Annotated in this window: 50 protein-coding genes, 2 tRNA genes and 1 pseudogene (1 of these 53 only partly in view); 35 read left to right on the top strand and 18 right to left on the bottom strand. The window is 63.8% G+C overall.

Annotation, left to right across the window (positions count from 1 at the left end; translation table 11 throughout):
- The first annotated feature begins 964 nt into the window (after positions 1-964).
- On the top strand, positions 965-3,241 hold the full coding sequence (locus tag GQO94_RS15185) for a hypothetical protein (protein ID WP_156842287.1): 2,277 nt from the start codon (positions 965-967) through the stop codon (positions 3,239-3,241).
- Between the two features lie 363 nt (positions 3,242-3,604).
- Here the strand turns inward: GQO94_RS15185 and GQO94_RS15190 are convergent.
- Positions 3,605-4,833, bottom strand: a pseudogene (locus GQO94_RS15190) (tyrosine-type recombinase/integrase).
- Positions 4,834-5,035: 202 nt separating this feature from the next.
- Positions 5,036-5,109 (bottom strand) — tRNA-Gly (locus GQO94_RS15195).
- A 272-nt stretch (positions 5,110-5,381) separates the two neighbouring features.
- Between GQO94_RS15195 and GQO94_RS15200 the strand changes: the two genes are divergently transcribed.
- The 5 genes from GQO94_RS15200 to GQO94_RS15220 all read left to right on the top strand — a co-directional run bounded on the left by GQO94_RS15200 (position 5,382) and on the right by GQO94_RS15220 (position 9,363).
- A complete protein-coding gene (locus tag GQO94_RS15200) occupies positions 5,382-5,657 on the top strand; it encodes an HU family DNA-binding protein (RefSeq protein WP_156842288.1) in 276 nt (91 codons plus the stop codon).
- A 76-nt stretch (positions 5,658-5,733) separates the two neighbouring features.
- The gene (locus GQO94_RS15205) at positions 5,734-6,150 is read left to right on the top strand and encodes a secondary thiamine-phosphate synthase enzyme YjbQ (RefSeq protein WP_156842289.1); all 417 of its coding nucleotides are present in this window, start codon (positions 5,734-5,736) and stop codon (positions 6,148-6,150) included.
- Positions 6,151-6,158: 8 nt separating this feature from the next.
- Complete coding sequence (locus GQO94_RS15210; protein ID WP_156842290.1) at positions 6,159-7,004, top strand: cytochrome b/b6 domain-containing protein; 846 nt, start codon at positions 6,159-6,161, stop codon at positions 7,002-7,004.
- Positions 7,001-7,768: a molybdopterin-dependent oxidoreductase gene (locus GQO94_RS15215; protein ID WP_156842291.1), complete on the top strand. Its 768-nt coding sequence runs from the start codon at positions 7,001-7,003 to the stop codon at positions 7,766-7,768. Before GQO94_RS15210 ends, GQO94_RS15215 begins: the two co-directional genes overlap by 4 nt.
- A gap of 77 nt (positions 7,769-7,845) precedes the next feature.
- Positions 7,846-9,363: a tetratricopeptide repeat protein gene (locus GQO94_RS15220; protein WP_156842292.1), complete on the top strand. Its 1,518-nt coding sequence runs from the start codon at positions 7,846-7,848 to the stop codon at positions 9,361-9,363.
- A gap of 19 nt (positions 9,364-9,382) precedes the next feature.
- Here the strand turns inward: GQO94_RS15220 and GQO94_RS15225 are convergent, their stop codons facing one another.
- The 4 genes from GQO94_RS15225 to GQO94_RS15240 all read right to left on the bottom strand — a co-directional run bounded on the left by GQO94_RS15225 (position 9,383) and on the right by GQO94_RS15240 (position 13,242).
- Positions 9,383-10,123, bottom strand: coding sequence for a cistern family PEP-CTERM protein (locus tag GQO94_RS15225; protein ID WP_156842293.1), 741 nt, complete (start codon positions 10,121-10,123; stop codon positions 9,383-9,385).
- Between the two features lie 205 nt (positions 10,124-10,328).
- The gene (gene wecC, locus GQO94_RS15230) at positions 10,329-11,630 is read right to left on the bottom strand and encodes a UDP-N-acetyl-D-mannosamine dehydrogenase (protein WP_156842294.1); all 1,302 of its coding nucleotides are present in this window, start codon (positions 11,628-11,630) and stop codon (positions 10,329-10,331) included.
- Positions 11,608-12,765 carry a non-hydrolyzing UDP-N-acetylglucosamine 2-epimerase gene (wecB, locus tag GQO94_RS15235; RefSeq protein ID WP_156842295.1) on the bottom strand — a complete coding sequence of 386 codons (1,158 nt, stop codon included), beginning with the start codon at positions 12,763-12,765 and terminating at the stop codon, positions 11,608-11,610. Before wecB ends, wecC begins: the two co-directional genes overlap by 23 nt.
- A 54-nt stretch (positions 12,766-12,819) precedes the next feature.
- Positions 12,820-13,242 carry a response regulator gene (locus tag GQO94_RS15240; protein ID WP_156842296.1) on the bottom strand — a complete coding sequence of 141 codons (423 nt, stop codon included), beginning with the start codon at positions 13,240-13,242 and terminating at the stop codon, positions 12,820-12,822.
- Between the two features lie 281 nt (positions 13,243-13,523).
- Between GQO94_RS15240 and dcd the strand changes: the two genes are divergently transcribed.
- From dcd to GQO94_RS15255, 3 genes are all read left to right on the top strand, one after another.
- A complete protein-coding gene (gene dcd / locus GQO94_RS15245; protein ID WP_156842297.1) occupies positions 13,524-14,078 on the top strand; it encodes a dCTP deaminase in 555 nt (184 codons plus the stop codon).
- Between the two features lie 112 nt (positions 14,079-14,190).
- Positions 14,191-14,754 (top strand): DoxX family protein, encoded by a 564-nt coding sequence (locus GQO94_RS15250; RefSeq protein WP_156842298.1) that lies wholly within the window; start codon positions 14,191-14,193, stop codon positions 14,752-14,754.
- Between the two features lie 75 nt (positions 14,755-14,829).
- A complete protein-coding gene (locus GQO94_RS15255) occupies positions 14,830-15,441 on the top strand; it encodes a DJ-1/PfpI family protein (protein WP_156842299.1) in 612 nt (203 codons plus the stop codon).
- Positions 15,442-15,510: 69 nt separating this feature from the next.
- Here the strand turns inward: GQO94_RS15255 and GQO94_RS15260 are convergent, their stop codons facing one another.
- Together GQO94_RS15260 and acs are read right to left on the bottom strand one after the other, a co-directional pair.
- Positions 15,511-16,383 carry an LLM class F420-dependent oxidoreductase gene (locus tag GQO94_RS15260; protein ID WP_156842300.1) on the bottom strand — a complete coding sequence of 291 codons (873 nt, stop codon included), beginning with the start codon at positions 16,381-16,383 and terminating at the stop codon, positions 15,511-15,513.
- Between the two features lie 31 nt (positions 16,384-16,414).
- Complete coding sequence (gene acs, locus GQO94_RS15265) at positions 16,415-18,379, bottom strand: acetate--CoA ligase (protein ID WP_156842301.1); 1,965 nt, start codon at positions 18,377-18,379, stop codon at positions 16,415-16,417.
- Between the two features lie 667 nt (positions 18,380-19,046).
- Between acs and GQO94_RS21275 the strand changes: the two genes are divergently transcribed.
- From GQO94_RS21275 to GQO94_RS15285, 4 genes are all read left to right on the top strand, one after another.
- Positions 19,047-21,338, top strand: coding sequence for a serine/threonine-protein kinase (locus GQO94_RS21275; protein ID WP_156842302.1), 2,292 nt, complete (start codon positions 19,047-19,049; stop codon positions 21,336-21,338).
- 75 nt (positions 21,339-21,413) lie between these two features.
- Positions 21,414-22,340, top strand: coding sequence for a hypothetical protein (locus GQO94_RS15275; RefSeq protein WP_156842303.1), 927 nt, complete (start codon positions 21,414-21,416; stop codon positions 22,338-22,340).
- 688 nt (positions 22,341-23,028) lie between these two features.
- Positions 23,029-25,401: a glycosyltransferase family 4 protein gene (locus tag GQO94_RS15280; RefSeq protein ID WP_156842304.1), complete on the top strand. Its 2,373-nt coding sequence runs from the start codon at positions 23,029-23,031 to the stop codon at positions 25,399-25,401.
- Positions 25,402-25,510: 109 nt separating this feature from the next.
- A complete protein-coding gene (locus GQO94_RS15285; RefSeq protein WP_156842305.1) occupies positions 25,511-27,520 on the top strand; it encodes a M13 family metallopeptidase in 2,010 nt (669 codons plus the stop codon).
- Positions 27,521-27,639: 119 nt separating this feature from the next.
- Here the strand turns inward: GQO94_RS15285 and GQO94_RS15290 are convergent.
- Positions 27,640-27,713, bottom strand: a tRNA-Cys gene (locus tag GQO94_RS15290).
- 282 nt (positions 27,714-27,995) lie between these two features.
- On the opposite strand from GQO94_RS15290, the gene mobA reads away from it, so the two are divergent.
- The gene (gene mobA / locus GQO94_RS15295; protein WP_156842306.1) at positions 27,996-28,526 is read left to right on the top strand and encodes a molybdenum cofactor guanylyltransferase; all 531 of its coding nucleotides are present in this window, start codon (positions 27,996-27,998) and stop codon (positions 28,524-28,526) included.
- 10 nt (positions 28,527-28,536) lie between these two features.
- Here the strand turns inward: mobA and GQO94_RS15300 are convergent, their stop codons facing one another.
- The gene (locus GQO94_RS15300; RefSeq protein ID WP_156842307.1) at positions 28,537-29,736 is read right to left on the bottom strand and encodes an LL-diaminopimelate aminotransferase; all 1,200 of its coding nucleotides are present in this window, start codon (positions 29,734-29,736) and stop codon (positions 28,537-28,539) included.
- Between the two features lie 334 nt (positions 29,737-30,070).
- On the opposite strand from GQO94_RS15300, the gene GQO94_RS15305 reads away from it, so the two are divergent.
- The 6 genes from GQO94_RS15305 (at position 30,071) to lptG (ending at position 36,461) form a co-directional block, all read left to right on the top strand.
- A complete protein-coding gene (locus GQO94_RS15305; RefSeq protein ID WP_156842308.1) occupies positions 30,071-31,960 on the top strand; it encodes a PHA/PHB synthase family protein in 1,890 nt (629 codons plus the stop codon).
- Between the two features lie 186 nt (positions 31,961-32,146).
- On the top strand, positions 32,147-33,052 hold the full coding sequence (locus tag GQO94_RS15310; RefSeq protein WP_156842309.1) for a phasin family protein: 906 nt from the start codon (positions 32,147-32,149) through the stop codon (positions 33,050-33,052).
- Between the two features lie 128 nt (positions 33,053-33,180).
- A complete protein-coding gene (clpS, locus tag GQO94_RS15315; protein WP_156842310.1) occupies positions 33,181-33,567 on the top strand; it encodes an ATP-dependent Clp protease adapter ClpS in 387 nt (128 codons plus the stop codon).
- Between the two features lie 86 nt (positions 33,568-33,653).
- Positions 33,654-34,049 (top strand): MAPEG family protein, encoded by a 396-nt coding sequence (locus GQO94_RS15320; RefSeq protein WP_156842311.1) that lies wholly within the window; start codon positions 33,654-33,656, stop codon positions 34,047-34,049.
- An 83-nt stretch (positions 34,050-34,132) separates the two neighbouring features.
- Positions 34,133-35,362: an LptF/LptG family permease gene (locus tag GQO94_RS15325; protein ID WP_156842312.1), complete on the top strand. Its 1,230-nt coding sequence runs from the start codon at positions 34,133-34,135 to the stop codon at positions 35,360-35,362.
- 1 nt (position 35,363) lies between these two features.
- On the top strand, positions 35,364-36,461 hold the full coding sequence (lptG, locus tag GQO94_RS15330; protein ID WP_156842313.1) for an LPS export ABC transporter permease LptG: 1,098 nt from the start codon (positions 35,364-35,366) through the stop codon (positions 36,459-36,461).
- 1 nt (position 36,462) lies between these two features.
- On the opposite strand, the gene GQO94_RS15335 is transcribed toward lptG, so the two are convergent.
- Positions 36,463-37,560, bottom strand: coding sequence for a fatty acid desaturase family protein (locus tag GQO94_RS15335; RefSeq protein ID WP_232332960.1), 1,098 nt, complete (start codon positions 37,558-37,560; stop codon positions 36,463-36,465).
- A 149-nt stretch (positions 37,561-37,709) separates the two neighbouring features.
- On the opposite strand from GQO94_RS15335, the gene GQO94_RS15340 reads away from it, so the two are divergent.
- Positions 37,710-38,870: an N-acetyltransferase gene (locus GQO94_RS15340; RefSeq protein WP_156842315.1), complete on the top strand. Its 1,161-nt coding sequence runs from the start codon at positions 37,710-37,712 to the stop codon at positions 38,868-38,870.
- 9 nt (positions 38,871-38,879) lie between these two features.
- On the opposite strand, the gene GQO94_RS15345 is transcribed toward GQO94_RS15340, so the two are convergent.
- A complete protein-coding gene (locus GQO94_RS15345; protein ID WP_156842316.1) occupies positions 38,880-39,440 on the bottom strand; it encodes a YqgE/AlgH family protein in 561 nt (186 codons plus the stop codon).
- Between the two features lie 169 nt (positions 39,441-39,609).
- Between GQO94_RS15345 and GQO94_RS15350 the strand changes: the two genes are divergently transcribed.
- From GQO94_RS15350 to GQO94_RS15360, 3 genes are all read left to right on the top strand, one after another.
- Positions 39,610-40,179 (top strand): (2Fe-2S)-binding protein, encoded by a 570-nt coding sequence (locus GQO94_RS15350; protein ID WP_156842317.1) that lies wholly within the window; start codon positions 39,610-39,612, stop codon positions 40,177-40,179.
- Positions 40,176-40,520, top strand: a complete 345-nt coding sequence (gene arsC / locus GQO94_RS15355; protein WP_156842318.1) for an arsenate reductase (glutaredoxin) — start codon at positions 40,176-40,178, stop codon at positions 40,518-40,520. The genes GQO94_RS15350 and arsC overlap by 4 nt, the downstream gene beginning before the upstream one ends.
- A 125-nt stretch (positions 40,521-40,645) precedes the next feature.
- Positions 40,646-41,281: a class I SAM-dependent methyltransferase gene (locus GQO94_RS15360; protein ID WP_156842319.1), complete on the top strand. Its 636-nt coding sequence runs from the start codon at positions 40,646-40,648 to the stop codon at positions 41,279-41,281.
- Between the two features lie 6 nt (positions 41,282-41,287).
- On the opposite strand, the gene GQO94_RS15365 is transcribed toward GQO94_RS15360, so the two are convergent.
- The gene (locus GQO94_RS15365) at positions 41,288-42,079 is read right to left on the bottom strand and encodes a hypothetical protein (RefSeq protein ID WP_156842320.1); all 792 of its coding nucleotides are present in this window, start codon (positions 42,077-42,079) and stop codon (positions 41,288-41,290) included.
- Positions 42,080-42,141: 62 nt separating this feature from the next.
- Here GQO94_RS15365 and lipB point away from each other — a divergent pair, with 62 nt between their 5' ends.
- On the top strand, positions 42,142-42,813 hold the full coding sequence (gene lipB, locus GQO94_RS15370) for a lipoyl(octanoyl) transferase LipB (RefSeq protein ID WP_156842321.1): 672 nt from the start codon (positions 42,142-42,144) through the stop codon (positions 42,811-42,813).
- The gene (locus GQO94_RS15375; protein ID WP_156842322.1) at positions 42,810-43,130 is read left to right on the top strand and encodes a hypothetical protein; all 321 of its coding nucleotides are present in this window, start codon (positions 42,810-42,812) and stop codon (positions 43,128-43,130) included. The genes lipB and GQO94_RS15375 overlap by 4 nt, the downstream gene beginning before the upstream one ends.
- Before the next feature lie 32 nt (positions 43,131-43,162).
- Here the strand turns inward: GQO94_RS15375 and GQO94_RS15380 are convergent, their stop codons facing one another.
- The 4 genes from GQO94_RS15380 to GQO94_RS15395 form a co-directional block, all read right to left on the bottom strand.
- Entirely contained in the window at positions 43,163-43,732 is a 570-nt protein-coding gene (locus GQO94_RS15380) for a nucleotidyltransferase family protein (RefSeq protein ID WP_156842323.1), read from the bottom strand.
- A complete protein-coding gene (locus GQO94_RS15385) occupies positions 43,729-44,718 on the bottom strand; it encodes an XdhC family protein (RefSeq protein WP_156842324.1) in 990 nt (329 codons plus the stop codon). The genes GQO94_RS15380 and GQO94_RS15385 overlap by 4 nt, the downstream gene beginning before the upstream one ends.
- Before the next feature lie 333 nt (positions 44,719-45,051).
- A complete protein-coding gene (locus tag GQO94_RS15390; RefSeq protein WP_232332958.1) occupies positions 45,052-45,633 on the bottom strand; it encodes a murein L,D-transpeptidase catalytic domain-containing protein in 582 nt (193 codons plus the stop codon).
- Between the two features lie 94 nt (positions 45,634-45,727).
- A complete protein-coding gene (locus tag GQO94_RS15395) occupies positions 45,728-46,972 on the bottom strand; it encodes a polyhydroxyalkanoate depolymerase (protein ID WP_156842326.1) in 1,245 nt (414 codons plus the stop codon).
- Between the two features lie 187 nt (positions 46,973-47,159).
- Here GQO94_RS15395 and GQO94_RS15400 point away from each other — a divergent pair, with 187 nt between their 5' ends.
- The 8 genes from GQO94_RS15400 (at position 47,160) to GQO94_RS15435 (ending at position 54,740) form a co-directional block, all read left to right on the top strand.
- Positions 47,160-48,989, top strand: a complete 1,830-nt coding sequence (locus tag GQO94_RS15400) for an ABC transporter transmembrane domain-containing protein (RefSeq protein ID WP_408636641.1) — start codon at positions 47,160-47,162, stop codon at positions 48,987-48,989.
- Between the two features lie 109 nt (positions 48,990-49,098).
- Positions 49,099-49,911, top strand: coding sequence for an undecaprenyl-diphosphate phosphatase (locus GQO94_RS15405; protein WP_156842328.1), 813 nt, complete (start codon positions 49,099-49,101; stop codon positions 49,909-49,911).
- Between the two features lie 39 nt (positions 49,912-49,950).
- Positions 49,951-50,721: a polyphosphate kinase 2 gene (gene ppk2 / locus GQO94_RS15410; protein ID WP_156842329.1), complete on the top strand. Its 771-nt coding sequence runs from the start codon at positions 49,951-49,953 to the stop codon at positions 50,719-50,721.
- A 150-nt stretch (positions 50,722-50,871) separates the two neighbouring features.
- Positions 50,872-51,039, top strand: a complete 168-nt coding sequence (gene rpmG / locus GQO94_RS15415) for a 50S ribosomal protein L33 (protein WP_039391223.1) — start codon at positions 50,872-50,874, stop codon at positions 51,037-51,039.
- Positions 51,040-51,082: 43 nt separating this feature from the next.
- Positions 51,083-51,739, top strand: coding sequence for a LolA family protein (locus tag GQO94_RS15420; protein ID WP_156842330.1), 657 nt, complete (start codon positions 51,083-51,085; stop codon positions 51,737-51,739).
- Between the two features lie 274 nt (positions 51,740-52,013).
- Positions 52,014-52,805, top strand: a complete 792-nt coding sequence (locus GQO94_RS15425) for an exodeoxyribonuclease III (protein ID WP_156842331.1) — start codon at positions 52,014-52,016, stop codon at positions 52,803-52,805.
- A complete protein-coding gene (gene ribA / locus GQO94_RS15430; protein WP_232332961.1) occupies positions 52,802-53,872 on the top strand; it encodes a GTP cyclohydrolase II in 1,071 nt (356 codons plus the stop codon). Before GQO94_RS15425 ends, ribA begins: the two co-directional genes overlap by 4 nt.
- A gap of 247 nt (positions 53,873-54,119) precedes the next feature.
- Positions 54,120-54,740, top strand: coding sequence for a LysE family translocator (locus tag GQO94_RS15435; protein WP_156842332.1), 621 nt, complete (start codon positions 54,120-54,122; stop codon positions 54,738-54,740).
- A gap of 177 nt (positions 54,741-54,917) precedes the next feature.
- Here the strand turns inward: GQO94_RS15435 and GQO94_RS15440 are convergent, their stop codons facing one another.
- Positions 54,918-55,805, bottom strand: coding sequence for an HpcH/HpaI aldolase/citrate lyase family protein (locus tag GQO94_RS15440; RefSeq protein WP_156842333.1), 888 nt, complete (start codon positions 55,803-55,805; stop codon positions 54,918-54,920).
- A gap of 288 nt (positions 55,806-56,093) precedes the next feature.
- Here GQO94_RS15440 and GQO94_RS15445 point away from each other — a divergent pair, with 288 nt between their 5' ends.
- Positions 56,094-56,976, top strand: partial view of an amidohydrolase family protein gene (locus GQO94_RS15445; protein ID WP_156842334.1) — the 5' end (the start) only. The gene runs 2,561 nt beyond the window's last position; only the first 883 of its 3,444 coding nucleotides appear in the window; its start codon is at positions 56,094-56,096; the stop codon falls past the right edge of the window.

Consider the following 56,976-nt stretch of genomic DNA (forward strand, 5'->3'; position numbering starts at 1 on the left):
CGGGCAATCAGATCATGGGGGGCATGCCCCCCATGATCTGATGATCAAACAGGCGGCATGAACGACAACCGGGATTAGCTTAACTCAGCCGCCAAACTGTCCAAGAACGCGGGACCACCTCAGTGCTGCCACGTACGGAGAGGCTTCGGGCGATCGCACGGCGCGTGACGTTCTCGGACTCAGACCTCGGGAAACTCGGCATCTCGAAAGAAGAGCTCGCCCCGTTCATTCTCGACGAACAATATCACCCTAATCTGCTCAATCCCATTCCTGGCGACAGTCCGCTCGAATTCCACCCGCTAGCATCGACAGCCAATGGCATCCTTGTTTGGAACCCAGGAGCGATGTCGCTCGCGGTCCGAGCGTTACTGATTCTCGCCGCCCAAAAAGGGGGCTTTGAAGCGGAGTTCTGTTACCGCTTGATGGTTGTCCAAGAGGCCTATTCCGAATGGACGGGCTTCTGGCCAACAAGAGAAATCCAGTTGACGGGCCCGAGCAAGGACGGGCTGCGCGGCAGCGTATGCCGTTTCTCTTCTGGCCGTTTTCTACACGTAATCCAGCTTCCTGTTTCACTCGCGGATTTCCCAAACATGGCATTTGGCAGTGTCGTCAGGATCGGCGAACAGACGACTTTGGCGATACAGGAAGACATTGAGCGTTTCTGGCAGCTTCTGAGTGAACAAGAGGATTATCGCGAGGCGATCACGGTCATTCTAATGGGTGGATGGGGCGGCGGCTTCGCCTTCGCCCCCGAACTGGATGAGAGCAAAATTCCGTCAGGCTGGCGGTATTTGCCTCTATGGTTTGTCGAAGCCGCGCAGCTTGGCGCGTGCAAGGAAGGCAAGCTTCACAGCCTTTGGCGGGTCATCACTCAGGTCGAGCTGCTGGAAGGCCTCGGCTATCGGGTCGATAACGTCAATGGCACTTTGAACCTTTTCGGAAATTGGCGGCACGGAATAGAGATTTGCGAGCGCTCCCCTTTCCGGACGGCACGTTCAGGAAGGTTCAGCGCATTGATTGGGGGCCGGATGGTCTCAAACCCGTCTATGGTAGTATCGAAGATGCTATTGCCCAGCGGCTCATCGGCGCAATTGCGCTAAGAGGCCAGGTCTGGTGGGTCGAAGCGGTACAGGACGGCACAGAACCTGTCTCCTTCGAGTGGCTCTATCAAGTCTGGAATGCCGCCATGCAGTGGCTGGCTGAGGTTGCGCCGCAAATTCTTGATGATTTCGGAAATCGTCTGGGTGGCGGTCCCCGCTATGTCTGCATCGAAACGGAAGAAGGTAACGGCACGCAGCGTGGGAAGATTTTGGGTGACACTGACCCAGTCCAGCATATTCAGGCATCCACGCATACAGACGGTACTCGAAAAGTACGATTGGGAGCGCAGTGGATTGAGGCGCTCTGGCAAACCGAGAACAAGGCGGAACGGGCTTTCGCCGTAACCCTAATTGAACAACTGCTGAAAGATGGCGAAAGCCGCCCCACGAGGGATGAGATTGCTCAGAGTGTCTGGCGTGGTATCCCTTCCCCGGACTGGCGTTGGCTCCATGCGGGTGAAGTTAAATCCGTGATGGAAAGGATGTCAGCGGGAGGACTGATCGAGAAATTCCGCAAGATACCGCTATCAGCTTCCTCGCTGGTAAAGTGCGGCTCCGTGTGGAGATTCCATAGCCGATCGGACGGCTACGACTTTAAGGGCGAAGAGGAATGCAGGGGCTTCCTGAGGTCGTACTACGATTTCGTGCTGAGTGAGCTAATCGAGCAAATCAAAGGCTTCAACAGAGAGCAACTGATCGAAGTGTCTGCGCAGCGATACCAAGCTGCGCGAGATGAGCAGCGGATTTGGCGAACGAGCATTCGGGCATTGAGATCGATCAGAGGGCAAGCCGCTGATTTGGCAGCGATGCAGCGCCAAAACGAAATCAACGCGGTCCAGCGAGCATCGAAAACCATCTGCGAGATTGCTGCATGTGAAGCCCCGGACAGTGGCGGGGCACATGCAAGCCGCGAAGACCTCGACGAGATGTATGCGCGCGCACTGCTGCTTTTCGGCAATGGACAGCTCTACGCGACAATCAGGGCTGGTCTCGTGCCGCCGCACCTCAAGATCAGCCCAGGCGGCGACTTGATGAGCGATCGGTCTGTATTCGAGAAAACCATGCTTCCAGCGACCGAGCGCCACCATGCCAAAGCATTGGACGAAGCGGCTGATGGTTATGCGGCAAAGTCTGAAAAACCCGCCACTCCGCAACAGGATGGAATCCCTTGGGACAAGGACTTCCGTAAGGCGATCGAAGCTGAGTTTTCGACTTCCGCCGAAGCCTTGGTCGATCTGGCTCCGGCCTTGCTGCAATTGGCGGAAAAGCGAGGCGAAGGCGCATTCACGATCAAGCGATCGGAAATCGTGGCATGGCTCGAAGGGAACAAAGAGTACCCGCAAGGCGATATTGCCGCCTTGCTGGAACGGCTGACACTCAAACGGCGCGAAAATTGGGGCAAGGAAGAGGATTGGTTGAGCCCCAGAGACCTCGACCTTTCGAGGTTCGATAGACCGAACTCTCTCATCAACCGCCCTCTCCTGGCCGTGAGCGATGGCGACGACCCGACCGTGCTGGTCGCGCCAATGATAATCAGCGACGCGCTCATGTATGCCGTCGGAACCATGCATGAAGGTAGCATGCATGGGGAGTTCTGGTCATCGTCCGAAGCCCGTAAATATGCAGGGCGCCGCGCGGACGAGTTGGGCCGAGAGTTCGAGGACGAGGTGGCAGACACGCTAAATGGTCTGGGCCTGCAAGCATCAACGCGTAGGACGGTGAATGACCTCCTACAACAGGGTTCGGACACAGACTTGGGCGATGTCGATGTTTTCGCCATCAGTGCCGATCAGTCGAGAGTGTGGGTCATCGAGGCAAAGAACTTGCGGCTATGCCGGACTGAGTCTGAGGTCGCGGCACGCATGACCGAGTACCGAGGTCAATCGCGACCTGACAGGAAAGGCGTAGAAAGACCGGACAAAATGCTAAGGCACCTCAACCGCGTTCGGCACTTAAGGAATCATGCTCAAGAGCTCGGTCAACGTCTCGGACTACCTGCTGCGCCAGAAGTTGAAGGCCTGATGGTTGTCGATGCGCCGCAACCAATGAACTTCCATATGCTGGAGGATGACCGTGATGCACAATCTTGCATGTTGGACGACCTAAAATCGATTGTGCCTGTTGGCCCTGGAGTCCGGTAAGAGTCCGTAAATCGAGCGCCTTCGAATTGACTGGCGCAACCCTGACATGCGCGGCGCTCAATCGCCGCACGGCTTTCTCGCCACTGATGTTTCTCAGATTTGACCAACCGAAGCATCGAGCAATCACCGACAAACCCGCGCACATATCGGACTCTGGCGAGCACACCGTACCCCGCCAATTCGGGGTTTATCCATCTAATATCATTGCGAAATTTAGGATTGGGCGAAAGTCACCCGTCTACGAGTTGCGCGGGTTTGCACCGAACCGTTGGCAACCCACTTTACGATAAGTATCTGTAAGAGCACGGTATTTCGTTGTACTCGCGCGGGTCGCAGAAGAGTTACGGGTTTTGGCGCAATCGCTCATCGCTTCACCGTTTTGATCGGCATCACCTCAGCCCCTGCAGGAAGCTTATCCAGGTAGTCGCTCCACCATTGCGCCATCTTCACGCGCTCCTTCCAATGGGCACCGCGATGATAGGCGGCGCGGACCTTGTCGCTATCGCCGTGGGCCAGGGCGCGCTCGATGGCGTCAGGATTCCACTTGCCGCTTCGTTCAGCAAGGTGGAGGCCATCGCGCGGAAGCCGTGGGCGGTCATTTCATCGGTGGTGTAACCTAGGCGACGCAGGCCAGCGTTGATTGTGTTGTCACTCATCGGACGCCTGCGAGTGCGGACGGACGGGAAGACATAGCCACTAGGACCGGTCAGCAGTTGGGCCTCCTGCAGTATCTTGATGGCCTGGCGTGAGAGCGGGACGAGGTGGTCTTTGCGCATCTTCGTTTTGCTGGCCGGGATCGTCCACAACGCGCCATCAAAGTCGAATTCGCTCCATTCTGCATGGCGAAGTTCGCCCGGTCTGACAAACACATGTGGAGCGAGTTGCATGGCAAGCTTGGTGATCGGTTGGCCTTCGTAGCCATCGATTGCTCGAAGCAACTCCCCAGCCCCGTCAGGATCAAGGACTGCGCCGTAATGCGTCATGGCAGGGTTCATCAGCGCACCCCTCAAATCGCGTGTGGGATCGGATTTTAGGCGCGCTGTGGCGACCGCATAGCGAAAGACCGAACCTGCCAGTTGCAGAGTCCGTTTAGCGCTCTCCAGCTTGCCCTTGCTTTCGATCCGGCGAACGGCGGTCAGGATGTTGGCAGGCTCAATGTCGGAAATTGGCAGAGTGCCAATCGAGCTGTTGAGAACCGAAAGAAGGTATTCGCAGCGCTTTGCCGTGGCGGGTGCCCAAGCCCGCGAGCCATCATTCTTGCGCTTTTCGCAGAACTCGGCAGCCAGTGATGCAAAGGTGTTTTCGGCACCAAGCTTCGCGCGCGCCTTCTCGCGCTGTTTTTCGCGTGAAGGGTCCTTGCCCTGCGCCAGCTGCTCTCTCGCCGCGTCTCGCCTTCTGCGGGCATCTGCCAACCCAATATCCGGGTAGCGCCCGATCGCGAGCTTCTTCTCCCGGCCATCGATGCGATACTTCATTCGCCACAGTTTTCCGCCGGTTCGCTCCACCAACAGGAAAAGCCCTGACGAGTCGCTCATTTTGTAGGCTTTCGGACCAGCCTTGGCCTTGCGAATTGCAACGTCAGTTAGCGCCATGATTTCAATCCTTTACCCAGAAAAGGCCCCCAGACTTGGGGGCCTCTCGAATTGGCGGAAACCTGTATGGCCCCCAAAAAGGCCCCCAGTTTCGAGAGATTTGGCGAGACTAACCGGGCAAACGCAGGACAATCGCGCGCCAGAAACCCTAGGATTTCCAAGGGTTTTATAGCGTTTCCGGGATGTTTTGGGAAGGCGGCGCTGGAGCGGGTGAAGGGAATCGAACCCTCGTCGTCAGCTTGGGAAGCTGCTGCTCTACCATTGAGCTACACCCGCGTCGGCGGTGGCTGCGCTTGCCACAAGGGTGGCACGGCGGTCAACGGATTCGCGCGAGCCGCGCCTCGGGCCCGTCGCGCGAGATCGCGGATGTCATACGTCGTCGAGCGGCCCGAGGGCCTTGATTCGTCGGGAAAACCCGGATCGGGCCGCAAAAACACGAAAATCCGGCGATTCGTGCGATGAACTGTGCGTAAAGGGGTCTCTGCCCACTGGAACTGGCGCGAATCCTGTTTTAGACGCGCACGCCTATTTCATTGGGAGTCACATTGATGAACAACAGCGACATCGCCGAAAAGCTTGCCAGCGACCACGATCTTTCGAAGGCCCAGGCGCGTGAACTCGTGGACGGCGTTTTCGACGCCATCGCGGACGCGGCGAGCAAGGGCGAGGAAGTCTCGTTGAGCGGCTTCGGCAAGTTCAAGGTCAAGGACCAGCCGGCCCGCGAAGGCCGTAACCCCTCGACCGGCGCGACCATTCAGATCGCCGCCTCGAAGAAGCTGACCTTCTCCGCCGCCAAGGCGATCAAGGACAAGCTGAACGGCTGATCCGGTTCGGGCGCTCCGCTAAGGCGGGGCGCCCACCGCGGCCCTCGAGGGCCGATCCCTGCTCGAGTTTCGCCGAATGCGGCAGGCCACGACGATCCTCGAAATCCGCACCTCCGGTCGCGGGTTCACCGACATCACGCGCAGCATTGCCGACTGGCTGGGCTCGCAGGGCTTCGCCGAGGGCCTGCTGACACTGCTGTGCCGCCATACCTCCGCCTCGCTCCTCATCCAGGAAAACGCCGCGCCTGCGGTGCGTGACGATCTGACCGCCTGGTTCGAGCGGTTGGCGCCCGAGGGCCCGCACTACGCGCACGACGACGAGGGGCCGGACGATATGCCCGCCCACCTCCGCGCCACGCTGACGGGCGTCAATCTGCAGATCCCGATTGCGCAAGGTCGCATGCTGCTGGGAACCTGGCAGGGGATTTACCTTGCCGAGCATCGCCGCATCCCCCACGATCGTCAGATCGCAGTGCACGCGATCGGGGAGTGAAGACGCGCGTGAAAGCCCAATCTGTCGTCCCGCCGCCACGCGGTGGCGATCTCGTGAAGCGGCACCGCCTCTCCACCCGCATCTGGCACTGGATCAACGCGGTTACGCTGGTCGTGCTGCTGATGAGCGGGCTGATGATCTTCAACGCCCATCCGCATCTCTATTGGGGCCAATACGGGGCCAACTTCGATGCATCGTGGCTCGACATCGGTGCCACGCGCAGCGGCGAGGGCTTCGTGCGGATCGGGCCGCTGCGATTCGGCACGACCGGCGTTCTCGGCATCTGGACCGATCCCGAGGGCGTAACCAGAGCCCGCGCCTTTCCGTGGTGGGCGACGATTCCATCCGGCTACAGTCTCGCCGATGCGCGGATCTGGCACCTCGCCTTCGCCTGGGTGCTGGCGCTGGGGCTGCTGGCCTACATGTTGTGGTCGCTGATCAACGGGCATTTGCGGCGCGACATTCACATTCACCGGCGCGAGTGGAAGCCCGCGCACATCTGGCACGACGTGAAGCAGCACGCGCGGCTACGATTCCCGACCGGCGAGGCGGCGCTGAAATACAACGTGCTGCAGAAGCTGAGCTATGCGGGCGTGATGTTCGTTCTGATCCCGCTGATGATCGTGACCGGCCTCGCGATGTCGCCGGGGACCGACGCCTGGGCGCCGATCGTGACCGAGGCGTTCGGCGGACGACAATCGGCGCGTTCGGTGCACTTCATCTGCGCCTGGCTGCTGGTCGCGTTCTTCATCGTGCATATCGTGATGGTGGTGCTGGCCGGGCCGATCAACGAAGTGCGCTCGATGATCACCGGCCGCTACCGGCTGCCTCGCGAAAAGGCCGAAGACGCATGACCCAGCGCAAGATCCTGACGCGCCGCGGTTTGATCCATGGGGCGGCATTGGGCACCGGCGGGCTGCTGCTGTCGGGCTGCGACAAGCTCTATTCGCAACCCGGCTTCAGAGCAACGCTGGAAAGCGCCGAGCAATGGCACCAGGCGACGCAGCGCTGGCTCGGCGGCGGCGCGCTGGCGCGGGAATATGCGCCGTCGGACATGTCGCCGGTGTTCCGCGCCAACGGCAATCGCAGCGTCGCCGATCCGTCCTACCGCCAGCATTTCGATCAGGCGTTCGAGCGCTGGGTGCTGACCGTCGACGGGCTGGTCCGCCAGCCCCTGGCGCTGCCGCTCTCGATGCTGCGCACGATGCCGCAGCGCACGCAGATCACGCGCCACGATTGCGTCGAGGGCTGGAGCGCGATCGGCAAGTGGGAAGGCCCGCAACTCAAGCACGTGCTCGACATGGCCGGACTCGGCGAAAAGGCGCGCTATATCGTCTTTCACTGCGCCGACAGCTTCGGGGCCGCGCGCTACTACGAATCGATCGACCTTGCCGACGCCTACCACCCGCAGACCATCCTTGCCTGGCGCCTCAACGACCGCCCGCTAGACGAAGCCCACGGCGCCCCGATCCGCGCGCGGATCGAACGCCAGCTCGGCTACAAACACGCCAAGTACGTGATGCGCATCGAGGCGGTGGAAAGCCTGGACGGCGTCTACGGCGGCAAAGGCGGGTTTTGGGAGGATTCGAGCGGCTATGCCTGGTACGCGGGGATCTGATCCGGAACCCTCGCAAGCCGGTGTAGCGGGCACAGGCAATTCACCTATTTTTTAGAGCCGCGCGCTAAGCCCGCGCGATGAAAAAAGCGCTCTATCCGCTCGTGCTCTTGTCGCTGTGTTCTTGCGGCGTTTCTCAAGAGGATCGCGAGCAAGAGGCCGCCACCGCCTATCAGCGGCACGACTATGGCGCCGCGCGGCTCCATCTTGTCGAGGCCCTGAAAGGCGCCCCGAACGATACCGCGATGCGACTGCGGCTGGCGCGCACCCAGATTGCCTTGGGCGACGGCTTCGGAGCGCAAACCTCGCTCGATCAACTCGATCCCAAAACCAAGGCCAGCGATGCCTGGCGCGAACTGTCCGCCGAAGCGGCGCTGCTGCGCGAAGAGCCGGAGGCGCTCGCCGCCGCGCTCGGCTCGCTGCAAACGGTCGAGGCCGAACGCCTGCGCGCGGTCGCGGCGCTGCGTGCGGAAAAGGGCGACGAAGCCCGCGCGCACTTCCGCAAGGCGATCGAGCTGGGGGGAAGCGCAAGGGCCTATGCCGATTTCGGGCGGTTCGAACTGATGACCGGCGATACGGACGCGGCGCGTCAGCTTGCGGCCGAGGCGCGCAAGCGCGATCCCGAAGCGCTCGATACCTTGTTGCTCGATGGCCAGCTGGCGCTGCGGTCGGGCGACTTGGCACGCGCGCTCATCATCTACGACAAGGCCGGCAAGGTCTGGCCGGGCAACAAGGCGGCCCTGCTGGGCAAGGCCTCGGTGCTGGGCGACCTTGGCCGCTACGACGAGATGGCAACCGTAATGAAGGGCTTCGAAAGCAGCGGAGCCAAGGATCCTACGGTCACATACTTGCGCGCTCGCCTCGCCGCTGCCCGCAACGACTGGGCGGACGTCCGCAAGATCGTCGAGGCCGCCGCGATCGACATGGGCGTGCGCGATCCCGCGCGGATCGTCTATGGCGAAGCGCTGCTGCGGCTCGATCAGCCCCAGCAGGCGATCGCGCAGCTTGTCCCGCTGGTGCGCGCCGAGCCTGCGAACCGCAACGGCGCGATGGTGCTGGCCGAAGCGCAAATGGCGGCAGGCGATCCGGCTGCCGCTGTCAGAACGCTGCGCCCGCTCGCCAATTCGGCGATGGCGCGGCGCGACGAGCTGGAACTGATGGTGAAAGCGGCGCGGGCGAGCAAGAACCCGGCGCTGGCCCAATACGAAGCCAAGCTGAAAATGCCCGCCGCGCGCGCACTCGCCGCCGATCTCGCGGATGGCGACACCGCCATGCGCAACGAGAATTGGGCGGGCGCGGCCGAAGTCTATGCGCGCGTGCTCGATCAGACCGACGGCAAGAACCCGATGGTGCTGAACAACATGGCCTACGCGAAATTGAAGCTGGGCGACTATCAGGCGGCGGACAGCTATGCGCGGCGCGCGCTCAAGGCTCTGCCGGATAACGCATCGGTGCTCGATACCGCCGGCTGGGCGCGCTTCAAGCTGGGCATGGACCTCGACGAAGCAAAGCGCCTTCTTCGCCTTGCGGCTCAGAAGGCGCCCGAAAACAAGACGATCCGCTCTCACCTGGCCGAGGCGGAACGCTCGGCTGGGTGAGGCTTCCTGTCGAGAGGATTTACATAGAGATCAGGCGATCGCCGGAACCGCGCCCCGAACGCGCCTGACGGCGACGGCGACGCAGCACCGCAGTAGCGATCAGCGCCGAACCAAAGAGACCGAGCATGCCCGGTTCGGGAACCGGCGTGGTCCCGCCAGACGTGCTGCCGCCCGAAGTCGTGGTGATGGTGCCGGCGCCGCTCGCGGAGCCGCCGTGCATGCCCGGCGCGTCGATCGATTGGTAGCGGGTGTAGAAGTCGCTGAGCGTCACGCTCTGGATCGGCTCGGCGAACGACAGCGAGAAGCTGCCCGTACCGGTTTCGCCCAGCAGCAGGCCACCGCTACCGCCGCCAGCGCAGCTGCCGGTCGACGCGTCCTTGAAGCACACGTCGACGTTTCCGATGCCGTTCGGGTAGTTTTTGCCCAGCGACGTGTAGGCGAAGTCGCCCGTGCTGGTTGCCGAGATGATGTCCGGATCGGTGTTGAAGGCGAAGCCGGACAGGCGCGAGGCGGTGACCGGATCCGAGCTCGTGTTCGCGATCACGTAGTCGAAATTGTAATTGTTGCCGTTGATGCCCGTGAGAGTGAACGTCGCGGTCGAGGAAAGTCCGTCGATCGTGGAGCCGCCGGTAAAGCCATCGAACGAGAGGTCGAAGGATGTGCCGATGTCGGACGCGTCCAGAACTATGGAATCGGCCAGAGCGGGAGTCGAGAAAAGCGCGGATACCGCAAGGACAATGGCAGTGAGCTTCCGGTTCAAATGTACCTCCCTTTCGAAAACCGACGTGGTTTCCGAGCGCTTAAGCAATCTGCGTACCAAGCGCAGATTCTTGCGACTTCCGATGGTTAACGAGGGGCGGCCCAATCGTAAATTGTAAGAAAAAGCGTCAGAATCGGCCCATCAGGCAACGATGTTTCAAGGCCGGTGGAGCCGCAAATCCTCCCATTGCCAAGGCCACGACGAGTCAGCCCGCCAGGCGGACCGGTTGCGGCTCCTCGCGCAGGGCCTGGGGCTGGTCGGGCCAGATGCCGCGCGTGTCGTAGACGATCTTGCTCGCGCGCTCGGCGAGCGGGACGACGCGGAAAAAGTCGTGATCGACCAGCACAATCAGGATCTCGCAATTCTCCAATGCCTCGTCGATGTCGATCTGGGTGGCGCCGGTGTCGGTGAACTCGATCGGAAGTTCGGCACAGTGCGGCTCGACGATGTGGACGCGGCTGCCGAACTTGCGGGCGATGCGCGCGGCGACGAAGCGCGCCGGGCTTTCACGGAAATCATCGATGTTGGCTTTGAAGGCGAGGCCGAGACAGGCGACCTCGGCGTTGGGATGCGCAGCGACCAGTTCCTCGGCGCGGGCGACGACGTGGTGCATCTTGCCGTCGTTGACGCCGCGCGCGGTGCGGATCAGCGGAGTTTCCTCGGGCGCGCCGTGGACGATGAACCAGGGATCGACCGCGATGCAGTGGCCGCCGACGCCGGGGCCGGGCGAGAGGATGTTGACGCGCGGATGGCGGTTGGCGAGCCGGATCACTTCCCACACGTCGAGGCCCATGCGGTCCGACACCATCGAAAGCTCATTGGCGAAAGCGATGTTAACGTCGCGATAGGCGTTCTCGACCAGCTTGGTCATCTCGGCCGAGCGCGCATCGGTGGTGACGCATTCGCCGCGCACGAAGCGCTTGTAGAACGCGAGCGCCTTCCTTGCACAGCGCGGCGTGATGCCGCCGATCGAGCGGTCGTTGTTGGTTAGCTCCTCGAGGATGCGACCGGGCAGGACGCGCTCGGGGCAATAGGCGATCGAGATGTCGGGCGTCTCGCGCGAGAGCCCGGGCACTTTCAGATCTGGCCGGCGCGCGGCGATCATGTCGCGCAGCTGCTCGGTGGTGCCGACGGGCGAAGTCGATTCGAGGATCACCACGTCGCCCTGCTTGAGCACGGGCGCGATCGCTTCACCGGCAGCCAGGACATAGGAAATATCGGGCGCGTGGTTCTTGTCGAACGGCGTCGGCACCGCGATCACGAAGACGTCGGCGGGCGCGACTTCGGTCGAAGCACTCAGCAACCCGCGCGAAACGACACCCTGGACCAGGCCATCGAGATCGACTTCCTCGATGTGGATCTCGCCGCGGTTGATCGTGTCGACCACCTTTTGCGACACGTCGATGCCGCGCACGCGGCAACCGGCGCGCGCGATCACGGCCGCGGTGGGAAGTCCGATATAACCCAGGCCGATGACGCTGACGTCAGGCTTCGATTCCGATTTCATTGGCAAGCAGCTCCACGATCCGTGCAGAGGCCTTGCCGTCGCCGAAAGGATTATGGGCGCGGGCCATGGCCTCGTAAGCGCCCTTATCGTCGAGCAGGGTTGATATTTCGGTAACGATGGTGGCGGCGTCGGTGCCGACCAGTTTCGCGGTCCCCGCCGCGACGCCTTCGGGGCGCTCGGTGGTTTCGCGCATCACCAGCACTGGCTTGCCCAGCGCGGGCGCTTCCTCCTGCACGCCGCCGCTGTCGGTCAGCATGATCTCGGCCACATCGAGCAGGCGTGCGAAGTGCGGATAGTCGAGCGGCTCGATCAGCGCGACATTGTCGAGCCCTGCCAGTTCGGCGTTCATCACTTTGCGCACGTTGGGATTGAGGTGGACCGGGAAGATCACGGCCACGTCGGGCCGCTGCGCGATGGTGCGGATGGCCTCGGCTATGCCCGCCATGCCATCGCCGAAGTTCTCGCGGCGGTGGCTGGTGACGCCGATCACGCGTTTGCCGGCGAAGCGGGCTTCGAGCTCTGCGAGACCGTTCGCGAGCGCGGGTTCCTCGCCGATCCGAGCGGTCACCCAATGCAGCGCGTCGATCACCGTGTTGCCGGTGACGTGGACGCGCGCGGGATCGACGTTTTCCTTGCGGAGCGCGCCGGCCGCCGTTTCTGTCGGAGCAAGATGCAGGCTGGCGATCGAGCCGATGATCTTGCGATTCACTTCCTCGGGCCAGGGGTGGTAGATGTTGTAGCTACGCAGCCCCGCCTCGACGTGATCGACCGGGATCTTGCGATAATAGGCCGCCAGCGCGCCGCACATGGCCGTCGCGGTATCGCCCTGCACCATGACCCGGTCCGGCTGCACCTCGTCCATCACGGAGCCCAGACCCGTCAGCAGCACCGCAGTCAGCGCGTCGAGCGATTGATCGGGCTTCATCACGTCGAGATCGTGATCGGGGACGATGCTCGCAATTTCGAGCACCTGATCCAGCATCTGGCGGTGCTGCGCCGAGACGCAGACGACGGGTTCCAGTCTGGGATCGGCGGCAAGCGCATGGACGACCGGGAAAAGCTTGATCGCTTCCGGTCGCGTGCCGAAAATGGTGAGAATGCGGGCGGGGCGGTGCTTGGCGCTGAGCTGGTTCATCACGCCCCGCTTTAGCAAGGGATGGTTAACCCCACTCTAAACCGGGCGTGGCCCTCAGCCGTTTCGTTGGAGCAGGAGGTCGTCCAACGCTCCCAGCAGCGTATCGGTCGGAACGGGCTTGCGGCATACGATACAGCCGGGAAATCGCCTGGCGAGTTCGGCGCGCGATGCATGGCCGGTATGAAACACGAACGGCACCCCTGCCCGCTGCAACCGTTCGGCCACGGGGTAGACGTCGCTATCCTGCAAGTTGACGTCCAGGATCGCGACGTCGATCGGCCAGTCGTCATCCAACAGCGAGTGCGCAATCGCAACGCTGGGGGCCGGGCCGTGAACAAGCGCACCGGCATCTTCCAAAGCCATTTCAATATCGAGCGCGACCAAGGGCTCGTCCTCGACCAGCAGGACTTGCAGTCCGGCAATGGCGAGCCCTGGGGCCCGTCTTGCGACATCGGCGTGAGTCAAAGGGGCGTTCATTTCAAACATCTCGACTTTTAAAATTCATCAACAAGGTAAACAAAACCTTAACATCATCTACAAAGACACTCCAATTTGAGCCCTTCGTGGCGGTTACTAGTCTTAACGGATAAATCGCCGATTCGATCCCGGCATTTTGAGATTCGGGACAAAGCGTTGCCCTCCGGCCAGGCCTCGAAGATGCGCATCGGGCCGATTCCCGAAGGCCGCCAAGACAACTTGCGGGGGAGAATTCGGCGGCTCGGCTTGTCCACGTCCGCGGTCCTGCGAGAAGGGCAGACATGGCGATTCTCAGCGACAAATGGATTCGGGAACAGGCGCAGACCAACGGCATGATCGAGCCGTTCGTCGAAGCGCAAAAGCGTGACGGCTGCGTGTCCTACGGTCTTTCGTCCTATGGCTACGACGCGCGCGTCTCGGACGAATTCAAGATCTTCACCAATATCGACAACGCCGTGGTCGATCCCAAGAATTTCGCCGCGACCAGTTTCGTCGACCGCAAGACCGATGTCTGCGTGATCCCGCCCAATTCCTTCGCGCTCGCACGCACGGTCGAATATTTCCGAGTGCCGCGCGACGTCCTGGTGATTTGCCTGGGCAAGAGCACGTATGCGCGCTGCGGCATCATCGTGAACGTCACCCCGCTCGAGCCCGGCTGGGAAGGGCACGTCACGCTCGAGTTCTCGAATACCACGCCCTTACCCGCCAAGATCTACGCGCACGAAGGCGCCTGCCAGTTCCTGTTCCTGCAAGGCAACGAACCGTGCGAGACGAGCTATGCCGATCGGGCGGGCAAATACATGGGGCAGATGGGCGTCACGCTGCCCAAGCTATAGCGCGACTATTCGGCGACCCGCAGCTTGGCGCCAAGAGTTGTTCTGGTGCCGGAACATTTCGTCGCACGGTTCGCTCTGCCTGTCAGGGTAATGACGACGGGAGTGCGAAGCCATGTCGAAGATCGCAGCGATTATCGGGCGCATATTGCTGGCGCTCCTTTTCATCTTCTCCGGCGCCAACAAGATCGTGGATCTTGCCGGGACCGAGCAAATGATTTCCGCCGCCGGGCTGCCGAACGGGCTCGCCTTGCCAGTGGCCTTGTTCGAGATCATCGCCGGCCTGTGCCTTGCGCTGGGCTTCATGGTGCGGCTCGTTTCGATCGTCCTGATCGTGTTTACCGCAGCCACCATCTTGTTCTTCCACAACCGCTTTACCGATCCGATCCAGGGCGTGATGGCGCTCAAGAACCTGGCGATCATGGGCGGACTGTTCCTCGCCTTCGCGCACAGCCAGATGTGGTCGCATTACTATCACATCAAAACCGAGCGCCATGGCGAGCTTGCCGTGCGCAAGGCTGAAGAGCGCGCGCGTGAGGCCGAATTGCGGGCCGCCCGGGCCGAGGCCGTGGCGGAAAATCGCCCGGTCACGCCGACCCCCGCCGCGACTTACACCGATGTCGACGGCGACGGCGTTCTCGAACGCGTCACCCGCCGTCGTCGCTGGTTCGACTGGTAATCGCTCGCGACGCCGGTTGCTCGCAGATCGTAAGCCGCGCAGAAGCGGTGCACGAATCAGCGAGAGAAGGCGTTCATGCAGATTGCAGTTCTGACATTCGAGGGCTTCAACGAACTGGATTCCTTCATTGCGGCGGCGCTTCTCAACCGGCTGAGTGCAAAGGGCTGGAAAGCCCATATCACCTCGCCCGATGAGCTCGTCACGTCGATGAACGGTGTGGTCGTTCAGCGGCAGAAACCCCTGGAGTTCGTCGAAGAGGCAGATGCCGTGCTCATCGGCAGCGGAGTGCGAACGCGCGAAATCGCTGCGGACAGCGAGTTGCTATCGCGGATCCGGCTCGATCCGACGCGCCAACTTATCGGTGCGCAATGCTCGGGCGCGTTGCTGCTCGCGAGATTGGGCCTGATCGGTGATTTGCCCGCCTGCACCGATCTGACCACGAAGCCGTGGCTGATCGACGAGGGCGTGGACGTGATCGAGGCGCCGTTCATCGCGCATGGCAATGTCGCGACCGCGGGCGGGTGTCTGGCCTCCCAGTATCTGGCCACCTGGATGATCGCGCGCGGGGCCTCGATCGACGAGGCCAGGGACGCGATGCATTACGTCGCGCCGGTCAGCGAAAAAGCGCTGTATGTCGATCGTGCCATGAGCGTGATCGAGCCCTTCATGGCCGAGGCCATGGCCTGAGCGCACCGGCGCAAGCACGGTCTCGGGTGTGTCGCCATTCGGCGACGACCACGCGCGCGGCGATTGGCTTCACAGCAGTCCGGCGGATCGTGCCTTTTCCGCAACCTCGCCGAAATAGGCCACGTGATCCGCAGGGGTCGTAAAGCCCAGCCCCATGGAATGGACCGCAGCGTGGGTTCCGCCGGCGTCGCGCCACCGCAGTGCCGTTTCGATCGCTTCGTCCGCAGTCTTCGCCTTGAGCATGTTGATCTGCTTGCCAAAGGCATCGGCATCGCGGCCCTTTTCGGTCAAAAGCTCGTCGAGCCGGGCAATCTGCTGGAAGGCATCGGCCGAGCCGTCGGCGCAGATGAAGCCATCGGCGATCTCGACGGCGCGGCGTAGCGCGACATCGGCAAAGCCGCCGAGCCAGATCGGGATCGCCCGACCGGGACGCGGGACCAGCGCAGCGCGATCGATCGTATCGAACTCGCCTTCGAAAGTGACCAGTTCCTCGCTCCACAGCCGGCGCAGCAGCGGTACTTGCTCGGCCACGCGCTTGCCGCGTTGCGAGAAGTCCTGGCCCAGCGCATCGTACTCGACGTAATTCCAGCCGATGCCCACGCCCATCCGGAAGCGCCCGCCCGAAAGGAGGTCGAGGTCGGCGGCCTGGCGCGCGACAAGGACGGTCTGGCGCTGCGGCAGGATGAGAATGCCGGTCACGAACTCGATCCGCTGCGTCAGGCCCGCGAGATAGCCGAACATGACGAAGGGATCGTGGAACGGGTCCTTTTCGGTATAGGGTCCATTCAGCTTCGGCTCGCGATCGGCATGATCGGCACCAACGACATGATCGTAGGCCACGAAGTGGTCGAAGCCCATTTCGTCCGCCGCCACCCCGATCTCGCGCACGGCGGCGGGGTTCCCGCCGAGGCCGTTCTGCGGGTAGATCACGCCGAGTTTCATCCGTTTGTCTCCAAAGTCGCGCTGCGGCGACCTAGCGGTTGAGGCGGCCCTCGATCAGGCCATCGACCAGCGAAGGATCCGCGAGAGTCGAGGTATCGCCCAGTGCGCCGAAATCGTTCTCGGCGATCTTGCGCAGGATGCGGCGCATGATCTTGCCCGAGCGAGTCTTCGGCAGGCCCGGCGTGAAGTGGATGTGATCGGGCGAGGCGATCGGGCCGATCTCGGTACGCACCCATTGGCGCAGTTCCGTCGCCAGTTCGTCGCTGGGCTCGATCCCGGCGTTGAGCGTGACGTAGCAGTAGATCCCCTGCCCCTTGATGTCGTGCGGATAACCGACGACCGCAGCTTCGGCGACTTTTTCGTGCAGCACCAGTGCGCTCTCGATCTCGGCGGTGCCCATGCGGTGCCCCGAGACGTTGAGCACATCGTCGACGCGGCCGGTAATCCAGTAATAGCCGTCCGCATCCCGGCGACAGCCGTCGCCAGTGAAGTACTTGCCTTTGTAAGTCGCGAAATACGTCTGGATGAACCGCTCGTGGTCGCCGTAGACGGTGCGCGACTGGCCCGGCCAACTGCGAGTGAGGCACAAGTTGCCTTCGGCGGCCACATCGTGTTCCTCGTCGGCCAGCACCGAGCCTTCGTTGTCGACCAATTGCGGGCAAACGCCGAAGAACGGACGGCCGGCGCTGCCCGGCTTCATCTCGTGTGCGCCGGGAAGAGTGGTGATCATGATGCCGCCGGTTTCGGTCTGCCACCAGGTGTCGATCACCGGGATGCGGCCCTTGCCGACCAGCGTGTGGTACCAGCGCCAGGCCTCGGGATTGATCGGTTCGCCGACCGAGCCGAGCAGGCGCAGCGACGACAAGTCATGGCGCGTGACGTAGTCATCCCCCTCGCGCATCAACGCGCGGATCGCGGTGGGCGCTGTGTAGAGAATGTTGACCTGGTGCTTGTCGACCACTTGCCAGAAGCGGTCGTGATCCGGGTAGTTGGGGACGCCTTCGAACATCAGCGCAGTCGCGCCGTTGATGAGCGGACCATAGACGATGTAGCTGTGCCCCGTGATCCAGCCGATGTCGGCCGTGCACCAGTAAATTTCGCCCGGCCGGTAATCGAAGGCATAGCGGAAGGTCGTCTCGGTCCACACGGCATAGCCGCCCGTGGTGTGGACCACGCCCTTGGGCTTGCCGGTCGAACCCGAGGTGTAGAGGATGAACAGCGGATCTTCCGCCTTCATTTCCTCGCACGGGCATTCGCCGGTGACGTCGGCGAAGTCGTGGTACCACTGGTCGCGGCCCTCGGTCATGGCGACGTCGCCGCCGGTGTGCTTCACCACCAGCACGCCCTTGACCGAGACCTTGGCGAGCGCGGCGTCGATATTGGCCTTGAGCGGGATGCGCTTGGAGCCGCGCAAGCCCTCGTCGGCGCAGATCACCCAGTCGGAGCGGCAATCCTCGATGCGTCCGGCGATGGCATCGGGCGAAAACCCGCCGAACACCACCGAGTGCACCGCGCCGATCCGCGCGCAGGCGAGCATCGCCACTGCGCCTTCGATCACCATTGGCATGTAGAGCGTCACCCGGTCGCCCTTGGCGACCCCCATCGCCTTGAGAGCGTTGGCCATGCGGATCACTTCGGTGTGCAGTTCGGCGTAAGTCAGCCGGCGGACTTCGCCCGAGGGATCGTCGGGCTCGAAGATCAGCGCGGTCTGGTCGCCGCGACCCGCCTCGACATGGCGGTCCACCGCGTTGTGGCAGATGTTGAGCGTGCCGTCCTCGAACCAGCGGATGTCGACCGGATCGAACGACCAGGCCGCGACCCTGGTCGGCGCGGTCATCCAGTCGATACGTTCGGCCTGCTCGGCCCAGAATCCGTCGCTGTCTTCGATCGAGCGGCGGTACATCTCCTGGTACTGCGCGAGGGTGCAGTGCGTACCCTGCACCGCGCTCGCGGGAACAGGGACAGTTTCCGTCTGGGCGTCTTTGGCATCCTGCATGGTCTCTCCCCCGCTTTTGAAATCGCTAAGGACTTCTATTGGCGCGGAGAGACCGAATTTTCCAGCCCGCATCGTGCGCGGGCGGACAGAATGCCCGGTCTTGCGCCTGGCTCAAGCGGGTTGGGCCGGCTCGATATGTGCAATCAGCCGTATTGCTGGCCGCTGTCTTGTCGCTCGGGTACGGGAAACCGGTTGGGATTGGCGGGCACGCAATCCTGCGATTCCGGGGGCAGAGAAGCGTCGTGATTTTCTGGCATGATCCTGCAATCCCAAAGGCTTATGTGCAGCAAACGCGCTACGGTCGAAAAATTTCCCATCGCTCGCGACGATGTGACTTACCGTTGCGGCTGACCGTGCGGACATCGCTCATGCCCCGCGTCAGGGGCGCGCCGAAAGGCACGTTGTGCCCTTGCGCTCGCTCCTCTAGAGTACGCCGGACCGTATCTTTGATTGGGGAACGATCGGATGCGCGGAAAGTGGATTTCGAAGGGTCGGGGCGACACTCTTCCCTGATCGGTTCGGCGATCGACCGGCAATCCATGACCGCATCATTCCGAGCTATCGTCTGCTGGGGGGCGTCGATGCAGAATATGCCAGGATGGTTCGCTGCCAGACGACCGGCGACCACGCCCTTGTGGCCCCTGCCTGATGGGTCGCGTGCTCCGCGATGAACGGGACCCCTCCCAAGGACGACGATGATCGAGGCGGTCACGAACCGCACGAGCCTACGGTGTTCGACGGGCAAGGCAGCCAGCCTCCTTCGACCCAACCTCCTTCGACCCAACCTCCTTCGACGACCCCCGATGCCGATCCGGACCGCACCGTGTTCGTCCGATCGACATCTCAGCCACCCGCCCCGCAACCGCCCGCGCCGCCACCGCCCACGCCTCAGCCGACCGCCGCCCCGCCGCCCGCATCCGGGGCCGCGCCTACCACACGGCGCAATGCGATCCAGCCGGGCGACGTCCTCAATCACATCTACGAAGTGAAACGTCTGATCGCGCGTGGCGGGATGGGCGAGGTCTACGAAGGCATCAACGCCAATCTCGACGAACGAGTCGCGATCAAGGTGATCCTGCCCGAACTCGCCGCTGATCCGCTCGTGGTCGAGATGTTCCGCAAGGAAGCGCGCAGCCTCATCGGGCTCAATCACGAGGCGATCGTTCCTTATCGCGTCCTCGCGATCGATCCCGAACTCAATGTCCTCTATTTCGTCACCGACTTCATCGACGGCGACAATCTGAGCGACGTGCTGCGCTCCTTGCGGCCTTCGCTCGAGGACGTGTTCGACTTCGCGCACCGGCTCGCCACGGGTTTGCGCGTCGCGCATCTCGGCGGCGCGGTTCACCGCGATCTGGCGCCGGACAATATCCTTCTGCCCAACGGCGAGCTGCTCAAGGCTCGGATCATCGATTTCGGCATCGCCAAGGATCTCAATCCCGGCGCGCGCACGATCGTGGGCGACGGGTTCGCCGGGAAGCTTGCCTATGTTTCGCCCGAGCAACTCGGCTCCTACGGACGCGACGTCGGGCCGTGGTCGGACGTCTACAGCCTCGGGCTCTGCCTGCTTGCGCTCGCGCGTGGGCGCAACGTGCAGATGGGCGCGACCCCGGTTGAGGCGATGGACATACGACGCTCGGTTCCCGATCTCGCGGACATCGATCCGTCGCTTCAGGCTCTGCTGCAGCAGATGCTCCAGCCGGACCCGCAGCAGCGTTTGCGATCGATGGATGCGGTTCTCGAGACCATCGACGATTTGCGCAGGCGCCCCTCCTCGCCACCTGTCACCAACCCGCCGCAGCAGCCCGAGCCCGGGCCGCCCGCGAACCTGGAGCCGGTGGCGATCGCGCCAACGGTGCTTGCGCCGACGCAACCGCCCGCCCCGCCGCAACCTGCACCTCCCTCGCCGGCCCCGCCGCCGCCGCCTCCGCCTCCGCCATCCCCGGAGCCTGCACCGCCACCGCCCCCGCCTGCTTCGCCGCCGCCAGCCGCGCCACAGGCTCCCGAGCCGCTTGCTGCGTCCAGCGCGTCGGAGGCCGTCGCTAAGCCATCCCGGAAGCCCTTCCCAATCCTGCTGCTCGCGGTCGCGTTGCTGCTGATCGGCGGGCTGGTCGCATGGCTGGTCTGGCCCGGCAAAGGACCGACAGAAGGCGGGGTTGACCTGGCGGGAACCACGGCGGCTCCAGCGGCCGCGAGCGGGCCCTCGCTTGTCGAGCAAACGCAGGATGTGCTCGACGCGACGCTTCCCCAAGTGGGCTGCAGCTGGCTTTCGGTGAACGACGTTCAGGCAGCCGGCGGCACGGTCTCGATCGATTTTCTCGGGATTGCAGGCGCGCCGGCCGATACGCAGGAAGTGATCGCGCGCCGTCTTGCGACGGCCGGAATCGAGCGCGCCAATCTCGATTTCAACGGCGTCGCGCCGATGACCCAAGCGGGCTGCAGCGCGCTCGACGCGTTCCGGCAAGTGCGCGATCCCGGGATGCGCCGACTGACCGTTCCGCAACGCCAATTCGAAATGCGAATCCAGCCGAGCGGGTCCAACTTCGCCGGCAAGCTGGCAGCGAACGCGGTGGTGGAACTCAATGCGGACCTCGCGAACCGCGATTTCGCGCTGCTCTCCATGGGGCCGACCGGCAAGCTCATCATGCTGGCCAAGGACAAGGCACGGTTTCGCGAAATCTACGAGAACAAGCTGGCGCTGATCGAGGAGACCGGGCCGGACCGCTATCGGATGGGGATCGATCTCGACCGTGAGGGATGGTCGGGGCTGCTCTTGATCACGGGCGAGGCGCCGTTTCCCGAGGCCATCGTGGCGCCACCGCCCGGACAGCGCGATGCCGATTGGCAAGCCCGGTTCGCGAAGACGGCCGCCGAGCGCGGCTGGCAGACGCAGACGGTCTGGTTCAAGGCGGCCAAGGAGGCGTCTGCACCGGGATCCACGCCGGCGCCGCCGGAATAGGGGAACAGTTGATTAGATCATGGCGCTCGCCTTAGGTTTGGCGCCGCCGAGGGGCTCGATCTGGAGGGGATGCGCATGGCCAGGCCTTTTGAAATCCGTAGACACGCGAGAATCCCGCTTTCGCTGGTATTGCTCGGCCTTCTGGCCTGGGGGGTCGCGGTTGAGCCCGTCGCCGTGGCGCAGATCTTTTCCCGGCCGGGCACCTCGACGAGCGAGCCCAAGCCCCCGCGCCGCGAAACGACGCCGAACCGCAAGAAGCAGGAGACCGTCAGACGCAGGCGTCCCGCGAAGTCCGAGGCGCCGCCGCCGCAGCCCGAACGCGCCAGCTTCGCCGATCCGATCGAGTACTGCGCCTACTACCAGGACGTCGACGCGCCCGACAACGCGTACACCGGGGACCGCAACCCGTCATGGGTTCGACAGGCAGCAAGCGGCGCGTCGGCCGGGGCGGCGGATACCTTGTTCTGGCGGTGCGCTTCGGGCCGTGTCATCGCGTGCCTCGGGCCTGAGGATGCGCAGCAAGACGGGGGACGCTGCGCCAGGGCAACGCAGCCCGACGATGCCGATATCCGCGGTTTCATCGCAGCCAACTGGATCGACGTGACGAGCTACGATGCGCGCTTCACCAAGGGCGATGTTGCCGGTCAGTACCTGGGCGCGCGCAAAGGGCTGGCCAGTGGCGAAGCTTATGACGAGGACGATTACCTCGTGCAGATGACCATCACCGGCGGCGCGGTGAACGACATCGTTGGCGAAGCGACTTACGCGAGGCCCGGACCTGACGGTGCGGCGGCGCAAACCGTCTGCACAAGTCAGTTGCGGCTCGTTGCAGTGTCGGACAGCGCGATCTCCCTCAACCAGGAGAGCCCCAAGTCGGCGAAGACGCCATGCCGCGCTTCGCGTCAGCTCGTGCTCCAACCCGTGGGCGCAACGGCCCGCCTGCAATCGTTCGAAGTCCGTCGCGGCAAGCGGAATCTCAAGATGGAGACCTGGCTCTACTAGCGGATATTCGGCGACTATAACGACTTGTCGACATCACGGATCAACTCGTCGCAAGTAAGAAAGGACTTGGAAAGGTTTTGGCGAAGTACGCGCGTTAGGCCTGTAGAAAGGATCTGATGCAATGTCCCGTTTACTCAGCTTTATGCCGAACGGTGCGACTTCAGCCGATCAGGCGCGAAATCTTCCAGTTCCGGTGGCGCGGCGCCCCATGCGACGGCCCGTGATCCCGATCGAGCGGCCCGGTGAATTCAGGCCCGGATTGCGCGTGGTGGTGCTCGCAGAAGACGCTTGAGTTCCTTCACCGCATAAAAGGACCGAGGCCGGCGCGGGCGTGCTGCCCCCGTCGGCGCCGAGATATATCGCCGCAGGCCCGGTTGTCCGGCCGGCGCGCTGAATGTATCGAATCCGAGCGTTTCTACGCTTGCGAAACTTTCGAGCAATGCCCTAAAAAATGAGCGCGAGGCGCACGTGCGCAGCGTTTTGAGGTCTTCCCGAGTCCGGGGCGATTCGCCTCCGCGGATCAGCGCGCGCAGGGCTTGGCAGGATTCTTGGCAAGATTGAAGCCGTAGGATCGGCCGGTCCGATCCTAACTGGCGCGCATGGAAAGGTCCGGTTTGGATTTTCGGTTGGTCCCCATCATCGGCGCGCTCCGGGTCTTGCGCGGGATCGATCCGACTGTGGATCCTCGATGAATTATTTGTCGCGGATTTTCGGCACTGACGGCGCTCCCAAGGAAACCGCGACACAGCAGGCGATACGAAAGGCAGACACGGCCCGCGACCGACGGGACTGGTTCAGCGCAGCGACCCACTATCGCAGCGCGCTTCGCGAAGATGACGCGCAACCGCACATCTGGATTCAACTGGGCCACGCTCTGAAGGAGAGCGGAAGGCTCGACGATGCGCTGCAAGCCTACCAGGAGGCGACGACGCTCGCGGCTGCGGATGCCGACGCGCATTTGCATCTCGCGCATCTGTACAAACGGCTCGGCTACATCGATCCGGCAATCAGGCATTTCCTGCTCTCGATCCATTACGGAACCGACAGCAAGGCCGAGGAGCACGAACTGCTGGCGCTAATGGCTCAGCAGGTGGAGCGCGGCGAATATGCGAAGATTGCCGCAGCGGTAGAAGCGCTGGATGCCCCCCCGCCGGGCAAGGACGCTCCGATTTTGTCGAAGCTTCGAGCCATAGTGGCAAGCCGGGGTCCTGCCGCTGCCGCCCCCGCGTCACCAGCGGATCCGACGCTGAATCTGGCGATGGTCTTCGACGTTTCGGATCTGATCGGCTTCTGGCGGGCTTCGCGCCTGCCGACGGGCATTCAGCGCGTTCAGATCGAGGCGATCATGGGCGCCTTGCAGCGTGAGAACGGCCGGGCCATCCGCTTATGCTGCTTCACGTCCCTGCGCGAAGACTGGCTCGAAGTGCCCGTGGCATCCTTCCGGCGCCTTTGCGCGTTGGCGACGACGGCCGGCGCCACCGACGATGACGACTGGACCGAAGCGGTGGCCGAGCTCGATCTCCAGCTCACGCTGACTCCGCCTTTCGTCTTCCCGCATGGGGCCCTGCTCATCAACCTCGGCACAAGCTGGTGGCTGCAGAACTATTTCCTGTTCGTGCGCCAAGCGAAAAAGACTCGAGGGATCCGTTACATTCCGTTCGTGCACGACATGATCCCGATCATCGCGCCCGAACACTGCATCGAGGGTTTGACCCAGGATTTCATCAGCTGGGCCCTCGGCGTGTTCGATCACGCCGACCATTTCCTGGTCAATTCCCGGGCAACCGCGAAGGATCTTCGCACGGTCGCAAAAGAGCTGGGCCACACCATAACGCCGGACAATATCGCAATCGTCCCGCTCGATAGCGACTTCCGCAAGAGCGGGCTCCGCGAGTTGGAAGCCGACGCGCTCGACCAGTGGCAGCTGGAGGACGGCGGGTTCGTCCTGTTCGTGTCCACGGTGGAATCGCGCAAGGGCCATCTCGTCGCTTTCGCGGCCTGGGCCGAGCTCATCGCACGGCTCGGACCCGACAAGGTGCCGCAGCTGGTGTGCGTCGGCAATCGCGGGTGGTTGAACGACAAAGTCTACGAACGGCTCGCGACCGACTTGTCGCTGTCGCGCAAAGTCACGATGCTGTCGGGCTTGTCCGATGCCGAACTGGCCCTGCTCTACCGGAGCTGCCGCTTCACCATATATCCGAGTTTTTACGAGGGCTGGGGCCTGCCGGTCACCGAGTCGCTTTCCTACGGCAAAGTTCCGCTGATCTCCGATGCCGCCTCCCTGCCCGAAGCCGGCGGCCGTTTCGCGGTGAGCTTCGCAGCCGGCAACCAGGCGCAATTGGTCGAGAAGGCCGAAAAGCTCATCAGCGACGATGCCTATCGCGCGCGCCTCGAGGCTGTGATCCGGGCCGAGTTCAAGCCGCGCAGTTGGCCTGATCTTGCGGGCAAGATCATCGCGGAGCTCGATCATTTCGCAGCGATCGAAGATAGTCCGCAAGGAACCGACCTGTCGTCCCAAGGTGCGCATCTTACGGCACCCAAGGCCATCCCCGGCAACTGGTATTCGCTGGTGCGCAACCGCTCGATACGGATCTGGCCCGGCATGAGCACGGCGGAAAAGTTCCGCTCCAATCTGGGCTGGCACTGGCCCGAGGATCGCGGGTGCCGCGTGCGAAAGGGCGGCGGGGATTTGACCATGCAGGTCGAGCCGATCGCGCGGCGACTTCGCGTCTACATCGGCCTTCGCGGCGACGAAGCCGTTCGGGCAGGATACCGCATTTCCCTTGGCGATCAGGTGCAGGAAGGCTGGCTGGAACCGGACGAGATCGTCTGGGTCTGGTTTGACATGGCTGCAAACGAATGGAGCGGCGAGCAGACGATCGCTTTCGGAGCCGTGATCAAGCCCAATGACGAAGCCCCCACGTATTTCGTGCGCGGCTTCTTCCTGTGTCTGCGCGATGAACCCGAAATGCGGGAGGACTTTCTTGAAGCGGTTTCGCTCGGCCGGCTCGATCGGCTGAACGCGTATCGCGAGACAAAAGGACAGTCACAAAAGCGCTGAAAGCGCCGCCACATCGGCCCTCGCCGGAGTTCAGGTTCGCCACTTCCGATTTTGGGTGTAGAAGAACATTGCAGATGTCGAGACGCCGATATCGGACTCGTGGGGTGCTATGCGAGGATCATTCTTCCTGGCGATCGCAGCGGCCGCAGCCGCATTCCTGATTGCAACATACTGGGATCCGGCCCGCGCTGGCGGCCAGCAAAGCCAGGCTGCGGCTTGGCCTGACGACGGGATTGATCGAACGGCGCTCGACAATGGCACCTCGGCCTGTACCGATTTTTACCAGCACGCGTGCGGCGGCTTCATGGCCGCGCATCCGGCGACGGCCGAAAGGCCCGTCATCAGCCGGGTCCAGTCCAAGTTCGAAGCCGATCTCAATCGCGATCTGATCAGACTGTTCGACGAACCATCCACGCGCGCTTCCGAACTGGGACGCTTGAAGACCTTTTTCGCGTCCTGTCGCTCGGGCCATGCCAACGATGCCGCAACCGTGAAACGCTGGCTCGCGCGGATCGACGCCGCGACGGACCGCGCGACGATACAGCAAGCGATTCGAGATCTGGCGAGCATCGGCGTCAACGCGTTCTTGAGCTATGGCGGGCGCCCCGATCGGACCGATCCGAACCGCTATCGCGGCGAAATTCACAGCGCCACGCTTTGGGCCGATCCAGGCCCGGTCCAAGAGGCGTTTCAGAGTGCGGGTTTGAGCGAAAGCGATGCGCGGCGCGATGCAGCGGCGGTCGCCGAGATTGTCGAAGCCTTGCGCAAACACCGCGTCGATCGCTGGGATGCGGCGAATGCGGAAAACCCCGCGTCTATCGATCAGCTCAGACAACTCGCGCCCGCTTTCGAATGGACACCCTATCTGGCCCAAGCCGGTGCGGATCCGTTGCAGCGCATCAATGTTACTTCGCCCGCCTATCTGCGCGCTCTCGACCACGAGCTGCGGACCCGCTCCCCAGCCGATTTGCGCGCCTATCTGCGTTGGGCTTTTCTATTCTCGCTGCGGGGCGAGCTGCCCGCCCCCTATAACGCGGCGTTCTCCCATCTTTCCCCTGATCTGCGCGCAGAGATCTACGATACCAATTCACGCTGCCGCGATGCCACCGTTCGCGCGATGGGGGTGGAGTTTTCGCGCCAATATGCGACGCGCATTCTCGGAACGCCGGCACGCGACTCCGCGAAACAGCTTTCCGAGACGATCAAGGATGCAATCGTCGATTCGCTTGCAGGGGACGACTGGCTTTCGGCTGAAGCGCGCCGAGCCACGGCGGACAAACTGCGCCGGACCGACTTGAAGATCGGCTTTCCAGATGTCTGGCCCGCCGTCGGGCACTATCGACTTCGCCACGACCGGTTCCTGGAAAACGTGCTTGCCGCAAGACGCTTTGAACAAAAGCGCGAATGGGGCCGCGTCGGCCAAGCCCGGTCGCGTACCGATTGGGAAATGAAAGTCGATCCCTGGGTCGGCGAAGGCATGGCGGCCGCCCGCCTCGTCATTCCGAACGGCTTTCCCGATGCCTTTACCAATTCGCTCATCATGACGGCAGCCTTCCTATCGACGCCGCGCTTTGTGGAAGGTGCGCCGCCCGAATGGAATTATGCGACGTACGGAACCGTGTTCGCTCATGAGTTCGTGCACGTCGCGCAACTTCACATGTTCGGTCCCACCGGCCTCGATGAGGAACTTTGGACCCCGGCCGACGAGCAGGCTGCCAATACGCGAGGCCAGTGCGTTATCCAGCAGGCCAACGACTACCATCCTCTGCCCGGTGTTTCCCTTCCCGGGAGCGAGCAATTCGACGAGAACGTCGCCGATTACGGCGGCGTCCGATTGGCGTACGAGGCCCTTAGGAGAACGCTGGGAACCAGGATCGATCAGACCGACGAAACCGGCACGAGCCCGGCGCAACGCTTCTTCTACCGCTACGCTCAGAACAATTGCGTGTCGCAGAGCGAAGCAAGCCTGCGGCAATCCATTGAACGCGACGGGCACGCTCCGCCCGCATTTCGCGTGAACGCACCGCTCTCGAACATGCCCGAATTCAGTCGCGCATTTTCATGCCCTGCGGGAGCGGCAATGGCTCGCCCCGCTGCAAACCAATGCCGCGTTTGGTGAGCGCCATTCTTGCGTTGAACACGCCCGGCCATTGTCGATGCGGTAGCGGATGTCCGCTCCGCAGCTGCGCTTCATGCGAGGCCAGGTTTGCTGACGGACCCAGCGGCAGATCAAGAAAATGGAGGCCCGAGCCGGAATCGAACCGGCGTATACGGATTTGCAGTCCGCTGCGTCACCACTCCGCCATCGGGCCTTATCGAAACGGGAGCGCCTGGTGCTTGGCGCTACGCGGCATTTGCCGGGTTTCTAAAGGGGCGCCTAGCCCGCTTCTGGTCGGCGGGCAAGAGGGATGTGGTCGGCAACCGAACGCGGCGAGCCGGTAAGTCCAGACGGCCGCGCCCCAAAGGCGGTTTGTGTCGGGGGGGGTTTTGATCCAAGCAAGAGCCCCGAATGCCGCAATCAGGGTCTCTATCATGCCAAATGCCAGAACAGGCGTCTCACCACTTCGTCACTGTCCCGCGCGGGACGCTGGAGCATGATTCTCGGAGCGGTGCTCGCGGGCGGCAAGGCGACGCGGTTCGGAAGCGACAAGGCCCTTGCCGAGCTGGACGGCCGCAGCCTGCTGGCGCGATCCGTCGATACATTGTCGGGCTGGTGCGAGCATGTGATCGTCACCGGTCGCTCCGTCGCCCCCGCGCCGACACTGCCGGACTGGCCGCGTTCCGACATGGGGCCGCTCGCCGGCCTCGCCGCCGCGCTGCATCACGCGCGCGCCGAGGACTACGAAGCGGTGCTGAGCTGCGGGGTCGATACGCCCGATCTGCCCGAGGGCTTGCCGCGCCTGCTCGGGCCGGGCCCCGCGTGCCTCGCCTCGCAGCCGGTGATCGGCTTGTGGCCGGTGGCGCTGATCGAAGTCATCGAGCCCTTGTTGCTCGATGTCTCGCAAAAGCACTCGATGTACCGCTTCGCCGAACTGAGCGGGGCCCGCCTGGTCGAAGTCGAGAGCCCGCCTGCCAACATCAATCACCAGGCGGACCTCGAGGCGTTCGAGGGAAAATCGGGCTAAGCCGGCGCCGTTATGCGGCGGTGCTGTTGACCCCCATGCTGGCCAGGTAGCGCTTCACGTTGCGCGCGGCCTGGCGCAGCCGCTGTTCGTTCTCGACCATGGCGATGCGCACATACCCTTCGCCGTCTTCGCCGTAGCCCACGCCCGGCGCCACCGCGACTTCGGCATGGGTGAGGAGCTGCTTCGAAAATTCCAGGCTGCCCATCTCCTTGAGCGCGGGCGGGAGCGGCGCCCAGGCGAACATCGAGGCCTTGGGTGGCGGGATCTCCCATCCGGCGCGACCGAACGCCTCGACCATCACGTCACGGCGCTTCTGATAGAGCTGGCGGTTCTTCTCGACGATGTCCTGCGGCCCGTTGAGCGCCGCGCAAGCCGCCGCCTGGATCGGCGTGAAGGCACCGTAATCGAGATAGCTCTTCACCCGCGTCATCGCCGAAATGAGCTTCTGATTGCCGACCGCGAAGCCCATGCGCCAGCCCGCCATCGAATAGGTCTTGCTCATCGAGGTGAATTCGACCGCGACGTCCTTGGCGCCTTCGACCTGCAGGATCGAGGGCGTCGGATTGCCGTCGTAATAAAGTTCGGAATAAGCGAGGTCGGACAGGATCCAGACCTTGTTCTCCTTCGCCCAGGCGACAAGCTTTGTGTAGAACGCCAGATCGACCGTTTCCGCCGTCGGGTTCGAGGGGTAGTTCACCACCAGGATCGAGGGGCGCGGCACGGTGAAGGCCATCGCACGGTCGAGCGATTCCCAGTAATGCTCGTCAGGCGTCGTCGGCACCGAGCGGATCGTCGCGCCGGCAATGATGAAGCCGAACGTGTGGATCGGGTAGCTCGGGTTCGGCGAGAGCACCACGTCACCCGGCGCGGTGATCGCGGTGGCAAGGCTGGCCAGCCCTTCCTTCGAACCCATCGTCACCACGACTTCGCTTTCGGGATCGAGATCGACTCCGAATCGGCGGCCATAGTAATTGGCTTGCGCGCGGCGCAGGCCCGGAATGCCCTTCGATTGCGAATAGCCATGGGCATCCGCGGTCTGCGCGACTTCGCACAGCTTGTCGATCACGTGCTGGGGCGGGGGCAAGTCGGGATTGCCCATGCCGAGGTCGATGATGTCCCGGCCCGCCTGGCGTGCTGCGTGCCGCATCGCGTTGACTTCGGCGATGACATAGGGCGGCAGTCGCTTGATGCGGTAGAATTCGTCGGACATCGGACCTTTCCAGAAAAGGCTATTAGGGACAGTTGCGAGTAACGCGCCCTTATCACGGATTGCGATCACGGGAACCTGTTGCATCACGGGCTCACCCTCGCGTGAGGGCATGTCGGCGGGAACGCGCTGCGCCGGCCCCTTAAATCCGAACCCGAAAAATCGGATCCCGCAGTTGTTACGTATCGACGCGCGGCGAGACTTTCCAAGCCGTGTCGACATGTTAGGGTGCCGACGACCGGCGGATAACATGCAGGCATCGGGGCGAGGCTCGGTTCCCGCACCGCGGATTTCAGACAGGAGCCTTGTCGCTCCAACCAGAGGTGACGGCTTTTTCATGAACGACAAGACTCGCGAGCCCACTTCGCCCACGGATGCCTTTTCCGATCTCATGCGCCGCCAGTCCGAAGGCATGATGACCCTGTTCGGCGCGATGGCCCCCGATGCCGACCAGAGCGGTGCGAAAGACGCGGTTCACTGGGCGGAAGTGGTCGGGCGAATGCAATCGATGCTGGTCGATTTCCAGGTCGAACAATTGAGCAAGGCGAGCACAAATTCCTCCCACTTCAGTGATCCGGCGAAGTGGGTCGCCACTGCCGAGTCGGTGATGCGCCAGCTTCCGCTCGCGTCACCGGAAAGCAAAAACAAGATCTGGAGCGATTCGCTCGAGCTGTTCGAAACGGTTCTGGGGCAGTTCGGCATCGGCCCGCGTGGCGAGGATGCGGCGAACGCGAGCGGCAATGCGCGCGACCTGCCGCGCAGCGATCGCCGTTTCAACGATCCGGCGTGGCGCGAGCAACCCTTTTTCGCAGTGCTGCACCAAGCCTATCTGATGATGGCCGAGCATCTCGTCGGCGCGGCACAGTCGGTCGAAGGCATGGATCCGGCACGCAAGCGGCAACTGGTTTTCGCCACGAAGATGCTGGTCGATTCGATCTCACCGTCGAACTTTCCGCTGCTCAATCCGGTCGCGCTCGACAAAGCGGTCGAAACCAAGGGCGAGAGCCTGGTGAAGGGCATGGAGAACCTGCTGGCGGACTTGCGCCGCGGGCAACTCACGCACACCAATCCGACCGCCTTCACCCTGGGCGAGAACATCGCCGTCACGCCGGGCAAGGTGGTCTACGAGACCGACCTGTTCCAGCTCATTCAGTACACGCCCACGACCGCCAAAGTGCTGGAAGTGCCGCTGATCATTTTCCCGCCGTGGATCAACCGGTTCTACATTCTCGATCTCAACGCGAAAAAGAGCTTCGTGCGCTGGGCGGTCGAGCAAGGCGTGAGCGTGTTCATGGTCTCGTGGAAGTCGGCGGACGCCAGCATGGCCGACATCGTCTGGGACGATTACATCGCCGCGCAGGTCGAGGCGATCGATCACGTCTGCGCCCGGCTCAAGGTGCCTTCGGCGCACACCATCGGCTACTGCGTGGCCGGAACCACGCTGGCGGCGACGCTCGCGATACTGGCGAAAAAAGGCGAGGCGCAAAAGGTCGCGAGCGCCACGTTCTTCACTGCCCAAGTCGATTTTTCGAATGCCGGCGATTTGCTCAATTTCGTCGACGATCAGCAGATCGAGACGATCGGCTACCTCTCTCCCGAAGGCTACCTCGATGGTCGCTATCTGGCCGCCACGTTCAATCTCTTGCGCGGCAACGATCTGGTCTGGACTTACGTCGAAAAAAATTACCTGAAAGGCGAGGAATATCCCGCGTTCGACCTGCTCCACTGGAACGGGGACGTGACCAACCTGCCCTTGCGCTGGCATCGTGAATACCTGAGCGATCTGTATCGCGATAATCGGCTGGTCGTGCCCAATGCCTTGTCGGCCTGCGGCGTCGGCATCGATCTGTCGAAGATCAGCACCCCCTGCTATATTCAGGCCGGACGCGAGGATCACATCGCGCCGCCCGAAAGCGTCTGGAAACTGACGCATCACCTGAAAGGCCGGTACACCTTTTTGCTGGCGGGCTCCGGGCACATCGCGGGCGTGGTCAACCCACCATCGGCCAACAAGTACGGCTATTGGACGAACGACGAGCCCGTCGAAAACCTCAACGATTTCATCGCCGGGGCGAGCGAGCACAGCGGCAGCTGGTGGCCGCATTGGCGCGAATGGCTGGAATCGATCGACGATGCGATGGTGCCGGTAAAGGGCAAGCGACGGCCCGGCGGACGCGGCGATAAAACCATCGAAGATGCGCCCGGCCGATACGTCGCCCAGAGATAAAGCTAAACCAAGCTTCACCTATTTCCGAGGCGCTCGCGCCTTGCGGTGACCATCCTATATTTCAGTTTGTTGCACTGCAGCAAAACGCGTTGACTTCGCCTGTGCAAAACTCTATGTTGCGCCGCAACAGAATGGGCAGTGCGATTTCGCGAAGTGTCCATCCACAACGAGACCATAGGATTGCACATGGCAGATGAGATCGACACGAAAGACGGCACCAATTCGGAGATCGCGGACAAGGTGGCGAAAGCCGATACCTCCGGTTCCGCAGACACCGCCGAGACGAAGCCGGCAACCGACACTTCGGTGAAAGCCCTGGCCACCGCTCCAGAAGTGAAGCCGGCTCCCAAGCGTCGTGGCCGTCCGCCCAAGTCCGCCGAAGCCAAGCTGGCGGATGCCGCCGCCAAATCCCGGGCCAAGACCGCGAAGAAAATGACGATCGCCGCGAAGCCCAAAGCGTCCAAGCCGTCCAAACCGACTAAGCCGGCCAAGACAGTCAATAACAAGTCGGCCAGCACCGAAGCGGTCAAGGCTCCGCTCGCTGCTGCGAAGACCAAGACCCCTGCCCCCAAAGCGGCGTCGAAGGCCCCTGCGGCGGCACGTCAAACCGCCAAACCCATTGCCGTAGCACAACCCATTCGCAAGGAACCCAGCATCATGGATATGAGCGCCAATTTCAGCACGTTTCAGGATTCGATGGCCGAGGCCCAAGCCAAGGCCAAGGAAGCTTTCGAGAAGACCACCGGCATGTTCGGTGACGCCAGCGAGTTCGCCAAGGGCAACGTCGAGGCTATGATGGAATCGGGCAAGATCTTCTCTGAAGGCGTCCAGGAAATGAGCACCACGCTGGCCGCCGAAGGCAAGGCCGCATTCGAGACGATGAGCGCCGACATGAAGGAACTGGCGGCGGTCAAGTCGCCGACCGATTTCTTCAAGCTCCAGAGCGAGATGATGCGCAAGAACTTCGACAGCGCCGTCGCTTACGGTTCGAAGAACAGCGAAGCGATGCTCAAGCTCATGAGCGACAGCATGGCGCCGCTTTCGGGCCGCGTCAGCATGGCAGTCGAAAAGGTGCGTCAGGCGTCGATCTGATCGCATCGCAATAAACGCTGCAAGGGGCCGGGTGCGGAGCGCATCCGGCCCCTTGTTGTATCCGCTCCGTCACATTCTTGGCTCGCGCATCTTGTCGTCGGGGCCCGCGATACGATATTCTGCCAGCAATGATTCCCTATTCCGACACGACCCTACTCGATCGCATCGCTCCCCGGCTCGCCGGCGAGGGGGATGATTCCGGCCCCGGCGGACCGGACGACGGTCAGGTCGGCACGGCCACGAAGACCCGTGCCAAACCCAAAAAACCGAGCCAATTCAAAGTATTGATGCTCAATGACGATTACACCCCGATGGAGTTCGTGGTGATGGTCCTCAAGCGGTTCTTCAATATGGACCTCGAACAGGCGACACGCGTGATGCTTCATGTGCATCAGAAAGGCGTCGGCGTCTGCGGGATCTTTCCCTACGAAATCGCCGAAACCAAAGTGAATCAGGTGATGGATTTCGCTCGCCAGAACCAGCATCCTCTCCAATGCACTCTCGAAAAAGCCTGAACGGCCGATCGAGCCAGTCGGGCGCTGCAGGAACCTAGGTCGCGCTCGGGGCGTTGCCTGAATTCACGTCAGCGGGGGAAGCGCAAATGCCTATCGAGATCGCAATTCTTGGATGGGGCGCCGTGCTGCTGATCGTACAGATCTTCATTGCCGGTCATTTCAAGACCAAACAGTACGGCAAGAACTGGAACATCGGTCCACGCGACAAGGACATGCCGCCGCTCAATCCCGTCGCCGGTCGCGCCAAGCGCGCGCAGGACAATTTCCTCGAAACCTTCCCGGTGGCGATCGTCGCGCTGCTCGGCGTGGTCCTGGCCGAGCGCACCAGCACGATGACCGCGCTGGGCGGCGGACTGTGGCTGGTGATGCGGATCGCCTACGTGCCGGTCTACCTCGCAGGCGTATCGGGCATCCGCACCGTGATCTTTCTGGTCAGCCTGGTAGGACTGCTTCTCGTCCTTTGGCCGCTGCTGCTGCCGTGAAGGGCCTTTCGCCCGGGGTTGCGACGGGTTAAGGCGGCAAATCCGCCCGTCCCCCAGATGCCAGGTTGCCGCGACCCTCTGCCGTGAAATTTTTCAGCGCCATCGACCGCTACATTTTCCGGCTCGTGCTGATGCCGATGCTCGGCATCTTCGTGCTCGCGGCATCGCTGCTTGTGCTCGACAAGATGCTCCGGCTGTTCGATTTCGTGGCGACCGAGGGCGGGCCGATCGGCGTCGTCTTCAAGATGCTGGTCAACCTGCTTCCCGAATATGCCAGCCTCGCGATCCCGCTGGGGCTCATGCTCGGCATCCTGCTCGCCTTCCGCAAGCTGGCGACATCGAGCGAACTCGATGTGATGCGCGCCGTCGGGCTCAGCTACACCCGGCTGCTGCGCGTGCCGTACATGATCACCATCGTGCTGGTGGCCGTGAACTTCGCCATTGTCGGCTACCTCCAGCCGCTGTCCCGCTATTACTACGAGGAGCTCAATTACGAGCTCAAATCGGGCGCGCTCGGGGCTTCGATCAAGGTCGGCGAATTCACCACCCTCAAGGATCGCATCGCGCTGCGGATCGAGCGGAGCGAGGACGACGGTCGGCGCCTGCTCGGCATTTTCGCCCGCGTGGCCAACAATAAGGGGCAGGTCCTTTCGATCTCGGCGCGTGAGGGAAGCTTTCTGGCTCTGCGCGAGCGGCCCGACACCATCATTTTGCGGCTGAAAGAGGGCCAGATCATTCAGGATCAGCCCGGCGCGCAAGCCCGAGTCCTGACGTTCACTCGTCACGATCTGCCGATCGACCTGCCTGCGATCGAACGCTTCCGCCAGCGCGGCGAAGGCGACCGCGAGTATCTCCTGCCCGAACTGCTGCGCGTCGGCTGGAGCGAGGAACTGCCCAAGTCGGAACGAGTCTCGAGCCAGGCGAACTTCAACTACCGCGTTGTCGAAGTGGTGATGATGCTGCTGCTGCCGCTGCTTTCGGTGGCGCTCGCGATCCCGCCCAAGCGGTCGACATCCTCGCTCGGGCTGTTCGTCTCGATCGTGATGGTGGTCGCCTATCACAAGATCAATCAGTACGCGAACGACGTGGCTTCGCTCGGCCGCGTCGATCCGATCCTGGCGCTTTGGGGACCGTTCCTGTTCTTCGCGGTGATGATCCTGTGGATGTACTATCGCGTCGCTTACGTGCCGGGCGGGCAAGCGATCGGCTGGCTCGAAAAGGCGGCGGAAACGGTCGGCAAGAAGCTGAAGTCGCTGCTGCGCCGACGGCGCGGCGTGGCAAGCCTGCTCCCGGTTTCGGCGACGCCCAACTAAGATGCTTCTCGATTTCTTTCCGTCGCGGACCCTGACGGTCTATCTCGCGCGCCTCTTCCTGACGCGCATCGTCGCGGTGCTGGTGATGCTGGTGCTGGTGCTGATGATGCTCGACCTGCTCGGCGAGAGCGGCGATATCCTTGCCGTGCCGGGCAATGGCCAGGCCGAGCTGTTGCGATACGTCTCGCTGCGAATCCCGCAGCTCGTGGCCCGGTTCCTGCCCTATTCGGTGCTGCTGGCGACGATTATCACATTGGCGACGCTCAACCAGAACAGCGAAGTCATCTCGATGAAGGCCGCCGGGCTCTCCGCGCATCAGGTGCTGGCGCCGCTGGTGCTCACCGCGATCTTCATCGCCGGGCTGAGCTTCGTTTTCAACGAGCGCGTGGTCACGCGCGCGACGGCCTCACTCGACGCCTGGTCCTCGGCGGAATACGGGCCGATCCTGCCGGATTCGGGGGTGCGCAACAACGTCTACATGGCCGAAGGGCGCGATATCCTGCTGGCCGCGACGGTGGCCGGCGATGCCAGCAACATGGTGCTGAGCAAGGTCACCTACTATCGCCGCAACGCTTCGGGCATGATCGTCGATGAAATCCGCGCGCCTCGGGCCACGTTCACGCGGTCCGGCTGGGTGCTGACCGACGCGACCCGGTTCGACGTGCGCCGCACGCAGACGAGCAAGCTGCCCCGCGCGACAGTCGCTGCGGGCATCACTCCCGAACGCGTCCTGATCAGCTCGGTCGACGCCGATTCGCAGGACATCTTCACGCTGGCGAAATCGATCGACGCGATGAAGGTGGCCGGGCGGCGGACGAGCGAACTCGAAGCGGCCTGGTGGCACAAGATCTCGGGCCCGCTCTCCTCGGTGCTGATGCCGATTCTCGGCGCGGTCGCGGCCTTCGGGCTCGCGCGCTCGGGCCAGCTGCTGGTGCGCTCCGTGATCGGCATGGCGCTCGGCTTCGCCTACTTCGTCATCGACAATGCGGCGCTCGCGATGGGCAATTTCGGCGGCTACCCGCCGTTCATCGCGGCCTGGGCGCCGTTCCTCCTGTTCGCGCTGGTCGGCGAGACGGTGCTGATCCGCACCGAGGAGTAGCTCAGCGCGGCCGGATCGTGCTCGAGGCGAGGCGTCCGACCAGCGGCAGCAGACCCGTGTGGCTGGCGCGCGCATATGTCGTTTCGGGGCCCAGATGGTCGCTCAGGCGGCGATGGCATTCCGGCAGGGCGTGATAGGGCATGCTCGGCAGCAAGTGATGCAGCGCGTGGTAGCGCAGACCCACCGGCGCCCAGAGCTCCGCCAGCAGCCCGGGGGGCGGAACGTTGACCGAATCGAGATATTGCGCGGTGACGGTCATCGTGTCGCCTTCGTTCTCCCACAAGTGCGCGACCAGAGTGCGGACCTGATTGAGCACGGCAACCGCGGCCAGCACCGCCAGCGCGATCAGCAAGGGCTTCCAGCCGATCACGAAGCCACTCGCGATCAGAAAAAGCGACCATGCGGTTGTGCCGACTTCCTGCCAGATCACTTGCCGGCGAAACGCACCTTCGGGCGCCCGGCGGCGGAATGCGGGGTTGATCGCCAGCGCGGAGAACCGCTGCCACACGAGGCGGCGCAGCGGCGGAATGAGAGCGCCCAGCGGCACAAGTATGGCCGAGCGCAACAGCAGCGCCGGCGGGAGGAGGATCGCGGTGATCAGGAACACCGGCAGCGACCAGGGCTTCATCAGAGCCAGCGGCAGGTATTCGGGATCCTCGATCGTTCCGTAGCGCGTTCGCGCATGGTGCAGCGTATGCACGGTTTCGTACATGAACGATGGCGTCAGCATGGGAATGCCGACCAGCAGGTTCCACCCGAGCCGGAAGCCGGGCAAGGCATCGCGGTGAATGTGGGTCAATTCGTGGATGAACAGCAGCGCCCGATACAGCGCGAGAACCGCGATCACGGCGCAGCCGATCGCCAGCCAGGGGTTCGACAGCAGGATCGCCCCGGCGAGCCCGGCATAGCCGATCCCCGCGGAGAGGATCATGTCGGGCCAGTAGATCTGCGGTCGGGCCTCGGCGATGTCCTTGGTGAGATCCACCGCGGCGCGCAGCATCTCCTTGTCGTCCGCCACGGGCACGCGGCTCGCGCGCACCGATATCGACGCGGGGACCGCGTTCGAAGCGGGTCGGAAACTGCTCTCGTGTGCCGTCATCATCACTCGAAATCCAAACAGAGATGGGTTGGAACCTGGCCCAACCACAGGAGCGCGGCCTTGCCGGTGCTGGCCGTGCTTGACAAGATCGACCCTGCAACCGCACTTCGCCGCGAGGACCTGAACTAACCCGGAACAAAGGCGATATCGTGGCCGAGCTAAGCATTGATCCCATCAGCAGCAAGGCCGATCGGGCCGCTTTCGTCGACGTCGCCTATCGACTCAATGCCGACGATCCCAACTGGGTCGGCAATTTGCGAATGGAAGAGATTGCCAAGTTCACGCCCGGCAAGAACCCCTATTTCGATCATGCGCGCTGCCAGTTGTTCCTGGCCCGGCGGGGCCAGGAGATCGTCGGGCGCATCGCGGCGCATATCGACGAGCTGGCCCTCGGCCAGCCTCCCGAGCAAGGCATGGGCCCCGGCACGGGCATGTGGGGCGCGATCGAGGCCGTCGACGCGGATGTCGCGGCCGCGCTGATCGCCACGGCCGAGGATTGGCTGCGCGCGCACGACATGCACCGTGCGATGGCGCCGATGAACCTCTCGGTCTGGGAAGAGCCCGGACTGCAGGTGGTGGGGTTCGATCATGCGCCGATGTACATGATGGCCCACCACAACGCGGCTTATCGGCCCTGGATCGAAGGTGCCGGCTACGAGCGAGTGAAGACGCTCCACACTTACGAGATCGATGTGCGGATTCCCTACCCGCCGCTGATCCAGCGCATCATCGCCTCGGGCGAGAAGAATGCGAAGATTCGCGTGCGCGAAGTGGTGCTGAAGAATTTCGCCGCCGAGGCGGCGATCATCTGCGACATCCTCAACGATGCCTGGTCGGACAACTGGGGCTTCGTGCCCTTCACCGACGACGAGATCGAACATATCGGCAAGGCGCTCAAGCCGATCGTCCATCCCGAGTTGATCCGCATCGCCGAATACGAAGGCGAGCCGGTCGCTTTCATGATGACTCTGCCCGACATGAACGGCGTTCTGAGCAAGGTCACGGGTCGCACCGGCAAGCCTTCGCCGCTGGGCTGGCTGCGGCTGCTCAAATGGCTGAAGCGTCCACGGCCCGCGGACATGCGGGTCCCGCTGATGGGGGTGAAGAAGCGCCTGCAATCTTCGCGCCTCGCCAGCCAGCTCGCCTTCATGATGATCGAATACATCCGCCGTTCGTCGATCGAGAAGTTCGCTGCCGAAAGGGCCGAAATCGGCTGGATCCTGGAGGACAACCAGGGGATGGTGGCGATTGCCGAAGCGATCAACAGCAAGATCAACCGCGAATACGCGATCTACGCGAAGCCTCTCTAGGCCCGCCGGTCAGGCGTGGCCGGTCTCGCTTGCGAGGAGTGAGGGATCGATGCCCTCGGCGCGCCAGGTCGAGGCCCAGCGACCGTCGGCGGGCGTGCCGAACACGACCTCCTCGTGGCCGTTCGCGGCGAACCAGCCGTGAGCCTTGAGTTCGTTCTCGAGCTGGCCGGGTCCCCACCCGGCGTAGCCGAGCGCGATCAGCCACCGGCTGGGGCCGTCGCCCGCCGCGATCGCCTTGAGGATCTCCATCGAGGCCGACAGCGTGCAGAAGGGCGAGAAGGCGATCGAATCGCTGCCGCTCCAGTCCGGCGAGTGCAGCACGAAACCGCGCCCCGGTTCGACCGGCCCGCCGTGATGAACCTCGACATCGGGCGCATTGCGTGGCGCGATCCCCACTTCCTTGAGCAGGCCGCGAAAGCGGATACCGTCGCGAATGTGGCCGATCCCGATCCCGAGTGCGCCGTTGTCGTCGTGTACGCACATCAGGTTCACCGAGCGATCGAACCGCGGATCGAACATTCCCGGCATGGCGAGCAGCAGCCTGCCGGTCAGAAACTTGCTATTGGACATCGCCCCACTCTACGCCAATCCGCGCCGGGCGAAAACCACAGCCGGAAAAATCGGCCTGGCCGGCGGCTGGCGAGAACATCCGATTGCCCGCTCGAGCGCAGGAATCGGGCCATCGCCAAAGAAAGCTCGGCACTAGCTTGCGCGGCCATTGCCAATTAAGACCGCGCGCGTGCCGAGCCTGACCGTCAACCAGAAGCCCGTGTCGATTGCCCTCGATCCCGCGACGCCCCTGCTGTGGGGCTTGCGCGATGCGATGAACCTCACCGGCACCAAGTATGGCTGCGGCGTGGGCGATTGCGGCGCGTGCATGGTGATGGTCGATTCCGAACCCTTGCGGTCGTGCCTGATTACCCTGGGCGAATGCGAAGGGCGCGAGATCGTCACCATCGAAGGGCTTTCGCGTGATCGCTCGCACCCGGTGCAGCAGGCCTTGGTGGCCGAGCAGGCGATCCAGTGCGGCTTTTGTACGCCCGGCATCGTGATGGCCGCCGCCGCGCTGATCGAGCGCAACGCCGCGCCGTCCGAGGCCGAGATCAAGGCGGCAATTCCCAATTTGTGTCGCTGCGGCGTTTATCCCCGACTGGTTCGCGCGGTCCAGCGCGCCGGGCGAGTGGCGCGCCGCGAGGAAACGCTGAGCGCGGCGCCGGCTCCGGGCATCGATCCGGCCGATGCCGCAAGCGCCCTGCCGGCGCTGCGCCCCGGCCCACCGCACCTTGAAAACGATGGAGAGCAACCATGAAAGCGACAATCTGGCACAACCCGAAATGCGGCACTTCGCGCAAGACCCTGGCGATTCTCGAGGAAACGCCCGGGCTGGACGTCGAAGTGATCGAGTATCTCAAGACGCCGCCGACGGCGCAGAAGCTTGCCCAGCTTTATGCCGATGCCGGCCTGACCCCGCAGCAAGGCTTGCGGCTCAAGGGGACCGATGCGGCGGAACGCGGACTGCCGGATGCCGACGACGCGACCGTGCTGGCCGCGATGGCCGCAGAGCCGATCCTGATCGAGCGGCCGCTGGTCGAGACCGAAAAAGGCGCACGGCTCTGCCGTCCGCAAGACAAGGTCCATGAAATTCTGTGAGTTCTCAGCGGTGAATACCACATCGGGACGAGAGCGAACTGGCCGACAGCTTGCAAAGATTGCCCCGATCTGCCACCGCACAGACCCCTAACCGACGAATAAGCGACACGAGAGCCTCCGCCAGCATGTCCAGCAACGAGCTTGCCCGTGAGGCACTGCCGACGAAGATCAAGAAGAAGGTGAAGCGGGCACTCGGCCCCTGGGGCGTATTCCTGGAAGGGTTCGTCCGCCACCCGGTCATGGTCGGTTCGATCATTCCCTCGTCGCGTTTCACCATCCAGCGCATGCTCGGACCAGTGAAATGGGACGAATGCCGGCTTTTCGTCGAATACGGGCCCGGGATCGGAACCTTCTGCCAGCCCGTGCTCGATCGCTTGGGCCGGGATGGCCGCCTGATCGTGATCGACACCAATCCGCTCTATATCGACTACTTGCGCAATTCGATCACCGACAGCCGCTTCACCGCGGTGCTCGGCTCGGCAGCTGACGTCGAAGAGATCGTGCGTGCGCACGGGCACGATCATGCCGACTACGTCCTTTCGGGCCTGCCGTTCTCGACGCTTCCGGCCGGCGTCGGCCCGGCGATCGCCGAGGCGACGCATCGCGTAATTCGCCCTGGCGGCGCGTTCCTCGTCTACCAGTTCTCGACTCGCGCACGGGCGTTCATGGCGCGCCATTTCCGCCGGATCGACAGCGACTTCGTGTTCCTCAACGTGCTGCCGGCCTTCCTCTTCTGGGGCTGGAAGTCCGACACCGACTAGGCGGCGTCAGGCGCTCTCTGCGGAGAGTTGCCGATGGACCGCGACGACGATCGCGACGAAGTAGAGCGCCAGCAAGGCGTTGACCGTGGACGAGACGATGGCGGTCACCACGCGTGCCGTCTCGGCCGAACCGAGCAGGTTGACGGGTATGCCGACGATCAGCCCCAGCACGATCGCGATCACCATGAACGCGATGAACACCAGCAGATAGAAAACGAAGAGGCGCAGGCCATGGCCCCGCGTGACCGCGAAGGCCCGGCGCAGCGCTTCGATCGGGTTCCGCAGCCGGTCGGCGACGATCACGGGGGCCGTAACCGAAGAGCGGACAACCACGACTGCGACGAGCGCAAACACCACCGCAAGCCCGAGGCTGGCGAGTGCCGGCACGCTGGCAAGCGAGAAGATCGCGAGGATCAGTCCGCCCACGATCCCGACGAACAGGCCCAGGATGAGCTGGGCGAGCAAATACGTCACGATCGAGCGCGCACCGGTCTTCATCGCTTCGCCCACTGTCGGTCGCGAACGGTCGGTCAACAGCTCGACGAGGGACAGCGTGCCGAGTGCCTGCAGCACCAGGATCGGGATCAGGACGGGAATCAGCGAGAGATAGTAGTTGCTCGCCAGTTCCATGATCGCCTGCTCACTCATCCCGGCATTGGGTTCCGGCTGGGGGAAGAACAATTGAAGCACCAGCGAGGGCAGCAGGAAACATACGCCCGCGATGGCCAGCAGCACATCGCGATTGCTTTTCACCGCAGCAGACGCCTGCTTCCAGGCGAGCATGCTGTCGAATTTCATGGGGGCACTCCGTCACATCTGGCCCCTTGATAACCGCAGCGAATGCCGCCACGCAACGCGCCATGCAGTTTCCTGCCGATATAGAGCTGAAAGTCGCGAGCGAGCCCGTGCCGTATCGCGATGCGCTGGACGAAATGACTACACGCAATGCCGCGATCGCGGCGGGCGAAGCGCGCGAACTGATCTGGCTGCTCGAGCATCCGCCCGTCTACACCGCCGGAACCAGCGCAGCGATCTCCGAACTGCTCGACCCGCGCTTCGAGGTCGTCGAGGCCGGGCGCGGCGGGCGCTATACCTACCACGGGCCCGGCCAGCGCATCGGCTATGTCCTGCTCGACTTGCGCAAGCGGGCGCGCGATGCGCGCGGCTTCGTCCATGCGCTGGAAGGCTGGGTGATCGAGACGCTGCGCGGCTTTGGCGTCGACAGCTTCCGGGCCGAGGGCCGCATCGGCATCTGGACGCAGGATGTCGACGGACGCGAAGCCAAGATCGGCGCGATCGGCGTGCGCATCCGCAAGTGGGTGACGATGCACGGTTTTTCCGTGAATATCGCGCCCGATCTCTCGCATTTTACCGGCATCGTGCCTTGCGGGATCGAGGAGTTCGGCGTTACCAGCCTGCAGCGGCTGGGCCTCTCGGTGGATATGACGCAATGGGACGAGGCTCTGATCGGCAATGCCCCGGCATTTCTCGCCGCGCTCGAGCAGCCCTGTCGGACGGAGGTAGCGAAGTGACAACCAGGACGATCGTGACGGCCATCGGCCTGGGAACGGCGCTGTTGCTGTCGGCCTGCGACGGATCCAAGAAAGCCGACGATGGCGCCGCCGATGCCGGTGGCCGCATACTCGACCGCTCCGTCACCGACGACATGCTCCCTTACGACACCGTCCGCTCTCGGCCTCCGTCCGCGATGATGACGGACGAACCGGAAAGTGGCGGCGCGTCGGGCAACGGTGCGAGAGCCACTGGTTCGGCAGCCACCGATGAGGCGGACGATGCGACGCCGGCCGACGACTCTGCCGGGGACGAAGCGGCCGCCAACGACGAATGATCGACGGGGCCAGCTGAGCGACGCGAAGCGCCTCAGGGCCGCGCGGGCGGATCTTCGACGAGATCGCCGGGCCGGTCGATATCGAAGCGGATGCACGGATCCGCGCAGTCCTCGGTCACCACGTCGTCACGCCCGCGCAGCAGGCGGCCCGCCCCTTCATCGCCCGCGAGCCTCATGACATCGGCGAAGGCGCGCTGGGATAGGAGTACCGGGTGACCGGGCTTGCCGTCATGGCGCGGGACGGCGGCATAGGCTTGGCCGATCCGCTCCGCGAGCCGGGCCGCAAGATCGTGCGGAACCAGGGGGACGTCGCCGAGAAACACGAATGCGCCATCGCATTCGCGGACGGCGGCAATGCCGGTGCGCAGCGACGTCGAAAGCGAGGTGCTGGCAAGGCGTAGCACCTCGATCTCGGGCGCATCCGGCCAGACGCCGATGTCCAGCGCGGGATGGGCAACGATGACGATGCGGCCGACCGGCGCGGTGCGCGCGGCGCGGATCGCGTGATGCACCAGCGGCTCGCCGCGAAAGGGCGCCGAAAGCTTGTCGCTGCCGAAGCGCGTCGCCGAACCGGCGGCGAGCACCAGCGCCGCCAGTGTCACGCGCGTTCGTGCGCGGGATTCAGCGCCTGCATGACTTCGGCGAGGATGCCGGTCGCGACTTCCCACGGCGCCTTGCCCAGTCCGGTGATCCCAGGCGAGAGACTGAGGCGCTCAAGTTCCTCCGCCGTCGCTCCGGCCGCTTCGAGCGCGGCAAGCCGCTCCGGTGCGCGCGAGCGGGCGCCGATCATGCCGACATATCCGGCCTTGCCGCGCAGCGCGGCCAGAATGCCGCCCAGATCGTGATGATCCTCATGCGTCGCGCCGATGTAGGCCGTCCAGCGATCGATCCCGAGTTCGGCAACCGCATCCGCAGGCTCCGCGCGCAGATACTGGGAGACCGCGAAGGGCGGCGCGTTTTCCGGGCCGGAAGGGCGCACGAGGATCGTCTCGAATTGCGCGGCTTCGCCCAGTTTCGCCAGGGCCAGCGCACCCGGATCGCCCCCGGTGACGATCAACCGGCGCGGCGGATCGTAGCGTCGCGCGATCCGGAACGGCTCTGCCTCGAACGCGAGCAGAGGCCCTTTTGCCTGCGAGACGGTCTGCGCGACGCCGTCGCTCGTCCAGATGCAGGTCTGCCGTTGGCGCGCGCGTTCGAGCAGGCCGCGCGCCGCTTCGCTTCCCGGCGCGATGCGCTCGACCAGCAAGTGCAACGCACCGCCGCAGCGCAAGCGAATGTCGATCCAGGGGCTGCCCATGCCGTAATGCAGCCGCTGCGGCTCACCGGTGCGCAGCACCTCGCGGGCATGGCTGGCGACGTCGCCCTCGATGCAGTCGCCGGAAAAATAGCCGGTGGCGCAAGTCCCGTCGAACAGCATCTGCGCGCCGGGCCCGCGCGGCGCGCTGCCTTCGACGCGATAGAGCGTCGCGAGCGCGACCGCGCGGCCCTCGCCCAGCGCCTCGGCCAGAGCAGGCCGCACGTCCTCGATCCAGCCGAACGTCGGCCAGTCCGCATCCGCCAGTCCGAGATCCTGCGTTTCGACGTCCATGCGCTGTCCTGTGTGGGGCGTGCGGCGCACCATGCGCCCTCACGCGCGAGATAGGGGCGGCAAAGGAGCTGCGCTAGCCTTCGGGTGGTGAGCGTTAGGGTTGTGGAGTGGGCTCGAAGGGCAGGCGCGCGTCGCTCTTCGTGCCGCCGAGGATACCCGTGCGACCTCCCCATCCCCCGTCATGCTGAACTCGTTTCAGCATCCATCGGGCCTTCCCGCTCAGGTCCGGATGCGGGGCGACATGGATGCTGAAACAAGTTCAGCATGACGAAGGAGAGAAAGAAGGCCAGCTCACCAGAGTGATTCAACCTGGCACGCCTCGAACCGGCGACTTCAACCTTCGCCGATGCGATCCGCGAACAGCAGGCGGCCACCGGAAAGGTGCCACAAGGCCTCGTTGAAATCGGGCTGGCTCATCGCGAAGCAGCCTTCGCTGCGGCCGATCTTGCCCCATTTCTCGATCATGGCATCATCGACGTACCACGCCGGGTGCATGACGATCAGCCGGTCGAGCGCCGTCGAATTGTCGGCATCGAGGCCGACCAGACGGATCGAAGTGCCGTACTTGCCGGTGTACCACTCGCACGTGAGATACGCGCCGCGCGAGGTCGCCTCGGACCCCGGTTCCTTGGAGAAGCTTTGCAGCCAGCCGCTGTGTTCGGGATCGGAGCCGCGACCATGGGCGGTCAGGAACGACCGGATGGTGCCCTTCTCGAGATCGGCGAAGTGCAGGCGCGGTTTCCAAGAGGGCAGGCCGTAATCGGCAATGCCGACCAGATCGTTGCGCCACAGACGGCTCGCGACTCGCTCCTGCTGGGCCTTGGCGACATCGAGGACGCGCCGCTCGTACGGAGAAAGGGGCGAAGCCACGGCGAATGCGCGAGACGGCAAGGCTGCGGTAAGGCCCGCAGCCATTGCTCCGCCCAGAATCTCGCGTCGGTTCAAACCTTTCGACATCGCGTCCAAGATAGCAACTCGCCGGGCGGTTCGCCAGTACCGCCGTCGCGCCTCAGGCGACCACCTTGAGCGCGGGCCGGCTGTTCTGCGCGATCCATTCCTCGACCACCGGCGCGATTCGATTACGCCACTTGCTGCCGTTGAAGATGCCGTAGTGCCCCACGTCCTTTGCGAGGTAATAGCGCTTCTTCGCCTCGGACAGATTCTTTGCCAGGTGCAGCGAGGCGCGCGTCTGGCCGATTCCCGAAATATCGTCGTTCTCGCCCTCGATCGCGAGCAGCGCGGTGTCGCGGATCGCACCGAGATCAATCCGCTGACCGCGGTGGACGAACTGGTTCTTGGGGAGCGAATGCTTCTGGAAGACGTGCTCGATCGTCTGCAGATAGAATTCGGCCGTCATGTCGCAGACCGAACGGTACTCGTCATAGAATCCCTTGGTCGCGTCCGCGCTTTCGCCATCACCTTCGACGAGATGCTTGAACATCGCGTAGTGGCTCATGATGTGGTTGCCGAGATTCATCGAGAAGAACCCGGCGAGCTGCAGGAAGCCGGGATAGACCTTCCGGCCCGCGCCCGGATAGGACAGCGGGACCGTGGCGATCACCGAATGTTCGAACCATTCGAGCGGACGCTGCATGGCCAGATCGTTGACGCTGGTCGGCGCCTCGCGCGTGTCGATCGGGCCGCCCATCATCGTCAGCGTCGCGGGCCGGCACGGGTGCTGGTTGGCGCCCATCACCGCTGCCGCGGCGTAGGACGGCACCGAAGGCTGGCAAACCGCGAGCATGTGGGTGCCGGGGCCGATGAATTCGAGATAGCTGATGATATAGTCGATGTAGTCGTCGAGATCGAACCGGCCGGCGTGAGTCGGGACCAGCTTCGCATCGGCCCAGTCGGTGATGTAGACGACGTTCGTTTCGAGCATCCGGGCGACGGTGCCGCGCAGCAGCGTGGCATAGTGTCCGCTCATCGGCGCGACGATCAGCAGGCTCGGCGCGTCGTCGGGCAGGCCGTCATGCGTAAAGCGCAGAAGATTGCCGAACGGCTTGTGCAGCACGATCGCTTCGGTGACGCCGTGCGTCTTGCCGCCGACGGTCACACTCTCGATGTTGAAGGCCGGCTTGCCGCGCGGCGTGGCCATGTGGGCGAACACGTCGAGCGCGGAACCGAGGACCGGGGCCAGACCGAAATAGCCGAAGGGAAGCATAGGGTTGGAAAGCAGCTGGGCGCTGACCGAGGCCATGGCGGCCGCGCTGCTCAACATGGTGCGTTGCAACTCGTAAGCGTTGTAGAGCATGGGTTCGGGTTACCTCCTGAAACGGCTGCGGCCGCGATATTTCGCGCGCCTAAATGGGCATTAGCGCATCATTGTGCAATGCGGCAAAAGAGTCACCAAGCCTTATGTGTAGCCAGACAAGGCCGCGGCGGCATCGCTCTTTCGCTTTGGCGGGAGAGTCTGTAAGGCGCCTGCGATGGACGCCACGATGGCCAGCGAGACTGCCTCGAAAGAGGCGGATCACCGGGACGAAGCCGAAGCGGCGGCGCCGCCCCGGCGCAGCCTCGGCCCGCTGCGCATGGTCTACCGCGCGGCGCTGGCTTATCCCGGACGCGTCGCCACCGCGATCGCCGCGCTGATCGTCACGGCGCTGGCGACGCTGGCCATTCCCGCCGGGTTTCGCCTGATCATCGACCGTGGCTTCGGCGAGGGCGGCAATCCTTCCGACATCGCCCGCTGGTTCGAATACCTGCTGATGATCATCGTCGTGCTGGCCGTGGGCACGGCGGTGCGCTTCTATACGGTCTCGTGGTTGGGCGAACGCGTCGTCGCCGACATCCGCCTGGCCGTGCAGCGCAATCTCCTGGGCCTGGCGCCGAGTTTCTTCGAAGAGAACAGCCCCAAGGAGATCTCCTCGCGCATGACGGCCGACACGGCCGTGGTCGAGCAGGTCGTGGGGACCACCGTCTCGGTCGCCTTGCGCAACGCGATCATGGCGGTCGGCGGTGTCATCTATCTGTTCGCGCTGGCGCCCCAGCTCACGCTGGGACTGGTGATCGCGATCCCTTGCGTGGTCCTGCCGCTCAGCTGGTTCGGACGACGGTTGCGCAACGTCTCGCGCACCAGTCAGGACCGCGTGGCCGATATCGGCGCGATGACCACCGAAGTGCTCGCCGCACTGAAGGTCGTGCAGGCCTTCAATCAGGAACGGCGCGAGCAGGAGCGGTTTTCCGGCGCAGTCGAACGGACCTTTACCACGGCAAAGCGCCGCATCGTCATCCGCTCGGTGATGACCGGCATGGTGATGATGCTGATCTTCGGGTCGATCACGCTATTGATGTGGCGCGGCGCGATCGGCGTGGCCGAAGGCTCCATCACCGGCGGCACGATCGCGGCCTTCGTGGTGACCGGCGGCCTTGTCGCCGGCGCGTTCGGTTCGCTGACCGAAGTCTACGGCGATCTCGTTCGCGGCGCGGGCGCGGCCAGCCGGCTGGCCGAATTGCTGGAGGCCGACAGCACGATCACTCCTCCGGCGCGGCCGCAAGCTCTGCCGGTGCCGCCGCGCGGCCAAATCGCGTTCGAGCGCGTGACGTTCCGCTATCCCTCGCGGCCCGAGATCGCCGCGCTGGCCGATTTCAGTCTCAAGGTCGAGCCGGGCGAAACCGTCGCGATCGTCGGCCCTTCGGGTGCGGGCAAGTCGACGCTGTTCCAGCTTGCCGAGCGGTTCTACGATCCGCAGGCCGGCACGGTGAAGATGGACGGCGTGCCGCTGGTCTCCGCCGATCCCGCCGAGATCCGCTCGCGAATCGCGCTCGTCCCGCAAGAAGGCGTGCTGTTCGCGGCAAGCGCGCGCGACAATCTGCGCTACGGCAATTGGAACGCGAGCGACGCGCAGATCTGGGAGGCCGCCCAAGCCGCCAACGCCGATCGCTTCTTGCGCGAGCTGCCGGAGGGCCTCGACACGTTTCTGGGCGAGGACGGTGCGCGGCTGTCCGGCGGCCAGCGCCAGCGCATGGCGATTGCCCGCGCCCTGCTTCGCGATGCGCCGATCCTCTTGCTCGATGAAGCCACCAGCGCGCTCGATGCGGAAAGCGAGCGACTCGTGCAGGACGCCCTCGAACGCTTGATGGAAGCACGCACCACGCTCGTGATCGCACACCGCCTCGCCACCGTGCGCAAGGCGAGCCGCATCATCGTGCTCGATCAAGGGCGCATCGTCGAGCAAGGCACCCATGCCGACCTGAGCGCCGGCAGCGGGCTTTATGCGCGACTTGCCTCGCTGCAGTTCGACGATCCCCGAGTCATGCCTTTCGAATGAAGCGTCCGGGCGGTCGCCACCGCGTTGGTGCCGCATCGGTCTCGTTTCATTCCGCAACGCAGCAGCCGCTGCTTGACTTGTCGGCACGGCACGTCATGTCTTCGCGGCGATGGACCTGACGCTCACTGCGATCCTCCTCGGCATTGTCGAGGGATTGACCGAATTCATTCCCGTATCCTCGACGGGCCACCTCATCCTCGCCTCCGAGGTGTTCGGCTACGATGCCGAGCAATGGAAGGTGTTCAACGTCGTGATCCAGCTCGGCGCGATTCTGGCGGTCGTGGTGCAGTATTGGCGCACGTTCTGGGCGGTGGGCATGGGCCTGCTCAAATGGGCGCCGATGAGCGTGCGCTTCGTACGCAACGTCCTGCTCGGGTTTCTCCCCTCGGCCATATTGGGGCTGATGCTCAAGGACTACATCGACATCATGCTCGGCAGCCCGATGGTGGTCGCCTGGGCGCTCGTGCTCGGCGGCATCGCCATTCTGGGGATCGAGAAAGTGGCCAAACCGGGGCCGATGAGCGGGGTCGGAGAACTGCCGGCGATGAAATCGCTCGGCGTCGGCCTCGCGCAGTGCCTGGCGATGGTGCCCGGGGTCAGCCGATCGGGCGCCACCATCATGGGCGCGCTGTCGATGGGGATCGATCGCCGCACGGCGGCCGAATTCAGCTTCTTTCTCGCGATCCCGACGATGCTCGGCGCGACCACGCTCGAACTGATCGACAATCGCGAAGCGCTGATGGCGGGCGCGGGACCCGTGGGCTGGGGTGAGATCGCGATCGGTTTCGCGGTTTCGTTCGTCGTCGCGATCGTCGTCATCAAGGCGTTTGTCGCCTTCGTCAGCAAGTCGGGCTTCGGACCGTTCGCCTGGTACCGGATCATCGCCGGTGGCCTTGCCATCGTGCTGCTGTCGATGCGCTGAGGTTGCACACCCGTCGCCGATGGCGCACGGTTCGATGCGATGAAGAAAAAGCATTACGAAGCGGCGGTCGACGAGCTGCATTGTGAACTGGTCGCGATGGCCCGCTGGGTCGTCACCAGCGGCGCGCGGGTGGTGGTGCTGTTCGAAGGACGCGACACCGCGGGCAAAGGCGGCGTCATCAAGACCTTCTCGCATTACCTCAACCCGCGGATGTGCCGCGCCGTTGCCTTGGGCAAGCCCGACGACCGCGAGCAGGGCCAGTGGTATTTCCAGCGCTATGTCGAGCATCTGCCGACCGCGGGCGAGATCGTGCTGTTCGATCGCAGCTGGTACAACCGCGCCGGTGTCGAGAAGGTGATGGGTTTCGCCAGCGACGAGCAAGTGCAGGCGTTCCTTGCGCAGGCCCCGCAGTTCGAGCGGCAGCTGACCGACGATGGCGTGCTGCTGTTCAAGTATTGGCTGACTTGCGACCAGAAGAAGCAGGAGGAACGCTTCGCCGAACGGCTCGAGGATCCGCTCAAGCGCTGGAAGCTCTCGCCGATGGATCTGGCCGCGCGTGAGAAGTACCGCGAATACACCAAGGCGCGCGAGGCGATGCTGGCCGCGACTCACACGCCGCATGCGCCCTGGACCCTGGTCGACTTCAACGATCAGAAGCGCGGGCGACTGACCCTGATCCGCGATTTCCTCGACCGCATCCCCGACCGGCACGTCGATCCGCCAGAGATTTGCCTGGACGATCTCGACGGAAAACCGGCGAAAGAAGAGTTCGACATCGTTCAGCCGATTCCGCCCTTCCCGCTCGATTGAGCCGGTCGAACGCGCGCGCGGCTTGACTTTCACCGCGCCATGTATCAAGGGCCGCTGGCTTGAAGGGCGGCGTGCGCGTCGCCTTTATTGTATTGAACCGACGCCGGCGCCGAACGTTCGGCTCGGAACCAGATATTACAGGAACGCGCCATGGCGAAGCCCGCAACCGTCAAGATCCGGCTGGTCTCGACCGCCGACACCGGTTTCTTCTACGTCACGAAGAAGAATCCCCGGAACACGACCGAGAAAATGAACTTCCGCAAATACGATCCCGTCGTGCGCAAGCACGTCGAGTTCAAGGAAGCCAAGATCAAGTAAGGGTTCAGTGCCGGTTCAAGGCATGGGCCCCACAAGGAGCCCCATGAACCGCATTCTGAAATCCTTCGCGAACCTGACGGGCGCGGCCGCTTTGGCCGCGCTTGCCGTTCCAGCCGTCCTTCCCGCATCCACCGCCGTTGCGGCGCCTTCGAGCGCGCAGACGCGGTTGAACGAAGCCGTCAGCGCGCTGCGCGGCATCAGCACTCTGAAGGCCGACTTCATCCAGACCGATCGCAGCGGGCAGTCGGTGTCCGGCGTGCTCACGCTCAAGCGGCCTGGGCGTATCCGCTTCCAGTACGAAAAGAGCGTGCCGATGCTGATCGTCGGCGACGGCAAGGCGCTCACGCTGATCGATTACGAGGTCAATCAGGTCCAGCGCTGGCCGATCAGCAATTCGCCGCTCGGCGCGCTGCTCGATCCGGGCCGCGATGTCGCGAAGTTCGGCACGCTGAAGCCGACCGGCGATCCCAACGTGATCTCGGTCGAAGTGCGAGATCGCAAGCATCCCGAATACGGCGTCATCACCCTGATCTTCACGCGCAATGCGGCTGCGCCCGGTGGGCTGGAGCTGTCGTACTGGGTGGCGCTCGATTCGCAGAACAAGCGCACCACCGTGCGGCTGACCAATCACCGCTATGGCATCGCCGTCCCGGACTCGACATTCCGCTGGAAGGACCCGCGTCCGCGCGTTCGTCGATGACCAGAACCGGACTGGCGCGGGACGTGGCGCCGCCGCGACAAAGTGCGACAAGTCTGACCCTATCGTTCACTTGGCAGAAAGCCGGCGAGGCCTATCTAGGGATGGTCAAGACGGTCCGAGGCGGGTTTCCCCCCTGTTGCCCACGCCTCAACCAAGACTACTTGACGCAAGCGTGACGAACGCAAACGGAACCCTCGTCCCTCTGCCCCCGGGACGAGGGTTTTCCTTTGCGCGTGTGCTTGTCCCCGGCGGTTCCGGTGCCTAAAGCCCCGACATGGTCAGCATCGCCACCTGGAACATCAATTCGGTCCGCCTGCGCATCGATCAGGTCGCGCGGTTCCTTGCCGAGGAAGCGCCCGACGTCCTGTGCCTGCAGGAGATCAAGGTCGCCGAGCATCTCTTCCCGCACGAAGCCTTCGAGAAGATGGGCTACACCCACCGCGCGGTGCACGGGCAGAAGGGCTACCACGGCGTCGCCACGGTGAGCCGCATCCCGTTCCGCGACTTCTCGAAGCATGACTGGCAGGACAACGGCGAGGCCCGCCACATCGGCGTGGAGCTGCTGGGGCCGGGCCAAGGCATGATCCTCGAGAACGTCTACATTCCGGCGGGCGGCGACGTCGCCGATCGGGAGGTCAATCCCAAGTTCGGCCAGAAGCTCGACTTCCTCGAACGGATGACGCGCTGGGCCGAAGCGATCGAACGGCCGACGCTGATCACCGGCGATTTCAACATCGCCCCGCTCGATTGCGACGTCTACGATCACAAGGCCTTGCTGAAGGTCGTCAGTCACACGCCCATCGAGGTGGAGACGCTGCGCCGCTTTCAGGATTCGCACGGGTGGCACGATCTTGGCCGCACGTTCATTCCGGCGCCCGAACGCAATTATTCCTGGTGGTCCTACCGCAGCTACTGGCGCCAGAAGGATCAGGGACGGCGACTCGACCACATGTGGGCCTCGCCCGAGCTGGCCGCGCAGGCCACGTCGCACCGCTTCGTCGAAGCGACACGCCGCTGGGAACAGCCGAGCGACCATATCCCGCTCGTGACCGAGTTCGCCCTCTGAGCGAGGACGCTCCGGCAGGCCGGCCGCGCCGCGCCGCGCTCGCGATCGATGCGCTGCGCCATGGCTGGCCGATCCGCGTTGCCGATGCCTTTACCGTGCTGCCTGCCGAAACCGGTTTCGCTCCGGGCGTGCGCGCCGACCGCATGCTGATTTCCGCAGCGCGCGCGGCCACGCTCAAACTCGCCAACCAGCGCGAAGCGGCGGTGCCGGAAGCCCCGGTGCTGATTCGCGCGGCCGAGCCGTTCGATCTCGAAGCCGCGCGCGCCCTCGCCGATCCCGCGCTCGATCTGACGCATCCGATGAAGGGCCCCTTCGCGGCGGAACGGCTCACGGCGCCCGAGGCAGCGCGTACCGCGATGGAGCTGGCGCGACTTGCCGGCGTGCTGCCCGCCTTTCTGTTCGATCCGGTGCTCGACGAGGACATCCAGCTCGTCGATCCCGCCGACCTCGACGCGTGGAAGGATGCAGGCCGCCTCAAGATCGCCACGAGGGCCCGCCTGCCCGTTGCCGCCAGCCCCGACGCCGAGATCGTCGCCTTCCGTTCGGTCGACGATCTGCGCGAGCATGTCGCGCTGGTGATCGGGCGCCAGACCGGCGATGTCGTGCCGCTGGTGCGCCTCCATTCCGAATGCCTGACGGGCGACATCCTCGGCAGCCTCAAGTGCGACTGCGGGCCGCAACTCGACGCGGCGTTGCGGGCTATGGCAGCGGAAGCAGAGCAAGGCGGCTGGGGCGTGCTGCTCTATATGCGGCAGGAAGGACGCGGCATCGGCCTGGTCAACAAGCTGCGCGCCTATCGCCTGCAGGACCAGGGCTTCGACACCGTGGATGCCAACAACCGCCTGGGCCTGCCCACCGAGGCGCGCGATTTCCCGGTCGCGGCCCGCATGCTCGACTTGCTGGGCGTCTCGCGCATCCGGCTGATGACCAACAATCCCGCCAAGGTCAGCGCGCTCGAAACCGAAGGCGTCACGGTGACCGAACGCGTTCCCCACGCGCTGCCGCCCAACCCGCACAACGAACGTTACCTTTCGACCAAGCGCGACCGAACCGGCCACTTGCTCTGAGGGAGTCGGTTTCGCGGTAAACTGTCAGCGGGCGGACGGAACCCCGTGACTGGCGTCATGCGCCCCGCCGCGATCCCGACGCGGGCGGCCGCTTTCGTGAAAGCGCCCGAAAGCGGCCCTTTCCGGACACGACAACATTTCGGACATTCCAAGCATACCTCGGTCCCAATTGCGGTCATTGAGTTGATAGCTTTGTCGGCTATCAGAAGGTCCGAACTACGCTATTGAATGACCCGGATTTCGAACGATGGATCTGCATATTTGGCTAGCATTCGCAGCGGCTTCTTTCGTGATGGCCATCATTCCTGGTCCAGGGGTCGCGAGCATCGTCGGCTTTGCAATGAGTTCAGGCAGGAGCACGGCATTAGCGTCCGTGGTCGGAATGGCATTAGGTAATGCCCTGGCGATCTCAATCTCGCTTAGCGGTGCTGGTGCTATCCTCAGCACATCAGCTCTGGCTTTCGCAGTACTGAAATGGATCGGTGCCCTGTATCTAATAGCCATCGGCTTGATTGCGATTGTTAGAAGTGATGAGCGTTCTTCCACTGGAAAGTCTGCTCGGCCCATCAGCGCCCGAGCGGCCTTCATGAGCAATATCGCGGTCGGCACCTTCCATCCGAAAACAATTCTATTTTTTATGGCTTTTGCCACTCAGTTTATCCGCGTCGACGAACCGTATCTTTTCCAAGCTGCCATTCTCGTGCTGACGTTCACGGCAATCGCGGCCGCAACAGACATGATATATGCGTTGACGGCTTCGTCGGCGTCAGGGCTTATCCGTCGGCCAAATGTGAGAAAATGGTCGCAGCGTGCCGGTGGAGGAGCTGTCATTGGCGCCGGCATTGCGATGGCTGCTGTGAGGCGTTGACGACGTTCCCATTTGCGGAGCGCATGTTACTTCGGCTTTTCGAGTTCTGCGCTCATGGAGCAGACTGTCACAAGACCTCGACTCTCGCGACATGCGCAGTATGCGGGACTCCTCCTGAAACCTGCCATCATCGCGCTCTACGCGGACGTTCCCGGCTTGTCGAAGGACTGTGATCCATCATGCCTGACCCGCGCGGCGCAGCAGACGTTCGGCGCGGGCGAGGAAGGGGCGGTCGAGCATGCCGCCCTTCCAGCCGATCGCGCCCACGCCGGGGTTGGCGGCGAAGAGGTCGACGATCTCACGCGCTTCGGCGATCTCGGCTTCGGTCGGCGTGAAAGCCGCGTTGATGACCGGCACTTGCGCGGGATGGATCGCGAGCATGCCGAGATAGCCGTCGCGGCGCACGGCTTCGGCGCGCGCCTTTAGCGCATCGAGATCGCGGAAGTCGGCGCTGATCGTTTCGATCGCCGCAACCCCGGCGGTCGCCGCGCCCAGCACGCAGAAGCTGCGCGCCATTTCGTACGTGAACGTGTAAGCGCCTGCCGCGTCCCGGTTGGAATTCGCCCCGACCGAATCGGCAAGGTCCTCCGCGCCCCAGGTCATCGCCACCAGGCGCGGCGCGCCCTTGTAGTCGCCCCAGTGGAACATCGCCTCGGCGGTCTCGGTCATCAGCACGATCACCGGTGTCGAGCCCTGCTCCATCCCGTGCGCGACTTCGAGCGCCGAGAGGCAGTGATCAAGCCGCTCAACCTCGGCGCGACCGTAGATCTTGGGCAGCATGATCCCGCCCGGCCGCGCGGGCATGATCGCGGCGAGATCGCGCAGCGTGTAAGGCCCGTCGAACGGATTGATCCGCACCCAGAGGCGGTGGCGCTGTTCCGGATGGGCCGCCAGAAAATCGTGCACGATCGGGCGCGCGGCGGCCTTGCTTTCGGGCGCGACGGCATCCTCCAAGTCGATCAGGACGATATCGGCCTCGCCCTCCATCGCCTTGGTCATCTTCCGTTCGCTGTCACCAGGCACGAACAGCCAGGAGCGCATGTTGAGGGCGGGGGCTTGGGTCATGACTTCCTCTGGCTTGGGGCTCAAGTTCCCGCAAATCCGTCATGCTGAACGCGTTTCAGCATCCATCGCGCGGCAAGCGGGATCTAGTCTGTGGCGCGGGATGGATCCTGAAACAAGTTCAGGATGACGGAGTGTTAGGTTGCGGACCCAAAAGCGCGTCGCTTGTATACGGGTCCGTCCGATAGCCGCCCTTATGGAAATACGTCGGCGTCCTCGCCCGACTTGTCTCGCCCTCGCAATAGGCGCTAAGCTGGAAACAAGATTCCGTCGCACGCGAGACATTTCCTTATGAAGCTTTCCTTGACGACCGCGCTGGCCCTTGCCCTTGCCGCGCAGGCCGCCTCGCCCGCCTTGGCCCAAGAGCAGCAACCCGTCGTGACCGACGATGCCGCCGCCGATCCGAACGAGGCGCCCGAAGACGAGATCATCAGCCAAGACAATCCGCCGCCGCCGCTCGACGCGCCGACCCCCGCCCCCGCGCCGTCGCCCACGGCGGCGACCAATATCGTCACGAGCACTCCCGGCGCGCCCGACGCCGCCAAGTGGGACGTCAACGCGCCGCGCGGCCTCAACCTGCGACAAGTGCCGATCCGCACCGACGAAGGCACCTGGATGAACGTCGACGTCTCGCCCGACGGCCGGACGATCGCCTTCGACATGCTGGGCGACATCTATACGATGCCGATCGGCGGCGGCACGCCCACGCGCATCGCCGAGGGCCTCGCCTACGAGCACCAGCCGCGCTTCTCGCCCGACGGCAGCCGGATCGCCTTCACTTCGGATCGCGGCGGCGGCGACAATATCTGGATCATGAACGCCGACGGTTCGGACAAGCGGCAAGTCACGAAGGAAGACTTCCGCCTGCTCAACCAGCCGACCTGGAGCCCGGACGGCCGCTTCATCGCGGCGAAAAAGCACTTCACCACCGGCCGTTCGCTCGGCACGGGCGAAGTGTGGCTCTACCACGTGTCGGGCGGCGGCGGCGTCAAGCTGGTGAAGCGCGCCAACGAAGCGCTGCAAAAGGAACTGGGTGAGCCGATCTACGCGCCCGATGGCACGGCGATCTACTACACGCGCAACGTCACGCCGGGGAACACCTTCATCTACGCGCAGGATTCGCACGGCGACCTGTTCAACATCGAACGCTATGACTTGAAGAGCGGCGAAGTGA

Source organism: Novosphingobium aquimarinum (genome assembly GCF_009746585.1).
Lineage (GTDB): Bacteria > Pseudomonadota > Alphaproteobacteria > Sphingomonadales > Sphingomonadaceae > Novosphingobium > Novosphingobium aquimarinum.

What these genes read in the sequence shown, in the direction of transcription:
- GQO94_RS15200 (WP_156842288.1), top strand. Translation starts at nt 5,382, where the DNA reads ATGAACAACAGCGACATCGCCGAAAAGCTTGCCAGCGACCACGATCTT.
- GQO94_RS15205 (WP_156842289.1), top strand. Translation starts at nt 5,734, where the DNA reads ATGCGGCAGGCCACGACGATCCTCGAAATCCGCACCTCCGGTCGCGGG.
- GQO94_RS15215 (WP_156842291.1), top strand. Translation starts at nt 7,001, where the DNA reads ATGACCCAGCGCAAGATCCTGACGCGCCGCGGTTTGATCCATGGGGCG.
- GQO94_RS15220 (WP_156842292.1), top strand. Translation starts at nt 7,846, where the DNA reads ATGAAAAAAGCGCTCTATCCGCTCGTGCTCTTGTCGCTGTGTTCTTGC.
- wecC (WP_156842294.1), bottom strand. Translation starts at nt 11,630, where the DNA reads ATGAAATCGGAATCGAAGCCTGACGTCAGCGTCATCGGCCTGGGTTAT.
- wecB (WP_156842295.1), bottom strand. Translation starts at nt 12,765, where the DNA reads ATGAACCAGCTCAGCGCCAAGCACCGCCCCGCCCGCATTCTCACCATT.
- GQO94_RS15240 (WP_156842296.1), bottom strand. Translation starts at nt 13,242, where the DNA reads ATGAACGCCCCTTTGACTCACGCCGATGTCGCAAGACGGGCCCCAGGG.
- dcd (WP_156842297.1), top strand. Translation starts at nt 13,524, where the DNA reads ATGGCGATTCTCAGCGACAAATGGATTCGGGAACAGGCGCAGACCAAC.
- GQO94_RS15250 (WP_156842298.1), top strand. Translation starts at nt 14,191, where the DNA reads ATGTCGAAGATCGCAGCGATTATCGGGCGCATATTGCTGGCGCTCCTT.
- GQO94_RS15255 (WP_156842299.1), top strand. Translation starts at nt 14,830, where the DNA reads ATGCAGATTGCAGTTCTGACATTCGAGGGCTTCAACGAACTGGATTCC.
- GQO94_RS15260 (WP_156842300.1), bottom strand. Translation starts at nt 16,383, where the DNA reads ATGAAACTCGGCGTGATCTACCCGCAGAACGGCCTCGGCGGGAACCCC.
- acs (WP_156842301.1), bottom strand. Translation starts at nt 18,379, where the DNA reads ATGCAGGATGCCAAAGACGCCCAGACGGAAACTGTCCCTGTTCCCGCG.
- GQO94_RS21275 (WP_156842302.1), top strand. Translation starts at nt 19,047, where the DNA reads ATGAACGGGACCCCTCCCAAGGACGACGATGATCGAGGCGGTCACGAA.
- GQO94_RS15275 (WP_156842303.1), top strand. Translation starts at nt 21,414, where the DNA reads ATGGCCAGGCCTTTTGAAATCCGTAGACACGCGAGAATCCCGCTTTCG.
- GQO94_RS15280 (WP_156842304.1), top strand. Translation starts at nt 23,029, where the DNA reads ATGAATTATTTGTCGCGGATTTTCGGCACTGACGGCGCTCCCAAGGAA.
- GQO94_RS15285 (WP_156842305.1), top strand. Translation starts at nt 25,511, where the DNA reads ATGCGAGGATCATTCTTCCTGGCGATCGCAGCGGCCGCAGCCGCATTC.
- mobA (WP_156842306.1), top strand. Translation starts at nt 27,996, where the DNA reads ATGATTCTCGGAGCGGTGCTCGCGGGCGGCAAGGCGACGCGGTTCGGA.
- GQO94_RS15300 (WP_156842307.1), bottom strand. Translation starts at nt 29,736, where the DNA reads ATGTCCGACGAATTCTACCGCATCAAGCGACTGCCGCCCTATGTCATC.
- GQO94_RS15305 (WP_156842308.1), top strand. Translation starts at nt 30,071, where the DNA reads ATGAACGACAAGACTCGCGAGCCCACTTCGCCCACGGATGCCTTTTCC.
- GQO94_RS15310 (WP_156842309.1), top strand. Translation starts at nt 32,147, where the DNA reads ATGGCAGATGAGATCGACACGAAAGACGGCACCAATTCGGAGATCGCG.
- clpS (WP_156842310.1), top strand. Translation starts at nt 33,181, where the DNA reads ATGATTCCCTATTCCGACACGACCCTACTCGATCGCATCGCTCCCCGG.
- GQO94_RS15320 (WP_156842311.1), top strand. Translation starts at nt 33,654, where the DNA reads ATGCCTATCGAGATCGCAATTCTTGGATGGGGCGCCGTGCTGCTGATC.
- lptG (WP_156842313.1), top strand. Translation starts at nt 35,364, where the DNA reads ATGCTTCTCGATTTCTTTCCGTCGCGGACCCTGACGGTCTATCTCGCG.
- GQO94_RS15335 (WP_232332960.1), bottom strand. Translation starts at nt 37,560, where the DNA reads ATGACGGCACACGAGAGCAGTTTCCGACCCGCTTCGAACGCGGTCCCC.
- GQO94_RS15345 (WP_156842316.1), bottom strand. Translation starts at nt 39,440, where the DNA reads ATGTCCAATAGCAAGTTTCTGACCGGCAGGCTGCTGCTCGCCATGCCG.
- arsC (WP_156842318.1), top strand. Translation starts at nt 40,176, where the DNA reads ATGAAAGCGACAATCTGGCACAACCCGAAATGCGGCACTTCGCGCAAG.
- GQO94_RS15360 (WP_156842319.1), top strand. Translation starts at nt 40,646, where the DNA reads ATGTCCAGCAACGAGCTTGCCCGTGAGGCACTGCCGACGAAGATCAAG.
- GQO94_RS15365 (WP_156842320.1), bottom strand. Translation starts at nt 42,079, where the DNA reads ATGAAATTCGACAGCATGCTCGCCTGGAAGCAGGCGTCTGCTGCGGTG.
- lipB (WP_156842321.1), top strand. Translation starts at nt 42,142, where the DNA reads ATGCAGTTTCCTGCCGATATAGAGCTGAAAGTCGCGAGCGAGCCCGTG.
- GQO94_RS15385 (WP_156842324.1), bottom strand. Translation starts at nt 44,718, where the DNA reads ATGGACGTCGAAACGCAGGATCTCGGACTGGCGGATGCGGACTGGCCG.
- GQO94_RS15390 (WP_232332958.1), bottom strand. Translation starts at nt 45,633, where the DNA reads ATGGCTGCGGGCCTTACCGCAGCCTTGCCGTCTCGCGCATTCGCCGTG.
- GQO94_RS15395 (WP_156842326.1), bottom strand. Translation starts at nt 46,972, where the DNA reads ATGCTCTACAACGCTTACGAGTTGCAACGCACCATGTTGAGCAGCGCG.
- GQO94_RS15400 (WP_408636641.1), top strand. Translation starts at nt 47,160, where the DNA reads ATGGCCAGCGAGACTGCCTCGAAAGAGGCGGATCACCGGGACGAAGCC.
- GQO94_RS15405 (WP_156842328.1), top strand. Translation starts at nt 49,099, where the DNA reads ATGGACCTGACGCTCACTGCGATCCTCCTCGGCATTGTCGAGGGATTG.
- ppk2 (WP_156842329.1), top strand. Translation starts at nt 49,951, where the DNA reads ATGAAGAAAAAGCATTACGAAGCGGCGGTCGACGAGCTGCATTGTGAA.
- rpmG (WP_039391223.1), top strand. Translation starts at nt 50,872, where the DNA reads ATGGCGAAGCCCGCAACCGTCAAGATCCGGCTGGTCTCGACCGCCGAC.
- GQO94_RS15420 (WP_156842330.1), top strand. Translation starts at nt 51,083, where the DNA reads ATGAACCGCATTCTGAAATCCTTCGCGAACCTGACGGGCGCGGCCGCT.
- GQO94_RS15425 (WP_156842331.1), top strand. Translation starts at nt 52,014, where the DNA reads ATGGTCAGCATCGCCACCTGGAACATCAATTCGGTCCGCCTGCGCATC.
- GQO94_RS15435 (WP_156842332.1), top strand. Translation starts at nt 54,120, where the DNA reads ATGGATCTGCATATTTGGCTAGCATTCGCAGCGGCTTCTTTCGTGATG.
- GQO94_RS15440 (WP_156842333.1), bottom strand. Translation starts at nt 55,805, where the DNA reads ATGACCCAAGCCCCCGCCCTCAACATGCGCTCCTGGCTGTTCGTGCCT.